We start from the raw sequence: 56,774 nt of genomic DNA, 5'->3' as shown, positions 1-56,774 counted from the left end.
CGTCTTCGCTGCACAGCATGGACTGCAGCCGGACGCGATTGCTGGCGGCGCAACAGCAGCGGCCGTCGGTGCCGCCGCCCTCGCTGCCGGCGGCCATACCCTGAGCCAGCGCCAGCCAGCACAGAGTCCTCTGGCTACACAGCTACAGGGCAGGCCGGGCTTTGCCCAGGGACCCAACCAGGTTCCAGGCGGGCCACGCGCGTCCAATGGCAATACTTTGATGCCGCCGCAAGACCCGCATGATCGCCATCCACCGCAGGCGCCGCAGATGCAGGCTGCCACGGCGGAGAAAGCCATGCAGCAACGCCCACAGGAGCCAACCCAGCGCCAGCAAGCAATGCAGCAGACTCCTGTGCAGGTGCAACAGCAGCACACCCAGGAGCAGGCCCAGCGTCAGCAGCCCATGCAGCAAGTCCGCGAGCAGCAGGAGCTCCAGCGACAAGCTCAGATGCAGCAGCAGCAACAGCAGCGTGCCCACCAGGAGAAGGCTCAACGCCAACAGCAAATGCAGCAAGCCCGCGATCAGCAAGAGCATCGGCAACAGGCACAGCTGCAGCAGATGCAACAGCAGCGCGCCCAGGAGCAGGCTCAGCGCCAGCAACAAATGCAGCAACAAGCCCTTGAACAGCAAGAGCGTCGGCAACAGGCACAGATGCAGCAGATGCAACAGCAGCACGCCCAGGAACAGGCTCAGCGCCAGCAACAAATGCAGCAGCAACAAGCCCGTGAACAACAGCAGCGCCAGCAGCAGGCCCAGATGCAGCAGATGCAACAGCAGCACGCCCAGGAACAGGCTCAGCGCCAGCAACAAATGCAGCAGCAACAAGTCCGTGAACAACAGCAGCGCCAGCAGCAGGCCCAGATGCAGCAGATGCAACAGCAGCACGCCCAGGAGCAAGCTCAGCGCCAGCAGCAAATGCAGCAGCAACAGGCTCGTGAACAACAGCAGCGCCAGCAGCAAGCCCAGATGCAGCAACAACGGGCACAGGAACAGGCCCAACGCCAGCAGCAGGCTCAGCAGCACCAGGCCGAGCAACAGGCTCGCATGCAAGCGGCGCGCTCAGAGGGCCGCTCGCGCGGGGATCGCGAGCACCGCTGAAACGCCACTCGCCTTCGTACCAAGCCGCCTGCCATGCAGGCGGCTTGTCAGCGCGCAACCTGCATGACGGTATAAACAAGCTCATAAAAGCTCATTCGTTTTGCTCCACTCATTGCCGCAGCCTTCATGTACAACCCCAGCCATTTCAAGATCGATGATCCGGCCTCCCTGCATGCCCTGATCCAGGCTCACCCGCTGGGTTGCCTGGTCACCCAGTCCGATGCGGGGCTGGATGCCAATCACCTGCCGTTCGAGTTGCTGCAGGACGAGGATGGCATGCTGCGACTGATCGCCCATGTGGCGCGCGCCAATCCTGTGTGGCAGCAGATCCGGGAGGACACCTCCGTGCTGGTGATCTTCCGTGCCGAGCAGGCCTATATCTCTCCCAACTGGTATCCCAGCAAGCACGAGACACACGAGCAGGTGCCGACCTGGAACTACCGTGTGGTCCACGCGCACGGCCGCATCAGCGTGCGCGACGATGAAAAGTTCGTGCGCGGCGTGGTGGGCCGGCTCACCCGCCGCCACGAGGCCAGCAACAATGCCGAGGCCCCATGGAAGATGAGCGACGCTCCGCCCGACTACCTGCAACGCATGCTCGGCGCCATCGTGGGCCTGGAAATTACCGTCGACCGCCTTGAAGCCAAGTTCAAGCTGAGCCAGAACAAGCAGCAGCGCGACCGGCTCGGTGCAGTGCAGGCTCTGGAGCAGCTGGGGCAGCTGGATCTGGCCCAGAGCATGCGCCAGCCCTGATCGCGCGGCCGGCCTTCAAGGCATAGCCAGCGTAAAGCTCACATGCCTGTATCGCCTTTAGCTCCGCTATCGATAGCAATACAGCACAATGCCTGCACAATCCGATAAGCACCATGCCGACCGAACAACTTACCAGCCCCTCTTTCCCTCCCGCACGCCGTCGCCTGCTGCAATGGATGGCGCAAACAGCGCTGTTTGCCGCAGCACCGGCCTGGGCGGCACGCAGCGCCAACTCGGACAGCGCGCTCTGGCCGCAGGACAGCAGGGTTCCCGGCGGCGTCGCACGCCTGTCGCTGGGCCCTGCCTCCGCACGTCCCCTGGTCACGGCAGCGGAGGCCGAGGTTCTGGTGGTGGGCGACATGATCGAATGGACCGCACTCGTGGGCATACCGCTTGCCACCACACCGGGTGAGCAAAGCATTGGCGTGAAGGCAGACGGCCGTCTGCGCACCATGAGCTATACGGTGCGCGACAAACAGTATGTGGAACAGCGCCTCAAGGTCTCGCCCAAGACGGTGGACCTGTCTGCCGAAGACAATGCCCGCTACGAACGCGAGGCCGCCCACCTGAAGACCGTGATGGCCACCTTCACCGAGCCGCTGCCTTCCGGCAGCCTGCGCATGCGCGTGCCGGTGCCGGGCCGTCGCTCCAGCAGCTTCGGCCTGCGCCGTGTCTTCAACGGCCAGTCGCGCAATCCGCACAGCGGCATGGACATTGCCGCCCCCACCGGAACGCCGGTGCGTGCACCGCTGCCCGGCAAGGTGATCGATGTGGGCGACTATTTCTTCAACGGCGGCACGGTCTGGCTGGACCATGGCGGCGGCCTGCTCACCATGTACTGCCACCTGAGCCAGGTGGACTGCAAGCCGGGCGACCAGTTGCAGACGGGCGATGCCTTTTGCAAGGTCGGAGCCACAGGCCGCGTGACCGGTCCCCACCTGCACTGGAGCGTGATGCTGAACCGCGCCATGGTGGACCCGGCGCTGTTCATCTGAACGGATCTCTCAGACTAAAAAGCGGCTCCGCGAGCCGCTTTTTAGTTCTTGCTACCAGATCAGAATCACAAGCTCCCGACCTACCAAGCGCTGCAGACCGGTTTGCTCGAAACTATGGCGCATCCTGATCCTGCTTCAGATAGTTCTCCACCAGTTCGAAAAAACTGTCGTAGAAGCTGCGTTTGGAAATGGTCTCGCTGCCCACCTTGACCAGCGAATCGTTGCTGGAAGAAAACGGCAGAGACAGCGAACCCAGAGCGCTCACGCCCACGCTGGCCGAGGTTGCGCTTTTCTTGAGCGAATAGCGATCCTGCAACGCTGTCGCAAAACCCAGACTGACCAGGCCGTCGCTGGTCTGCGGCACGCAGACCACACGGAAATTGATTTCCAGATTGGTCTCCGTATTGGGCTGGAAGTTCTTGCGCCCTTCTATCAGCTCCTGCGTCCTGGCCGTGGCGATATAACCCTGGCTCAACAAGGCGCGACGCGCGGCCTCGCAAGTCTGTGCCGGTGTCGCATCAAAGCCGCGGGAAAACGTGGAACTGGAGTCGAAAGTCTCCTGTACCGGCATATGCTGAGGTGCGGTTGCCGAGCATGCCCCCAGCAAGCCTGCCAATATGCCCACAGAACCCAGCCGCCCCCAATTCAGCCCAAACAAAGCAACACCACCTAAGCGCACAGAAACTCCTTGATGCCTGGGCCGTAGTTTCTTCATAGCCCGAACCTTTGAAGCGTAGCAGCTTGGCAAAGACTAATTTGACGAAGCGCTGTCTAGACGTACGGATTTTTTCGATCTTTACAGGGGCTTCACGCCCGAGCGGCACATCTGATTTCTCCGCCCGTCAGCGTGCAGCATTTGTTGACACTCTGAGGTTGTCGAAGCGCAAAACAACAGCAACGTTGGGTTAAGGTCAGATAAAACCCGCAGGGAACTGATATGGTCAACAGAGACTCTGTTTCTGCTGACACGGTTTGCCGTATTCCTCTATTCGACCTTAAGGAAACCCTATGAAATTTCGCTGGACCTGGTGCCTTCCCCTTGTTGCTTCCATGACGCTTGCCGCCTGCGGTACGACAGGCGGCGGCGGTGCAAGCAAGCCCGGCCCTACAGGCCCCGCAGGCGATGCCGCGTCGCTGACTGCCTACCACTGGAAATTGCAAGAGGCCTTCACGCCGGCGGGCAATGAGGACCAGAGCTGGTTCCTGGGCTCCAGCCAGGCACCTATCGAGCTGGACTTCGTGGACCAGCGCGTCGTCGTCAAGAATCTGTGCAACGTCATCTCGTCGGCTTACACCGTTGAAGGCCAGCGCATCAATCTGCAGCGCGGCATGAGCACCCTGCGTGCCTGCAATGACAACCAGCTGATGATGCTGGAGCAGAAGGTTGCGCGCATTCTGCCTACGGCCAAGCAGTGGAACGTGCAGCTCGGCAGCGCCACTACTGAACAGCCTCGCCTGACGCTGCAGTTCATTGATGGCACGCGCTGGCAGCTCAACGGCAAGCCCACCGCCCAGACCCAATACGGCAGCGCGCCCGAGCGCATATTTCTCGAGGTCGGTCCCGAGCGCAAGGCCTGCAGTGCAGGCGCAGGTCGCCATCAGTGTCTGCAGGTGCGCGAGATCCGCTACGGCGACAACGGCGTCAAGACCTACACCGGCCAGTGGGAGAACTTCTACAGCGAGATTGAAGGCTACAAGCACGAAGCCGGTGTGAGCAACGTGCTGCGCATCAACCGCTTCAAGCGCCAAAATGTTCCCGCCGATGCTTCAAGCTATGTCTATGTGCTGGACATGGTGGTGTCCTCGGCCATCGCCGACAAGCGCAAGTAAGCCACGTTCAGGCATTGAAAAAGCCGGCCCAGGTGCCGGCTTTTCTATTTTCATGCGTACATTCAACGCCGATGTTTCACGCACCACACTCCATCGATCGAATTCGGTGTCAGAGGACGATTTTCTTTTGGCAATAACTACTTAGGAAATGTTTTCTGAACGTAGCAGTTCGGAAAACAGGATTGCAGGTTATGCCCAGCGTCTGTGGAGCCGCCTGTGGACAAGCCTCGGAAAAACAGGGCGAGGCCGCACAGGCATTGACTTCGGGCACTGCGATCAAAAAATACGCAGGGATGGTTGGGCCTGCGATGTTTCACGGAGAAAAAAGCCGACACCTTTCGGATGTCGGCAAGAGAGGAAAGTCACTGACCTCACACACACACAAATCATTGAACTGGCTTCTGCCCCGGCTCCATGCCCGGACAAGAGCCGACAGATTCAACGCAGACGGAAACGGCCTTCCACAAACATGGAGGAACGATGGCCGCTTTCGCACTGGTTGTCAGCGTAGGACCAGAAAGCCTGCACCGTGCCCTTGGCCGAGTCTATGACCTGGCTGACCGTGAAGCCGGTTTTCTCGATCCAGTTCAAAAAATGCAGGTGGTCGCTCAGTTGCAGATAGCTGAGGTTCTCGCAGCCCTCGGAAATATGCCCTTGCGAGTCCACCACGCGCCAGCGCATCTGACCGCTGGCGGTGTAGCGGACTTGGGCCTGGCTGTCCGGGAATTCAATGACTGCTTCGCGGCCCAGAAGAGTTCCTGCGTATTGCATCGAAAGCATGGACATGATGTGACTCCTTGAGAGAAAGCTTCGCTATTCATAACGCCAAACCATTTGTGTGAAGCTATGATGAATCGCCGCCGTTTCCTTGCGTGTGGGAAAGTGACTCATGCCTTCGTCGGTAAACATTTTTTGACAAACAAGGCTTCTCTCCTGCATGGCATGAAGGTCAATCCGCAGCCTGCTTGCCGGATATGAACCGCAGCAGAAGTGAATGCTCATAACGGCCACAGGCACTGCAGAGAACAAGGCGATCGCGCATACTCGGCCCTCTGACATTTCAGGTCGCCAAGGCAGGAAGTCGGCCCAGGCCCACTCCCGCCTCCCCAGCCGCACTCACGGATCTCACCTTGTCCACCCCCGTCACCTCTACAGCGCCTCAGGCCCCCTCCATCCCGCCATTGCGCGATCCCGCTTTTGTCAATTTCGTGCTGGCACGCATGCTTGCCATGTTTGCCCAGCAGATGCAGGCCGTGGTGGTGGCCTGGCAGGTATACGACATCACGCGCGAGCCTCTGTCTCTGGCCTATGTCGGGCTGGCGCAGTTCCTGCCCATGGCGGGTCTGCTGATTCCCGCTGGCGATCTCAGCGACCGCATGAGCCGCAAGCGCCTGCTTGGCATCAGCTGGCTGGTAGCCGCGGTCTGCTCGGGCCTGCTCTGGCTGCTGGCCGAGAGCGGTGCTCACAATGTGCACTGGATTTATGCAGTGCTGGTGCTGTTTGGCTGCAGTCGCGCCTTCAGCGGTCCGGCGCTGCAAAGCCTGTTGCCGCAGATCGTTGCCCGCGAGCAACTGGCCCAGGCACTGGCCACCAACAGCATGCTGATGCGTATCTCGGCGATTGCCGCTCCCGTGCTGGGCGGCCTGCTGTACGCGCTCGGCGGCGGCGTGCTGACCTATGCAGTCTGCGGCGTCGCTCTGCTTCTGGGCGCAGGCCTGCTGAGCCAGGTCCCCGTGCACTTTGCCAGCCCCAGGATCGTCACTGACGTTCAAACCACCATGTGGCAACGCTTTGCCGAAGGCCTGCATTTCATGCGCACCCGCCCCATCATCCTTGGCACCATCTCGCTCGATCTGTTTGCTGTGCTGCTGGGCGGCGTTGTGGCCCTGCTGCCCGTCTATGCGCACGAGGTGCTTCAGGTAGGTCCGCAAGGCCTGGGCCTGCTGCGCTCCTCCATGGCCGCAGGCGAGGTCTGCATGGGCCTGTGGCTGGCATCGCGCCCCATCAACCGCCGCGTGGGCAAGGTGATGTTTGCCGCCGTAGCAGTGTTCGGACTGGCCAATCTGGTGTTTGCGCTCTCGCACTGGTTTGTACTGTCCATGCTGGCACTGGCCGTGGCCGGTGCGGCCGATATGGTCAGCGTCTATATTCGCGGCGCATTGGTGCAGTTTTCCACGCCCGACCATATGCGCGGCCGCGTGAATGCGGTGAACATGCTGTTCATCGGCTCCTCCAACGAGCTGGGCGAGTTCCGCGCAGGCAGCAGCGCGTCCTGGTTTGGCGCAGTTCCCGCCGCCATTCTGGGCAGCCTGTGCACGCTGGGCGTGGTGGGTGGCTGGATGACACTGTTCAAGCCGCTGCGCGATGTGGACAGGCTCGAAGATGCGGCGCGCGTAAGCGGCCTCGAGCCCCAGCAAGCACTTGAAAATCAATAGCTGCCAACCATCGGGCAATTGGCGCTGCAACCCGTTTCGACACAAAAAAAGCCTCGCAGACCCTGCGAGGCTTTTTGCTGATCGCGGCGGCTGATTTACAGCAGCTCGGCACGCAGTTGTGCGGCGCTCTTGGGCGACAGCAGGCCAGGGGCCACGTCAAATACGGTCTTGCAGCCATGTTGGCCAGCCTGGGCCAGGCGATGCACGGCGCGGGCATAGGCCACAAGCACACTGGAGGTGAACTCGGGGTTGCTGTCCAGTTGCAGGCGGTATTCGATGACCTGCTTGTTTTCGGCACTGGTGTTGCCGCTGCGGATCACAAAGCCGCCATGGGGCATGGAAGAGTGATCGCGAGCCAGCTCTTCGGCACTGATGAAGTGGACCGTGGTGTCGTACTGGTCGAAGTAGTGAGGCATTTCCACAATGGTCTTGCGCACGGCTTCGGCGTCGGCGCCATCCTTGAGCACCACATGGCATTCACGCTGGTGCTTCTCGCGGGTGGACAGCTCGGGGCGCACGCCGGAACGCACCTTGTTGACGGCCTCTTCCACAGGAATGGTGTACTGCACGCCGCCGGCCACACCTTCCACGCGGCGGATGGCGTCGGAATGGCCCTGGCTCAGGCCCTTGCCCCAGAAGGTGTAGGTAGCGCCGTCAGGCAGCAGGGCTTCACCCAGCACGCGGTTGATGGAGAACATGCCGGGGTCCCAGCCGGCCGAGATCAGGGCCGTGCACTGCCCCCCCTGAGCGGCCTTGTCCACATTGGCAAAGTGTTCGGGGATGCGGGCATGGGTGTCAAAGCTGTCGACCAGATTGAAATGGGCCGCCAGCTCGGGCGCCTGCCTGGGCAAATCGTCCTTGGAGCCGCCGCAGAGAATCAGCACATCGACCTGACCTTTGTGCGACAGCAAAACATCCATGGAATGCACAGGCGTACCTGCATTCAGGGGCTGGAGCTGGGAAGGGTCGCGACGGGTGTAAATCCCCTTGAGCTGCATATCGGGGTTCTTGGCGACAGCAGCTTCCACGCCGCGGCCCAGATTGCCGTAACCGACGATAGCAACGCGGATAGGGGATGGGGTCGATGCCATGACGAGCTATTCCTTCAAACAAAACAAAACTTCCATTATTGCCCTGTGATGCACCAACTTGGGGCTGGAACTGCTGCAATCTCAGTCCGATGTGTGTGAACGCCCACGCCATGAATGCCGCAAGCCATCGCCGATCAGCAGGCCCACGGCGGCGAAGATCAGCGCATAGCTCAGTTGCTGCTGCGGCTCCATGCTCTCGCCCAGCAGCCAGGCCACAACGACCAGCAGGGCCGGCTCCACGTAGGACAGCAGACCGAACAGACCCAGCGGCAGCCAGCGACTGGCAATCATGTACAGCGCCAGCGCCACGGCGCTGACGATGCCCAGCAAGGGCAGCAGGCCCCATAACGTCGGATGACCCGCGACCAGCGGCCAACTGTCGGGCGTGCGCAGCGTGAAGGCAATGGCCACCGGAACCAGCAGCGCCATGTCTATCCAGTGACCGGCCAGGGTATCGGTCTGCAGCCAGCGGCGCAGCGAGAAATACACCGTGTAGCCCAGCGCCACCACCCAGGTCTCCCAGGACATGCCGCCGGCCTGCCAGAACTCATGTGCCACGCCCGCAGCCGCCAGGAGCGCAGCCAGGCTCTGGCCCAGCGTCAGACGCTCGGCAAACAGCACACGCCCGGCCACGACCATCACCAGCGGCAGCAGAAAATAGCCCAGCGACACTGGCAACGCACGCCCGTTCATGGGTGCCCACATGAAAATCCATAGCTGCACGCCCAGCAGCGCCGAGCTCAGCACCAGCAGCATTCCAAACCGGGGCTGGGCCAGAGCTCTCGCCAGCAAGTCGCGTACCGCCGCCACCTCCTTGAGAGCGAACAGCAGGGCAGTGGTAAAGGGCAACGTCACCAGCACGCGCCAGCCAAAGATCTGCTCGCCATCGAGCGGGGCAAGAAAAGGCGAGAGGTAATACAGCGAGGCGAACAGCACGGACGCCAGGACCGAAACCACCACCCCCTTGAACATCACAGACACAAGATCAAGCCTCCAAATGGCGGCCAGCATTGATCCGTCAAGCGCTGGCAGCTACTTCAAAAAAATGAGCCGATGTCGAGCGGCCCGCACCGATTCTCGGCCACGAAGCGGCCTGTCGGCAGGCAGACCCTGGTCAGCAAAGCTTTGCACTGTGCGCTAGAGTGCGGCTCGCCCTCTTCTGTCTGCCTTCCACATGCCCGATACCGCCCTGCCCGACGGCTCTGCCAATCCGCCTTTGCACATACTCTGGCAGGACGAGCATATGGTCGTGGTCTACAAACCCGCCGGCTGGCTGGTGCATCGCACGGGCCTGGATGCTCACGAGACCCGCTTTGTCATGCAGACGCTGCGCGACCAACTGGGCCACCATGTCTGGCCCGTGCACCGGCTGGACAAGGGAACTTGCGGCGTGCTGCTCATGGCACTGCACAAGCAAGCGGCCCAGGCTCTGGCTGCCAGCTTTGCAGCCCATGAAACCCGCAAGGAATATCGGGCCCTGGTGCGCGGCTGGCTGCCCGAAACGTTGGAAGTCGATCATCCCCTCAAGCCCGACGATGCACCCGAGGATGCACCGGTGCAGGACGCGCACACGCACTTGCGCTGTCTGGCGCGCCTGTCCTGGCCCGAAAGCTATGACGGCCGACATCCCGAAACCCGCATCAGCCTGGTCGAAGCCCTGCCGACCACGGGCCGCAGACACCAGATACGCCGCCATCTCAAGCATGTGGCCCACCCCATCATCGGCGACGCCACCCATGGCAAGGGGCCGCTGAATCGCTGGTGGGCCGAACGCCTGGGTCAACAGCGGCTATGGCTGCATGCCAGGGCACTGGAGATTGCCCACCCCGTGAGCGGGCAGCTCATGCGCTTCGAGGCCGACTGGTCCAGCCTGACTCAGCTGCAGGAAGCGAGGGACTGGCAAAAGCTGCTGGCGCTGCCGGGCTGGCAATCCATAGCATAAGAAACAGCTGTCAGCGCTTGTATTTCAAGCGTTGGCAGCTATGATTTTCTGCAACTACGCAGACTTGGGCGTTGCGCGAATCCACTTGCCCTCTTCATCGAACTGCAGGCCCGGTGCAGCCGCAAACTCGTATTGTGCTTCGGGTTCGGCCTTGAGCTCACCCTGCAGCAACTCCACCAGACGCTCGTTGCCCATCTTGAAGCCACAGGCCTGGGCATGGCCGCCGCCGCCAAAGCTTTCCGCCAGAGGAATGCAGTTGAACTCCGAGCGCGAGCGCAGGCCCACCTTGGTGCCCTTGTGATTGGCATGCCACATCAGGGCAAAGCTGCCGCTCTGGCGCGCCAGCAAATCGCCCACCTGGCTGTGGAACATGCCCGGGCAGTTGACCATAAGGCCCTGCCTGCCGTTGAAGACCAGCACCTGGGCGCCGTCGGCAATATCGGCACAAAGCTTCTGGAATTTCTCGTCCATGGCGCCGCCACGGGCCATGTAGACGGTTTCCTGCTCGGGCGTGAAGGCCGCAATCTCGGCCCAGCGCTCAAAGCTGCGCACGGGCTCCATGTCCAGAGCCGCGAGAAACGCCGCACTTTCGGGGAATTCCCATTTCCAGATATCGCGGTCCTCGATGTAGCGAATCAGACCAGGCACTGGCTTGTCGGCCTGGAAAAACTCCCAGGCCAGACGCGCGCCGGACTTGCTCATATCGAAATGCACCACGCCGCATTGGCATTGGTAGCCGCTGAGTTTCTCGGCCGCACTCTTGTGATGATCCAGCACCACGAGCTTGGCCACGCGCGACTCGATCTCGGCCATCAACGTGGGCTCGAAGGCAAAGTCCAGCACATAGACGGCGCGACCGGCCAGATCGCCCAGGTCGTCGGCCGTCTGAATCTCGCCGTGATCCAGACCGCGAAACTCGGCCTGGCCTTCATAGAACAGCCAGGCCGCCAGCGCCGCGCCAAAGCCGTCGGGGCAGCGACGGCCATGGTAGAGGATGAGGGGCTTGGGATCGTTGCGATCGGGGCGTACCAGCAACTGCTGGAACAGGGAAATTTTGGCGTTCTGTGCGGTCATAACCGGGCATTTTCGCCGTTTGCGCCGGAACGAGGCGACGCACGGACATTGCGGGTTCACGGCTGACTGCTTCGTCGGGTGCTTCGCCCTGCCAGACACGACCGGCAGGGCTCATCCGGCTACCCACAAGAGGCTTCACGCCTGGTAAGTCACCGCTTGCTTTTTCCTCGGTTAGCACAAGCGCTGAAATCCCTGATTTCGGTATCTACCTAAGCCCCCACTCTTCGCATACGCCTATGATGGGGGTCTTGCTATTGAAATGCTGCGGTCACCGGCAGGCCCGCAACGCTTGCCTGCCACGACAGTTACAGCGCTGGGTGCTCCGCGGCCCCTGTATGCGATCTACACCCGATATCACTCCTCACCTCGGTACGCTGCTCAGTTTTCGCCGCGACCTGCACGCCAATCCTGAGCTCAAATACGAAGAGCACCGCACCGGCGACAAGGTCGCCGCATACCTCACGGCCCTGGGCCTGACCGTGCATCGTGGCCTGGGCCAGACTGGCATCGTCGCCAGCATCTACGGCAAGGGCCGCAGCAAGGACAACCCCGGCCGCAGCATCGGCATCCGCGCCGACATGGATGCCCTGCCCGTCACGGAAATCAACACCTTCGGGCACATCAGCCAGAACAAGGGCCGCATGCATGCCTGCGGCCACGACGGCCACACCACCATGCTGCTGGGCGCTGCCACCACCCTGGCTCAGCAACCCGACTTTGACGGCACGGTGCACCTGATCTTCCAGCCAGCCGAAGAAGGAGGCGCTGGCGCCAAGGCCATGATGGATGACGGCCTGTTCGAGAAATTCCCCTGCGAAGCCGTGTTTGCGCTGCACAACTGGCCATCGCTGCCGGCCGGCCAGATGGCCGTGCGCGTTGGCCCCATCATGGCCTCCACCCTGCGCTTTCAGATCAGGGTCCACGGCAAGGGTGGCCATGCGGCCATGCCCCACACCACGCTGGACCCGATTCCCGTGGCCTGCGCCATCGTCAGCCAGTTGCAGACCCTGGTCTCGCGCAGCACCGATCCGCTGGACTCGGCCGTGCTCACCGTCGGCAAGATCACCAGCGGCACCGTGGAGAACATCATTCCCGATGACGCCATCATCGCCGGCACCGTGCGCACCCTGAAGAAGGAAACGCGCGAGATGTTTGTCGAAGGCCTCAAACGCATCAGCAGCCACGTGGCAGCCGCCCATCTGTGCACGGCCGAGTTCACGCTGCGCCCCGGCGCCTACCCCAACACCACCAACCACGCCCGCGAAGCCAAGTTCATGGCCGCCGTGATGCGTGAAGTGGTCGGTGACGACAACGCCTTTGACGATGTGCTGCCCGCCATGACCTCCGAAGACTTCGGCTTCATGCTGGAGGCCGTCCCCGGCGCCTATGGCTGGATTGGCAATGCCAAGGGCGACCAGCCCGGCGTGAGCCTGCACAATCCGGCCTACGACTTCAACGATGACAACATCGGTCGCGGCTCCAGATTCTGGGATCTGCTGGCACGTCGCTATTTTGAGCAGCCGGCCGCCTGACGACAGCCAAGAACTACGCTATTCATAGCTGATAGCCCTCAACCAGCAATGGTTGTGGGCTTTTTTATATCTTGGCAGCGGCATCGGGCTCGCCCAACACCTCGACCAGCCAACGCTGCTGCGGCATGGGCATGCCGAGCAGCATGCCCTGAAGCACGATGTCCGGGTTCCACTGCGTCAACTGCAGCGCCTGCTCGGACAGTTCCACACCTTCGGCCACCACGCGCAGTTGCAAGCGGCGCGCCACCAGCAACATCGCCTCCACCAGAGCTGCATCTTTTTCGGAGCGATGGCTGCCGCTGACAAAGCTTCTGTCGATCTTGAGCTCCTGAATCGGCAGGTGCTGCAGGCTGTACATACTGGAATAGCCGGTCCCGAAGTCATCGAGAGAAATCTCTATGCCCAGGCCACGCAGTGCCAGCATGCGCCGACGTGCCTGATCCAGATCCCGCAGCAAGGTGCCTTCGGTGATCTCCAGTGTCAGCTGGCGCGCATTGGCACCGGTTTCCCTCAAGACCTTGTCCAGCGTCGCCATGAAGTCGTCATGCGCAAATTGCTGAGCGCTGACGTTGACCGACAGACGCAGTCCACGCTCTGCCATGACCGGCCTGGCCAGCAGCATGCAAGCCTGACGCAGCACCCAGTCGCCCAGACGCACGATGAGCTCGGACTCTTCGGCCACCGGAATGAACTCTCCCGGGCTTACCAGCCCCCATTCGGGATGCTGCCAGCGTACCAGCGCCTCGGCACCCACGCAGCGACCGCGCGCATCGGTCTGGCTCTGCAGATACAGACGCAACTCCCCGTCGGAGATGCCGTGGTACAAATCCCGGGCAATGCGCACGCGCCGATATACATCCTGGGCCATGCGCGGCTCGAACAGCACCACGCTGCCCGGACCGCCCAGCTTGGCCTCATGCAAGGCCACGCTGGCAAAGCGCAGCACGTCATGGCTGTTGCCGCCTTTGATGGCCGGCTCCAGCACGGCACCGCCAATGCAGCAGCTGACAAACTCGGTTTCCACCCAGCTGTTGAGAGAAAACGGCTTTTGCAAGGCCTTCTTCAAGGTCTGCGCATACAGCAGCAGTTGCTCCTCCACACCTTCGGCCTGCTTGTGCAGGCCATCAAAAACAATAGCAAACTCCGCAGCCGCAACACGCGCAATCCAGGCATCGTCAGGCAGAACCTCGACCAGCCTGGCCCCCATGGCCTGCACCAGCTCGTCGCTGTGCTGCATGCCATGCACATCGTTGAAGACGGAAAAGCGATCTACATCCAGCAGCAGCAAGCCATGGCTGGCATCCTGCCGAACCAGGGCCAGCTCGCGCAGATGCAAGGTCAGCGAATGGCGGTTGGGCAGCCCTGTGAGCGAGTCCAGGTAGACCAGGTCGTGGATACGGCGCTCGGCCAGAACGCGCTCGGAGAGATCGCGCTTGAGCTCCACATAATTGACGACCTCTCCCTGAGGCGTGCGAATCGGCGTCACCAGCACCGACTCCCGCAAGGCCTCACCCTTGCTCGTGCGATTGGTCATCTCGCCACGCCATAGCGTGCCCTTGGCCAGTTGCTTGAGCGCGCGCTGGCGGTGACTGCGGTCCATGCCCATGGTGGATACCAGCTCGGTAGACTGGCCGATCACCTGCTCGCGCGCATAGCCCGAGCGCAGCAGAAAGGCCTCGTTGACATAGATGACCTTCAGCTCGGGATCGGTGATGACGATACTCTCGGGGTTCTGCTCGACCGCCCGATAGAACTTGCGCAGCTCGTTCTGGCTGGCCTCCAGTGCGGCCAGCATCTCCTGGCTTTTCTGCACGCGCCGCCCCAGGCTGGCTCTTGCCTGCAAGCAAATGATGAGCACCAGCATCATCATGCCCAGCAAATGAACCATCGCCAGCAGATGCTCGGCTGCCGATAGAGCTGCAAATGGCGTGCCGATATGTGGCGCCAGCCACCATAGAGCGGCAACGACGATGGAGGACAGCCCCAGCATCGTCAGGGCGGCACGCGTGCCCTGCACCCAGAGCGCAACAGCCAGCCAGGCAGGAAATGCCATCACGGCCGGCCCATAAAGCCCTCCCATGTGCCAAACCCAGAGCAAGCTCAACAGCCAGTTGCCCCAGACAAAGCAGGACACGGCCCAGACCCACTGCCTGGCCTTGGCCAGGCCCATGCACAACAGCGACAGCAGCATGACGCCGCCGGACAGCGCCAGATCCATGTCGTCCATCGCCGGCATCAGCAACCAGACCAGACTCATTGCAGCGCCCAGGACCCACATCCAGAGACAGCCCAGCCACACCATGCGGCGCATGGGCAACCGGTATCTGGCCTCAACGAAGTGACGCTGCATGCAAGCCCTTTGGCATTCAGACTGAATGATGAATGCTAGGGGCAGTTGCCAATTAGTTCAATCGTCCGGCGAGCCAGGTCTTGAAAGCCCAGACGCGCGGCCTGCCCGGCTTGAGTGCATGCAAGCCCTGGCCGCATCGGGCTTGTCGCCTGCAGCCTAACGCTGCTGCTGCCGCCGCGCGCTTCGGCGTGCCTTGGTCTGCGCATCTTTCCTGGCCTGGCGCTCCGCATCTTTTTGCTGGCCCTCGGCAAGCCAGACCTCGAATTCGGCCGGAGTCTCCAGCGTGATGCGGCCAATGCTCACATCACGGAAGTCGGTCAGCACCAGCTCGGCCGCCTTTTGCAGGTTCACGCGGCCGCCGCTCATCACGGCGCCACGCTTTTTGCCGATCATTGTCAGCAACTCGTCGTCGTGCAACGCCGCAATTTCATCGGCCGAAATGCCTAGCTTGTAGCGCGCCTCCAGCATGGAGGCATAGTGCTTTTGCAGATACAAAAGCAGCTCCAGCGCCACCAGGTCTTCGTCGTAGGCATTGCGTCCCACGGCGCCGCTGGCCGCCAGGTTGTAGCCGCTTTTCTCCACGATGATGCGCGGCCACAGCATGCCGGGCGTGTCCCAGAGGTAGAAGTCGTCGGCCAGCACGATGCGCTGCTCCAGCTTGGTCACACCGGCCTCGTTACCGGTCTTGGCCTGGGTCTTGCCGCTCATGGAGTTGATCAGCGTGGACTTGCCCACATTGGGCACGCCGCAGATCAGCACGCGCATGGGCTTGGCCAGACCACCACGCGAGGGCGCCAGCAGCTTGCACTGCTCGATCAGACGCTTGGTGGGAGCAGGTTCCGAGGCGTCCAGCGCAATGGCGCGCGTCTCGCTCTGGGCGTTGTACCAGTCCATCCAGGCCCTGGTCTGGACCGGATCGGCCATATCCTGCTTGTTGAGTATCTTCAGGCGCGGCTTGTGGCCTGTCATCTCCTGCAGCAAGGGGTTGGCGCTGGAGCCGGGCAAGCGCGCATCCAGAACCTCGATGACCACATCGATTTCCTTGACGCGCTCCGTGATGGCCTGACGCGTCAGATGCATGTGACCGGGAAACCATTGGATGGCCATAAGCGGAGATCTTTCTTTTTTGCAGGGTGCGAGCACGCAATGGGCGCAAACACCCTTTTATGTCAGTGAATTCAGGCGCGCAAGGATAATCTCCCTCTGCTTTTCTGACCTGCCAGCTCGCTTATGCCCTTGCCCTCCGCCCCCCAAAAGTCCAAAGCCCGCAACGAAATTCTGATCAAGGGCCTGACGATTGCACTGATCGGCATCATCATCTTGCTGGCCCCTGTGTTCAAGCCTGAAAGCGGTATTGCCCAGCTGTTTGCCCAGTCCCATATCGTGGGCTGGTTTGCTCTGGTGCTGGGTCTGGCCTTCATCGCCCAGTTTCTCTGGGTTCGCTTCAAGAAATGAGCGACACAGCCCTGCTGCAGCCGCTGACACAGGCGCGCAGCCAGATTGCGCTATGGCAGCAGCGCGCCGCAGCAGCGGCGGTGACGCTGCGCCAGCCGCCGCCCGAGCCCGCGAGTTGCTGCGGGCGCGGCTGCAACGGCTGCGTCTGGGAAGGTTATTACGGCGCGCTGACTTTCTGGCTGGAGGATGCGGCCCAAGCCATGACCGAGGCCTGACCGAGACCCGAAACCCGCTACTCGGGACTCAGGCCATTTCGGCTTCCAGCGCAGCCAGGCGAGGCACATGGACTTCTCTTCCCATGATATCCACCTCGATATCGGCGATCTCGTTATCCAGCGCTTGATAGTCGATACGGAAGCGCCCCGCCCCTGCCTCCAGCCTTTGCGCCTGATGGAATAGCTCGCGCGCTGCTGCACTGGATTCGGCCACCAGACCCGCGTTCTGGCTGGTCATATGGTCCAGTGCCTGCACCGCCTCGCTGATCTGGGCGATACCCTGGTTCTGGGCCTGGGCAGCCTCGGTGATCGAGGCGATCAGACCGCTGACCGTGCGCACATCGCGCACGATATGTTCCATGCGCTGGCCGGCCTGCAGCGCCAATGTCTGTCCCGACTTCATCTGTTTGGTGGAGTGCTCCATGAGCTGGCGGATCTGCTTGGCCGCTTCGGCACTGCGCTGGGCCAGCTCGCGTACCTCGGCCGCCACCACGGCAAAGCCACGGCCCTGAGTGCCTGCCCGCGCCGCTTCCACGGCGGCATTCAGCGCCAGGATATTGGTCTGGAAGGCAATGCCGTCAATCACCCCCACAATGGCAGCCACCTGCTGGCTGCTTTGCGCCATGTGCTCCATATTGCGAACCACCTCCTGCACCACGCTGCCTCCGCTGGCCGCCGCCTCGGCGGCGCTGCGCGCGCTCTGGTCGGCATGGCGCGCACTGTCGGCCGAATGGGTGACCAGGGTGACCATGTTTTCTATGCTGCTGACCGTGGCCTTGAGTTGCTCTGCAGCATGGGCCGTGCGATCGGAGAGATCGCTGTTGTCCTGCGCCATCTGGCTGGATGCGGCAGCCACTGCCTCCACACCACCCTGAACCTCGCCTACCAGGCCGCGCAACTGCCTAGTCATCAGCGCCAGCGACTGCATGAGCCGACCCAGCTCGTCGCCGCGCTCCGCCGCCGGCGGTGCATAGCTGAGATCGCCCGCCGCAATGGTCTGCGCCAGCTGCACCGCCTCGCTCAAGGGCGTGGTGATGGAGCGAATCGTCGTCAACGACAGCAACGCCCCCACCAGGCCCATGAACAGGCCCACACCCATGGCCATGCGCTTGGCGATGGCGGTTTGCTCGCGCCCATGCTGCTCGGCGTCCAGACGCTGCTGCTGCTGAGCCTCGATAAAGGCATCCTGCGCCTGAACATAGCGCCTGGAGGCGGGAATCAGTTGTTCGTCCACCAGCTTCTGCGCCTCCCAGGCCTTGCCCAGATCACGCGCCTGATAGGCCTGCTCGTAGATATCGAGCACTGCCTTGCGTTCCTGCTCCACCCTGGCCAGGCCGCTTCGATCGACTTCGCTCTGAGCATCGGCCTGCACCTGTTGCTGCAGACCACCGGCCTGTTGCATCAGCCCGCGAGCTTTCTGCGAGAGCTGAGCAATCAGATGCTCTTCCGAAGAGAGCACGCTGGCCAGCGCAGCCTCCACGCTCTGCAGCGTCAGCGCCTGCCAGCGCAGCGCAAGATTGATGCGCTTGTCCGTGGCCTGAACAGCGGCGCTGACCCGCTGCTCCACATTCTGCAGATAGCTGAACAGGCCGCCTGCCACCAGCACATTGCACAGCAACAGCCCCAGGAACAAGGCCCACATCTTGCGAGCCACCGAAAGGTTCTGGAATTTCTTCAACAACATGAGCACACCGCCGATCAAGCGCGGAGCGCAGTGCTCCGCTGATCGTTACGATATGAAACACAGATGACAGTGACGTGACAGCCGCAGCACCGAATGCAATAAAAAAGCGCCTGCAACCCAGAGATTGCAAGCGCTCCCAGCTATCAAATTCCAAGAATTACAGCAGGCTGGCTGGATCCATATAGCGCTGGCGCCACTCTTCGAACGTCATGGTGTCGGCAGCCTCGATGGCTTGCTGCGCGGTCACCGACTCCTGGCTCATCCGCTCGTAGCGCGCCTGCTGCTCGGCCGTCCAGGGCATGGCCAGCAAGGCATCGCGCGCCTTGGCGGACTGCGTGGTCATGAAGTCTATGAAACGATTGTCATAGGCGCTGGTGAGCTCCTTGAGCACATGGGCCGAGGGCGTGGACTGCGCGTCCTGCACGTGGGCCAGGGCCTGATCCAGCGCAGCGCTGTAGTCGCTTGTGCCATGAGCAGCATCCAGCGCCTGGGCATAGGGACGGCATTGCTCGAGCACTTCCTGTGCCCAGTCGGTCAGCAGCACCTGCTGGCCGTTGCGCACCAGCTTCAGGCCCGGCTCGCGGCCCTGTTCCGCAGCCAGATGCTGGTTGTGCTTGAGGTCGGCAATTTCCTGGGGCGTGTCGTCGGGGCTGTCGCTGTGCAGGCAGTGCAGCAGGAAGACGTCGATCATGCGCATGGTGGCCGGCGCAATGCCAACGGTTTCATAGGGATCGATATCCATGAGCCGCACTTCCACATATTCCACACCGCGCTCGCGCAGCGCGTGCAGCGGGCGCTCGCCGCTCTTGACGGTCCGCTTGGGGCGGATGGTGCCGTAGAACTCGTTCTCGATCTGCAGCAGGCCCGTGCCCAGCTGGTTGTAGTCGCCACCGGGGTTGCGCACGCCCAGTTGCTCGTAGGCCGGATAGGGACGGGTCAGCGCCTCGTGCAGCGAGTCCGCATAGCCGTCGAGTCCGTTGTAGCTGACATTGATGCTGGACTGCGCGTCGCTCTGATAGCCCAGGCGCCCCATGCGCAGCGATGTGGCATAGGGCAGGTACAGCGCATGCCTGCCGTCGCCCAGCGGCTGCAGGCGATGCTCGCGCCCCTCCACAAAGCAGGGACACAGCGCGGGAGAGGCGCCATACAGATACAGCAGTACAAAGGCGTTGCGGCGAAAGTTGCGGATCAGCGCAAAGTACTGGTCGCTGCTCACTCCGGGCAGCGACCAGTTGTAATGAATCCCCGAGATGGTCTGCATGCGGCGGCCATAGCGGTGGCCCAGACCCATGCGGTACACACTCTTGGAACGGCCCGAGTGCGAGCTGCCATAGCGGCCCAGCGGAATCGTCTCATCGGTGGGCAGGCGACAGGGCATGCTGGAATTCCACATCAGCTCGCCGCTTTCGCTGAGGTTGCGCAGCACGAACTGATGGACTTCGGTCAGCTCGTCCAGGCATTCCTCGACACCCAGGCGCGCGCCGGTGATGAGTTCCAGCTGGGACTCGCTGTAATCGGTGGTGATGTGCGGGTGCGTGAGAGCCGAGCCCAGTTCCGCCGGGTGCGGCGTCAGGGCCAGCGAGCCCGTGGCCAATGCCCGCAGTCCCTCTTTCTCGATGCCGCGACGAATGCCCAGCAGCCTTTCGGCGGTGGGCATGTTCACGGCGGCCTGCGATGTCTTCATTGTTCTTACCTTCTTAGTGAAGACGCTGACGACAAACTTCGTCTGCCCAATCGCGCCCAGACGGCGAATGATAGAGAAACAAGACGCAACGCGATGGCGGCTGGCCGCTTAACCACGTTTTTCGGCCTGTTGAGCCGCCAAGAGCCAGGGCCTCTGCCAGAAATTTGTCAGGTTAACAGCAACCCAAACATGAGCACATGCTCACTCCAAAACAGAAAAAGCCCTCGCGAGAGGGCTTTTTTCAGCTGTGCTAATCGCAATCGCCTGCCGCTCTTGCCGCTCTCGCAGGGCAGAAAATTCAGCGACCTTGGCCTTGATCAATGTCCATGCGCTTTCATGGCCTTGCCCACTTCCACCTGTCCCTGGACGGCGCCACTGGCCGGCACCTGCTGGCCTTCGCTGGCCGTGACTTCAGCCAGACGCGCGGCCAACTCTTCGGGAACGGTCTCACCCATGCCCAGATAAACGCCTTCGGTCATGGTGATATGAGCGGCCTCGAAACCGCCTGCGCCGGCGCAGACAATGGTGCGCGTGGGCGCGCTCTCGTGCGCCAGCACCAGCATGGCAGGCACCACGGCCTCCGGCTTCAAGGCTTCCAGCACCGGCTCGGGCAGCAGACCCGCCGTCATGCGTGTGGCCGCCGTGGGGGCCAGCGCGTTGACCCGGATATTGTGTTTGGCCCCTTCGATGGCCAGCGTCTGCATCAGGCCCACCTGGGCCAGCTTGGCCGCGCCATAGTTCGCCTGGCCGAAATTGCCGTAGAGGCCCGTGGACGAGGTCGTCATCACGATGCGGCCATAGTTCTGCTCCTGCATATAGGGCCAGACCGCCTTGCAGCAATTGGCCGCGCCCATCAGGTGCACGTCGACGACCAGGCGGAAGTCCGCCATATCCATCTTGGCAAAGCTCTTGTCGCGCAGAATGCCGGCGTTATTGACCAGAATGTCCACGCGCCCCCAGGCCGTGATGGCCTGCTTGACCATGGCCTGCACGGCGTCGAAGTCGGTCACGGAGGCCGCGTTGGCAATCGCCTCGCCGCCCGCCGCGCGGATTTCATCCACTACCTGCTGCGCCGCCGTGGCCGAACCGCCCGAGCCGTCCACCGCGCCGCCCAGATCGTTGACCACCACCTTGGCACCGCGCCTGGCCAGGGCCAGCGCATGCAGACGCCCCAGACCGCCGCCCGCTCCCGTCACGATGGCCACACGACCTTGAAAATCCATTGCCATGATGTGCTGCTCCTTGCTTGTGCATTGATGCAGCCACTTTAAGCGCCCATGCTGCAGCGCAGCGTAGCGTTTGCGACTGCCTGCGGGTAAGTCTGGAGAATGCTATCAATTCGGGAGCATTTACCGCAAAAAATCACTTGGTTTCAATATTAAAACTATTCAAATTTCAATATTTGTATTCGCTACAAGCTCTTCTTTCAATAGCAAAAATCAGTCATCCACAAGCGACGGGCTTTTCCCCAGTTTTTTCTCAACAAGCCTGTGGACAAGCCTGAATAGCTTTTGCAACAATGGCTCAAGCACTTGATTTATATGGAATTTTTCAAATTGCCTGTTTTTTGATCAGACCCTATCCGACAACCAGCCACTTATCCCGTCCTACGCTGGACATCCTTGTGAACAACTGCACTCGCCCCATGAATAAGTCAGGCAAGTCATTGATTTCAAAGGGTTCATTTTTCAGCGCTGAAAAAACAGGCAATCCGCACCGGGCCCACGGCCTTGGCAAACCGGCTAAAACAACGGGTTTTGCAAAGAATCACCACAGCGCCTCATGTCCAACGACTCTGCTTTTGCCCCTCCCTTCTTCATCGCCAAGTGCGAGCCCAGCGGCCAGCAGGTCGACGCCTGGGCCGACCAGTCCCTGCTGGACTCGCTGGAGAGCGGCGGCGTGAACTGGCCCAGCTCCTGCCGCAACGGCACCTGCCGCACCTGCATGGGGCAACTGGTGTCGGGCAGCGTGCACTACGACATCGAGTGGCCGGGTGTGACTACCGAAGAGCAGGCCGAAGGCTATGTGCTGCCCTGCTGTGCCTATCCCGACAGCGATGTGGTGCTCAAGGATCATGAGTATTTGTAAGCCCCCTGAGCAGCCTTGCCGCTTCCCCCCAAGGGGGACGGCATCATTGCAGGGGCGGGCCATGCGGCGGGGCGGCTCTTGCCGGATGCCGTGCATTGGAACTGCATCCGGTTCTTGCACTGCATCATGGTTTCAGGGTCGGCTTGCGCGCTCAAAGCCCGCTCTGCAATAGAATGAGCGCTTTCCGCAAGGCCTTGTCCTGCAGAAAGCGGCTCCGCCCAGGCGGCCTCCCGCCTCACACGTTCTTTGGAAGTCCTGCCTGCGCCCATGGCGGCGTCGGCAATGCCTCACTGGTGCGTGTCATGCGCCAGCCGCCGACTGCAGTGCATCGCATCCAGTTCACGTCCAAGAAGGCATTCCATGAACAGCTCCCTCCAACCTGTGCCCATCTCGCCCGTCGAAGAAATCGTGGCGGAAATGCGTGCCGGCCGCATGGTCGTTCTCGTTGACGAAGAAGACCGTGAGAACGAAGGCGATCTGGTTCTGGCATCCGACCATGTCACGGCGGAGGCCATCAACTTCATGGCCCGCTTCGGCCGTGGCCTGATCTGCCTGACGCTGACCCGCGAGCGCTGCGAATTCCTCAAGCTGCCGCCCATGGCCGCGCGCAACGGCACCGTGTACAGCACGGCCTTCACCATTTCCATCGAAGCCGCCGAAGGCGTGACCACCGGCATCTCGGCCGCCGACCGCGCGCGCACCATCCAGGTGGCCGTGAACAAGAACAGCCAGCCCAGCGATCTGGTGCAGCCCGGCCATGTCTTCCCGCTGCAGGCCGTGGACGGCGGCGTGCTCATGCGCGCCGGCCATACCGAGGCTGGTTGCGATCTGGCCGCGCTGGCAGGCTGCACGCCCTCGGCCGTGATCTGCGAGATCATGAAGGACGACGGCACCATGGCCCGCCTGCCCGATCTGCAGCTGTTCTGCGCCGAGCATGGCATCAAGATCGGCACGATTGCCGACCTCATCGAATACCGCAGCCGCAACGAATCCCTGCTGCAGAAAGTGGGCAGCCGCCCCATGCAGACGGCACATGGCGAATTCATCGCCCATGCCTTCCGCGACGTGCCCAGCGGCTCCGTGCATCTGGCACTGGTCAAGGGCGAATGGCAGCCCGACACCACCGTGCCCGTGCGCGTGCACGAGCCGCTATCGGTGCTCGATGCGCTCGAAACCGGCCGCAACCAGCATTCCTGGTGCCTGGACGAAAGCCTCAAGTACATCAACGGCAATGGCCAGGGCGTGGCCGTGCTGCTCAACTGCAGCGAGTCCGGCGAGCAGTTGCTGACCCAGTTCGAAGGCAAGGCCCGTTCGGCCCAGGCGCCGGAGCGTGGCCGCATGGATCTGCGCACCTATGGCGTGGGCGCGCAAATCCTGCGCGAGTTGGGCGTGAGCAAGATGCACCTCATGGGCCAGCCCCGCCGCATGCCCAGCATGGCGGGCTACGGCCTGGAAATCACGGGTTACATCCCCAAAGAATAAGAGACGGAACACCATATGCAAAACGCAGAAAAAGGCCAAGGCCAGAACCTCAACGGCGCCGAACTGAAGATCGGCATCGTGCAAGCACGCTTCAACGAAAGCATTACCAACACCCTGTTTGCCTCCTGCCGCGATGAGCTGCTGGCATTGGGTGTGAAGAGCGAGAACATCGACCATGTCACCGTCCCCGGCGCACTCGAAGTGCCCGTGGCGCTGCAGACACTGGCCGACACCGATCAGTACGACGCCCTGGTGGCGCTGGGCTGCATCATCCGTGGGGAGACATACCACTTCGAGCTGGTAGCCAACGAATCGGGCGCAGGCGTGACACGCCTGTCCCTGGACTACCGCCTGCCGATCGCCAACGCGATCATCACCACTGAAAACATGGAGCAAGCCATTGCCCGCCAGGTAGACAAGGGCCGCGACGCCGCCCAGGTCGCCGTGGAAATGGCCAATCTGCTCAACTCCTACGACGATCATGAGTGAAGAACAATCCAGCGAGTCCGGCTCGCGCCGCCCTCCCCAGAAGCGCACCGGCCTGACCAGCACCGGCGCACGCAAGGCGGGCTCCAAATCCAATCGCAGCCGCGCACGCGAGTTCGCACTGCAAGGCCTGTATCAGCACATCGTGGGCCGCAATGCGGTGCTCGACATCGACCGCTTCACGCGCGATCTGGCCGGCTTTCACAAGGCCGACGTGGTGCACTACGATGCACTGCTGCGCGGCTGCGTGGAAAACGAAGCTGCACTGGACGCACTGATCACGCCCAAGCTCGATCGCGGCCTGACCGAGATCTCGCCCATCGAACATGCCTGCATGTGGATTGGTGTGTACGAGTTCCAGAACTGCCCCGACGTGCCCTGGCGCGTGGTGCTCAACGAGTGCATCGAGCTGGCCAAGGAATTCGGCGGCACCGACGGTCACAAGTATGTCAACGCCGTGCTCAACGGACTGGCTCCCGAGCTGCGCGCCACCGAAGTGGCGCATGACCGCGCCAACAAGTCCGCCAGCTGAACCGCTTGAGCTGCAGCGCCGTGCCTGCGCGGCCCTGCTGGCGCCACATGCATAGTCAATGCAAATACTGCAACAGGGCCGCAGGTGCTATCGTGCACCGGCTGGCTGGTTGCAGTTTTTTTATGGGCGCAAGGCTGCTGCACCGGCTGCATCCTCCGGCACCAGACTGCACCCGAACGCTGATTGATTGAAAGAATAACGTCGTCCATGTCCGTCATCGAGCTTTCCCGCCGCGCCCAACGCATCGAGCCTTTCTACGTCATGGAAATGGCCAAGCACGCGCAGGAAGTGGCCCGCCAGTCCAGCGCCAGCGGCACGCCCATGATCTATCTGAACATCGGCGAGCCGGACTTCAGCGCCCCGCCTCTGGTGCAGCAAGCGGCAGAGAGCGCCATCCGCGACGGCCGCACGCAATATACCCAGGCACCGGGCCTGCCCGAGCTGCGCGAGCGCATCAGCGCCTGGTACGCCAGCCGCTTCGGCGTGGACGTGCCGGCGCGCCGCATCATCATCACGGCCGGCGCCTCGGCCGCGCTGCAGCTGGCCTGTCTGGCGCTGATCGACGAAGGTGACGAGGTGCTGATGCCCGACCCCAGCTACCCCTGCAACCGCCACTTTGTCTCGGCGGCCGAGGGCAAGCCGGTGCTGATCCCCTCCTCGGCGGCGGAGCGCTTCCAGCTCAGCGCCGCCAAGGTCGAAGCAGCCTGGGGCGAGCGCACGCGCGGCGTGATGCTGGCCTCGCCGTCCAACCCCACGGGCACTTCGATTGCTCCCGATGAGCTGCGCCGCATCCACGACGTCGTGCGCGCCAAAGGCGGGTTGACCATCGTCGACGAAATCTACCTGGGCCTGTCCTACGACGAAGCCTTTGGCCAATCGGCCCTGAAGCTGGGCGATGACATCATCTCCATCAACAGCTTCAGCAAATATTTCAATATGACGGGCTGGCGCCTGGGCTGGATGGTCGTGCCCGAGTCGCTGGTCGCGCCCATCGAGATGCTGGCCCAGCATCTGTTCATCTGTGCCTGCACCGTATCGCAGTATGCGGCCCTCGCCTGCTTCGAGCCCGAGAGCATTGCCGAATACGAACGCCGCCGCGCCGAGTTCAAGGCCCGCCGCGACTACTTCATCCCGGCTCTCGAATCGATAGGCCTGCCCGTGCCCGTCAAGCCCGACGGCGCTTTCTACGCCTGGGCCGACTGCCGCGCTGCCGCCGAAAAGCTCGGCGTGAAAGGCAGCTGGGACTTTGCCTATGCGCTAATGAACCAGGCTCACCTGGCCATCACCCCCGGCCGCGACTTCGGTCAGGCCGAGACGGCGAACTATGTGCGCTTTTCCACCGCCAACTCCATGGAGCAGCTGCAGGAAGCCATTGCTCGCATGAAAAAGCTCTTCTGCTGAATCCGTGATGATGCAGAGCCAACCAGCGCCTTTGCCTGACGGGGCCGATGCCATGCAAGCCGCCGCAGCCGGGGTGTTCACATTCCCGATGCGCGTTTACTGGGAAGACACCGATGCCGGCGGCGCCGTGTTCTATGCCAACTACCTCAAGTTCTTCGAGCGTGCCCGCACCGAGTGGTTGCGCTCGCTGGGCATCGCCCAGCAAAAGTTGCGGGAACAAACCGGCGGCATCTTTGTCGTAACGTCTGCGCAGCTTGAATATCTGCACCCGGCGCGACTCGATGACCAACTCTTTGTTACCGCTAGCTTGAAAAGTGCCGGCCGCGCTTCGCTCACAATCGAGCAGCAGGCGCTGCTGGTCCATTCCGACAGTCACGCCCAAGAGCCCACGCCGCTGTGCACGGGCTCCATCCGAATTGGGTGGGTGGATGGCAAGACCATGCGCCCCGCGAGAATTCCGAACCATATCCTGGAGCAACTTTCATGAACTCCCAAGACATGTCCATCCTCAGCCTCATCATGCAGGCCAGCTGGGTGGTACAACTGGTCATGCTGATCCTGGTGATCGCATCCATAGCGAGCTGGGCCACCATTTTTCGCAAGGCCCAGACCTTGAAGCGAGTGCGCTCGCTCAACGACAACTTCGAGCAGGACTTCTGGTCGGGCACCAGCCTCAACGACCTCTATGCCTCTGCCGCGCAGAACGCCAAGACCGGCGGCCCCATGGAGCGCATCTTTGCCAGCGGCATGCGTGAGTACCAGAAGCTGCGCGAGCGCCGCATCGGCGATGTCGCCACGCTGATGGACGGCACGCGCCGTGCCATGCGCGCAAGCTTTCAGCGCGAACTCGACGAGATCGAATCCGGCCTGTCCTTCCTGGGCACCGTGGCCTCGGTCTCGCCCTATGTCGGCCTGTTCGGCACCGTGTGGGGCGTGATGCACGCCTTCACCGGCTTTGCCAATATGGAGCAGATCACGCTGGCCACCGTGGCCCCCGGCATTGCCGAGGCCCTGGTCGCCACCGCCATGGGTCTGTTTGCAGCCATCCCCGCCGTGACGGCCTACAACCGCTACGCCCACCACATCGACCGTATCGCCAGCCAGGAAGAGACCTTCATCGAGGAGTTCTCCAATATCCTGCAGCGCAATGTCGGTGCCACCGCCAGCGGCTCCGCCTCCGGCCATTGAGATGAAACGGTTCCCGAGTCGCTTCAGGCCTCTGGCCTTGACAGGACACAAGGCCCGCGGGCCTTTGCACTGCGCCTCTGGATTGAGCCTCGCGCAAGCAGGACGGCTGCGCGCCAAGCAGCCTATTTGTAAGGAGTGTGATCCATGCCAGCCATGAGTTCACGCGGTCGCAATCGCCGCACCGTCAACGAAATCAATATGGTGCCCTTCATCGACGTGATGCTGGTGCTGCTCATCATCTTCATGGTGACGGCCCCCATGCTCACGCCGGGCTCCATCAACGTACCCAGCGCGGGCAAGTCCTCGCGCCCGCCGACCAAGAACATTGCCTATGTGCTGCTCGACAAGGACGGCAGCATCCAGTTCAAGAACGGCAGCAACACCCAGACCATCAAGCTCGACGACCTCAAGGGTCTGGCCCAGTCCTGGCAGCAAGGCCAGGGCGAGGACAGCGCCATCCAGATCATCGCCGACAAGGGTCTGCCTTTTGACGACGTCATGAAGGCGCACACCACGCTGTCCAAGGCCGGCGTCAAGCGCATTGCCTTCGGCGTCGTTTCCTCTTCCAGCAATTGATCCCCTACAGGAAGCTCTGCCGCCGGCCGCGACTTTGATGCCTTGAAGCCGCAGCCCGCGCAGACCACCAATTCACCATGCCTAACCAGCAAGATCGCGATCAGTTTGCCCCGCCCCGCCCCAAAGGCCGGGCGCGCTCATGGTCGCTCGCCCTGGCCGCGCACGGGTTGCTGATCGCGGCCCTGCTGTGGACGGTGCGCCCCCCCAAAGAAGCCGACGAGGCCATGGTCGAAGCCGAGGTCTGGAGCAGTTCCGCCCCGGCTTCCGCAGCCGCCGTGACACCGCCGCCTCCCGCTCCGGAGCCCACGCCGGAGCCGGCTCCGGCTCCCGAGCCGCCACCACCTCCGCCGGAGCCCGTGGTGGCACCGCTGCCTCCTCCTGCGCCTGCCCCCAAGGCTCAGGCCCATGACGACGATCATGAGGCCGAGATTGCCCTGGCCAAAAAGAAAAAGCAGGAGCAGCTGAAGAAGGAAAAGGCCGAGCAGGAAGCCCGCGAACAGCGCGAAAAAGAGCGCAAGGAAAAAGCCGAAAAGGACAAGGCCGAGAAGGAAAAGGCCGAAAAGGCGCAGCTGGAAAAACAAAAGGCCGAGAAGGCTGAAAAGGCGGAGAAGGAACGCAAGGAAAAGCTCGAGCACGAGAAAAAGGAAAAGGCCGAAAAGGTGGCCAAGGACAAGGCCGAGAAGGAAAAAGCGGAAAAGGCTGAGAAAGAGAAAGCCGAGAAAGCCGAGAAAGCCGCCAAGGACAAGGCTGCCAGGGAAAAAGCCGAGAAGGACAAGGCCGACAAGGAAAAAGCCGCCAAGGAAGCCAAGGAGAAGGCGGCCAGGGACGCCAGGGATGCCAAGGCAGCCGATGACCGTCGCAAGGCCGAGCTGGCACGCCTGCAAGGACTGGCCGGCGGCTCCGGCGGCAGCGATCAGGCCGGCAGCGGCGGCAGCCGCACGGGCGGCTCGGGCAGCAGTGCCAGCGGCGGTCCCTCGGCGGGTTATGCGGCCAAGGTGGCAGCGCGCGTCAAGCCCAACATCGTCTACCCCGATGCGGTCAGCGGCAATCCGCGTGCCGAGGTCCGCGTGCGCACGGCGCCGGACGGCACCATCACCAGTGCCACGATCTCCAAGTCCAGCGGCAACGCGGCCTGGGATGAGGCCGTGGTGCGCGCCCTGCACAAGACCGACAAGCTGCCGCGCGATATCGACGGCAAGGTGCCCTCGGATCTGGTCATAGGCTTCAGACCCCAGGACTGACGCGGGACTGCTCCCCGCGCTTTCCCCCAAGCCCCGCAGGCACGGCCTGCGGGGCTTTTCTCTATCTGTGGCCAATCCACAACGCACCGAGCTGCATGGCTTGCGCCGCCGCCCGCCGATCCATAGCATGCCTTTCTTTGCCGCACTCCATGCAGGATTGCGCGCTTCACCCACTCACGCAAAGGAGAGAGCCATGTCCCAGACGACAAATCCCTTTGCAGTCGTGCACGCCTAAAGCCTTCTAGCGCTTCCCGCCACGCTGCAGACCTCGCCCGGCCCATCAACGGTATGGAGTCAGGCCTTGCGCTGCGCGTGAATTCCCGGATGCCTGCCGGCCGAGCATGTCGCGACTGCCCCATCGCTGATTTCATGCATTCGACCAAGGGCCATTCATGGGCAATTCTTTTTCGGACACCTACGTCAAGGTGTTCGCCAACAGCAGCGTCTGGATCGAGGACGCTGCCATCCAGCAACTTCACACCACCGCCGCCAATCTGGACGGCATCCGCGCCGCCGTCGGCCTGCCCGACCTGCACCCAGGCCGGGGCTATCCCGTGGGCGCGGCATTCTTCTCGACAGGACGCTTCTACCCGGCCCTGGTCGGCGGCGACATAGGCTGCGGCATGTCCCTGTACGCGACCGACCTGGCCGTGCACAGGACTTCAGGCGCCAGGCTCGAAAAAGCCGTGGGAAATATCGACGGCCCTCTGCCTCAGGAGCTGCTGGAGACGGTGGACATGGAGCAGCTGCAGCAGATCGCGCAGACCAGCGGTGTCGCCGATCCGGCCTATCTGCTGCAGAGTCTGGGCACCATAGGCGGCGGCAACCACTTTGCCGAACTGCAGCAGGTCGAGACCCTCTACGAGGAAGGCGCGCTCGACAAGAAGCGCGTGCACCTCATGGTGCACAGCGGCTCGCGCGGCCTTGGCGGAGCCATACTGCGCGAGCATGTGCAGCGCTTCAGCCACGACGGCCTGGCCGCCGGCACCGACGCCGCAAGGCAATACCTGCTGCAGCACGATGCCGCAATCGACTATGCGCGGCTCAACCGCAGCAGCATCGCCCAGCGCCTGCTGCGCGCGATCCGCAGCCAGGGCGAGGCCGTGCTCGACATCACACACAACCATGTGCTTGCCCACCACTGGCAGGGCCAGGATGGCTTTCTGCATCGCAAGGGCGCCACACCGGCAGACCGGGGCCTGGTCGTCATTCCAGGCTCGCGCGGCGACTACAGCTATCTGGTGCGGCCCGTCGCCGGCCGGCACGAGGCCCTGGATTCGCTGGCCCACGGCGCCGGCCGCAAATGGGCTCGCACGGACTGCATGGGCCGGCTGCGGCCCCGCTTCACGCTGGACGAGCTGCTGCGCACGCGCTTCGGCAGCGCCGTGGTCTGCGCCGACCGCGAGCTGGTCTACGAGGAGGCCCCCCAGGCCTACAAGGATGTGGATTCCGTGGTCGCCAGTCTGCAACAAGCCGGCCTGGTAGAGCTGGTTGCACGCCTCAAGCCCTTGCTGACCTACAAGAAGGGAGCCCTGCAATGCTGCTGATGCAACTGAGCTCGGCCCATGGTCCCGCAGAGTGCGAATACGCGCTGCAGCTGACCCTGCGCAAGCTGCTGCAGGCCTGCGCCGCCGAGGATCTCGCGGTCGAGGTGCTGGAGGAGTTCCGCACCCCGGCCGGCTACAGGTCGGTGCTGCTGCGCTGCGAGCGCGAGACACCTGCCCTGCGCTAATGGCTGGGCACCATCCAGTGGATCTTCGCCAGCCCCTTCCGGCCCCGGCATCCGCGCAAGAACTGGTTCGTCGCCGTGCAGCGCTGCGAGCCCCCGCGCCAGCTGGCCATGGACGGCGAGATCCAGTTCCAGTCCTGCAAGGCTTCGGGCAAGGGCGGCCAGCATGTCAACACCACGGACTCGGCCGTCCACGCCCTGCATGTGCCCAGCGGGATTGCCGTCAAGGTCATGAGCGAACGCAGCCAGCATGCCAACAAGCGGCTGGCGCGCGAGCTGCTGGCCATCAAGCTGGCGCAGCACAATGCGCGCAGCGAGGGGCAGGCGCAGCGCCTGCGCAGCCAGCAGCACTGGGAAGTGGAGCGCGGCCAGGCCGTCAAGGTCTTCCGCCTTTAACCGCCCCGAGACGACATTGCCGCCCTCCTCCCGAACGCAGGGGCGGGGGCAATGTCGCCGCAGCCCCGGCCACTCAGAAGCACAGGTAGACACCCAGGGTCAGCAGACTGAGCATCAGCAGCTTCCGGAAAAGCTCGGGCGAGAGTTTCTCGCGCAGCAACTCGCCCCAGTGCATGCCGGCCAGTGCTGGAATCAGCATCAGGGCCGAAGCCAGCAGCCCCAGTCCCATCTCCTGCGCCTGCGCACCCAGGCCCTGACCCTGCCAGAGCAAACCGGCGCCCAGGGCCAGCGTGGAGGTGGTAAAGCACAGGCCCATGGCCTGCATGAGCGCGGGACGGGCCAGGCCCAGCGACTGCAAAAAGGCCACGGCTGGCACGACAAAGACACCGGTAACCGCCGTGATGGCGCCCGTCAACAGGCCGCATGCCGCGCCCAGCCAGGCCTGGTGCGGCGCCGGCGTCTGCCAGCGCAGGCCCGACAGCCCCCACAGGGCGTACATCACCAGCGCCAGGCCCAGAGCCGGCCTGGCTGCTGACAGGCTGCCGACTCCGCCCCAGAGGGCCACGCCGCCCAGCGTGCCCAGCACGATGCCCAGCTGCATCCAGCCCAGTCTCTGCAGCAGGGGACGCAAACCCGCCACGGGCCGCATCTGCACCAGATTCGTCACCAGCGACGGCAAAAGCAGCAAGGCCGCTGCCTGCGCAGGCGGCATGAACACCGCCAGCAAGGCCATGGAAACCGTGGGCAGACCCAGACCCACCACGCCTTTGACACAACCCGCTAGGCCAAACACGGCAATGGTTGCCGCAGCCATCCAGCCTTCGTTCCACATCATCAATCCTTCGTATTACCCGAACCATCAAACATAGGCAAGAATCATTTTTCTCTTGCATAGCACCGATAATCTGTCTACGAAGAACGCTTGACCAGCAGGATTATTCAAATCCAGACTTCGTATAAACCTTAGGCTTGAACTCCATGCGCTTTGACCTGACCGACCTCCAGCTGTTTGTGCACATCCTCGACAGCGGCACGCTGACGGCGGCGGCACAGTGCAGCCATCTCACGCTGGCCTCGGCCAGCGAGCGCGTGCGCGGCATGGAACAGCTTCTGGGCACGGCGCTGCTCATTCGCCAGGCACGCGGCGTGCAGCCCACGGCTGCTGGTCACACCCTGGGCCAGCATGCACGCCAGGTGCTCAGCCAGATGCAGCTGCTGCGTGGGGCCATGGGTGAATTCGGCGCCGGCCTGGCCGGGCAGATACGTTTGCGCGGCAATACCTCGGCCGTGCGCGAGCATCTGCCGCTGGCCGTCAGCGGCTTTCTGCGCCAGCACCCGCAGATTGCGCTGGAGCTGCAGGAATGCCCGAGCAGCGAAGTGCTGGCCGGACTGCGCCAGGGCCTGTGCGATATCGGCGTGGCCGCCTGGGATGCCGAAGACGCGGCGGCGCTGGCTGGCCTGCACTGCCAACCCTGGAGACAGGACCCGCTGGCCGCCGCCTTGCCGCTGGGCCATGCGCTGGCCGGACGCTCGCAACTGAAACTGGCCGAGCTGCTGCACGAGAGCTGGGTCGGCCTGCCACGCGAATCCGCCCTGCAGCAGCTGCTGCAGAAACAGGCCTTGCAGATCAATGACCGGCTGCTGCGCATCCAGGTCCAGCTGCAGCATTTCGAAGGTCTGTGCCAGCTCGTGGGCCAGGGCGTGGGCATTGCCGTGCTGCCGCTAGCTGCCGTGCAGCGTCACGGCGCCGCCACCGGCGTGGCGGCCGTGCCGCTGTCCGACGCCTGGGCGCAGCGCCAGCTGCTGCTGTGCACGCCGGCTGGGTCGGCATCGCTGTCATTGCCTGCGCGGCAACTGCACGCGCAGCTGCTACAGACCGCGTAGCCTTAGCAAGCCACGGTGAAAAGCGCTATGCGGGACAATAGCGCCATCATGACCCTCAAAGCCCCCGAACTGCTGCTGCCTGCCGGCTCGCTCGACAAGATGCGCGCCGCCTACGACTTTGGTGCCGACGCCGTCTACGCCGGCCAGCCGCGCTACAGCTTGCGCGCGCGCAACAACGAATTCCGCCTGGAGCAGATCGGCCAGGGCATTGCCGAGGCGCATGCACGCGGCAAGAAGTTCTTCCTGACCAGCAATCTGATTGCACACAACGACAAGGTCCGCACCTATCTGCGCGACATCGAACCCATCATCGCCATGAGGCCCGACGCCATGATCATGGCCGACCCCGGGCTCATCATGATGGTCAAGGAAAAGTGGCCCGAGCAGGAAATCCACCTGTCCGTGCAGGCCAACACCACCAACCACGCCACCGTGAAGTTCTGGCAGAAGATGGGCGTCTCGCGCATCATCCTGTCGCGCGAGCTGAGCCTGGACGAGATCGAGAAGATCCGCCAGGAATGCCCCGACATGGAGCTGGAAGTGTTTGTGCACGGCGCGCTGTGCATTGCCTACTCGGGCCGCTGCCTGCTGTCGGGCTACTTCAACCGCCGCGACCCCAACCAGGGCACCTGCACCAACGCCTGCCGCTGGGACTACAAGACGCATGACGCGGCCGTGGACCCCAACACCGGCGAGGCGCTGGGCCAGACCATGGAAAACGGCTTCAACTTCGAAGAAGCCAAGAACGATCTGGACAACCAGTTCACCAGCACCTGCGGCGACCAGCAACGCCACCCCAAGGCCGATGCCATCTATCTGCTCGAGGAAAAAGGCCGCCCCGGCGAGATGATGCCCATCGTGGAAGATGAGCATGGCACCTACATCATGAACTCCAAGGACCTGCGCGCCGTGGAGCATGTGGAGCGCCTGACCAAGATCGGCGTGGACTCGCTCAAGATCGAAGGCCGCACCAAGAGCCTGTACTACGTGGCCCGCACGGCCCAGACCTACCGCCGCGCCATCGACGACGCCGTGGCCGGCCGTCCGTTCAACCCGCATCTGATCACCGAACTCGAAGGTCTGGCCAACCGCGGCTATACCGGCGGCCTGCTGGAGCGCCGCCCTGCCAACGACTACCAGAACTACGAAACCGGCCACAGCGTGCTGCAGCGCAGCCACTTCGTGGGCGCGGTGCGCGGCTATGCCGACGGCATGGCCGAGATTGAAACCATGAACCGTTTCGCCGTGGGCGACACCATCGAAGTGATTCATCCCCAGGGCAACCGCCAAGTCAAGCTGGAGAAGATGTTCAACCTCGAAGGCCAGCCCGTGGAAGTCGCACAAGGCAACCCCGTGCGCGTGCGCATTCCGCTGGAAGGCCCTGTGGAAGGTGCGCTGATTTCGCGTCTGCTGTAAGCTCGACCGGCTTTGCTTTTCCAACGCCCCATACGCTGGGGCGTTGCTCTTTTCTCTATAGCTGCTTTCGCTCGTCCTCTCTTGGATTCAAATTGAATTCATGTTGAGAACCAACGACAACAAGCGCAAGCAGCTCCTCAATTTGAAGAACACACATGGAACTGAAGATTGACGAAGGCCTGAAGGCCTATATCGACCCTCTGACCCCGGACGAGCACGAATCGCTGGAGCGCAGCATCCTTTCCGAAGGCTGCCGCGACTCCCTGGTGGTCTGGGGCGATCTGCTCATCGACGGCCACAACCGCTACGGCATCTGCCGCAAGCACGGCCTGCCCTTCAACACCGTGCAGGCCACGCAGTTCAAGAACATGGACGACGTGCATCTGTGGATGATCGACCAGCATCTGGGCCGCCGCTCGGTCTCGGACTTCCAGCGCGGCGTGCTGGCGCTGCGCAAGCGCGAGATCATTGCCGAGCGACGCGCTGCGGCAGCCGCTGCCGTGAACGCAGCCAAGGCCGCCCAGCCGGCCAGCGAGGAAGCCCCCTGGGAAGGCGAGACCGACCCCGTGGTGGCCCAGGCTCTGGCCAGCGTGGCCAAGGTGCCCGACGAAGCGCTGGACACACGTGAAGCCCTGGCACGCGCCGCCCGACTGTCGGCCGGTCAGGTCAAGATGATCGAGACCATCCAGGAAAAGGCTGCGCCCGAAGTCGTGGCTGCGGTCAAGGCCGGCGAACTCTCGCTCAATGCCGCAGCCGTGGTCGCCACCCTGCCCGAGGAAGAGCAGCAAGCCGTGGCCGCCGAAGGTGCCGACGCCCTCAAGCAGGCCGCCAAGCGCGTGCGCGATGCCAAGAAAAAGCCCAAGGCCGCCAAGCCCGAAGCCGAAGAATCGGCAGAAGCCGTGCCAGCCGCCAGCCCCAAAGAGCTGCAGGCCCGCGTCACCGAGCTGGAAGCCGAGAACGAGCGCCTGCGCCTGCAGGTCAAGACCTTGCAGGACCTGCTGGCCGAACAGGGTTAAGCCGCTCTCTTGCCCGGCTCCCGCACGCAGCCTCCCCGAACGGCCAGATTGCCGAACAGGGAGGCTGTTTTTTTTTGTGTCTCAACATAACCACATACAGCCAAATGACAGCAATTCTCATTAATATCTGCGCCTGCCAATAAACGCCACATAGTCCCCTCCGGCCCCGACTGAAGACAAGAGATGCCGCCAGCGCAAGGCTGGGGCAGCGCGCTGTTCATGCCAGCCAGGTGCTGTGTGCACTCCCCTACAACACCCATGGCTAACCTCCATCTTTCCGACTCCCCCGCTTTTCGCCTGAGCAGCGCCGCCGCTGCCGTTGCCGCAGCCCTTGGCGTGCTCGCCAGCCCCGTTCATGCACAGACGGCCAGCACCGCCACTGCCGAAGCCGCCCTGGACTCGGTCACCGTCACCGGCAACTGGCTGGATGGCGATATGTCCAGCGCCGAGAAGGTGCTGGAGCATCCAGGCGCCCGCACCATCGTCGAGCGCGAGCGCATCCAGGAAAGCGGTGCCGCCACCTTGCGCGAAGCGCTGCGCCTGGTGCCCGGTGTGCAGGTTCAGGACAGCAACGGCACGGGCGGCAGCGATATCTCTCTGAACCTGAGCGTGCGCGGTCTGACCGCACGCCTGTCGCCACGCTCCTATGTGCTGCAGGACGGCGTGCCCGTCTCCTACGCTCCCTACGGTCAGCCCCAGCTGTCGCTGGCGCCCGTGGCGCTGGGCAATCTGGACTCCATCGACGTGGTGCGCGGCGCAGGCTCGGTGCGCTACGGCCCGCAGAACGTGGGCGGCATCATCAACTTCACGACGCGCGCCATTCCCAAGACTTTTGCGGCCGAAGCCTCCATCGGCACCGAGATCTACAGCCACGGCGGCAACGTGAAGACCACGCCCAGCTTCTTTGTGGGCGGCACCAACGAGTCGGGCCTGGGCCTGGCCGTGCTGTATTCGGGCACGCACGGCAAGGGCTGGCGCAGCAGCAACGACAAGACCGACATCGACGATCTGCTGGTCAAGGGCAGCTACAAGCTCAGCAACAACAGCAACATTTCCGCTTCGCTGCACCACTTCGAGGGCAAGGGCCAGATGCCCGGCGGTCTGACCACGGCCCAGTACGCCGCCGCCCCATTCCAGAGCACGCGCAACTATGACCAGTTCACGGGCCGCCGCACCGACGGCTCGCTCAAGTACAGCTACAAGGACGGTCGCAACAACTTCGAAGTGCTCAGCTACTACGTGGACTCCTTCCGCGGCAGCTATATCGAACGCGACGCCACCGGCGCCAATGCCGGCAAGCGCAGCCTCACGGCCGCACCGCGCGACTACAGCTACTACGGCGTGGAGCCGCGCTACTCGCGCATTTTCGAGACCGGCTCCGTGGTGCAGGAAGTCAGCGTTGGCTATCGCTACCTGAAGGAAAAGAGCTCAGAAACGGCGCTGGCCACTTCCGGCTTCTATGTGCCCGGCCAGGTCGATGCCATGGCCCTGCCGCTGAACACCACCCAGACCAGCCAGGGCGGCACCACGGCCAATGCCTTCTATATCGACAACCGCATCGATGTGGGCAACTGGACCATCACGCCCGGCGTGCGCTACGAGCGCATCCGCTCCTTCAACAATGTGGTGGACTACAAGGGCGCGACCGCAGCGGCCATCTACCCGACGGCTGCCGCCAACGAATGGCTGCCCACGCTGTCGGTGCTCTACCGCGTCGACAGCCACTGGGCGGTGTTCGCCAATGCCGGCAAGTCCTTCGGGCCCCAGCAGTACGCACAGCTGGCCCAGTCGTCCAACAACCAGCTCTATCCCGAATCGGCCAAGACCTATGAGCTGGGCACGCACTACAAGAGCGACACCTGGAATGGCGAGCTGACACTGTTCAACATCGACTTCAACAAGGAGCTGTTCCTGGACCGCCCGGGCGACGGCACCGGCAACGGCATCTGGACCGATCTGGGTGCCACGCGCCACCGTGGTCTGGAATCGGCGCTGCGCTATGACTTCGGCAAGAACTATCCGGCACTCAAGGGCCTGTCGCTGGGCATGAGCTATACCTTCACCCAGGCCACCAGCCAGGCCGGTCCCTTCGCAGGCCGCGACCTGCCGCTTTATTCGCGCCACACGGCCGGCCTGTCGGCACGTTATGCGATGGAGCGCTGGACCTTCAATGCCGATCTGAACGCCCAGTCCAAGCAACGCTCGCCCGGCACGCCCGGCACCAGCGCCAAGCCCAATCCCTACATCACGCAGGAAGACGCCAATGGCAATCTGGGCGATATCCCGGGCTTTGCCATCCTGGGCCTGCGCACCAGCTACCAGGCCGGCAAGGAGCTGAACAATCTGCGCCTGACCGTGGGCATGAAGAACGTGTTTGACCGCCGCTACTTCACCCGTTCCACCGACAACAACGGCGGTGGCAAATACGTGGGCATGCCACGCACCCTGTACGTTCAGGCCACCCTGCCGTTCTAAGCGGCGGCCCCGCGAGTCCGTCTCAGGACCGGTCACGCGGGACATCACACCATCACGCGCAATGACTTCGCTACGTTCTCTGTGGCTGCGGCTGCATCGCTGGTTTGCCCTGGGCCTGGGCTGGATTCTGATTCTGGCCGGGCTCACCGGCACCCTGCTCATCATCGGCCAGCCACTGGACCGCATGGCGCACCCCGAGCTGTTCCAGGCCCGCACGACGCATGCGCAGCAGGCCGCAGCACTGACGCCGATACTGACAAGAGCCCATGAGGAGTTCGGCAGCAAAGCCACTCTGCGCTTCCGGCTGCCTCAGGAGACGCAGGACAGCCTGTGGCTGCGCGTTCAGGCTGCGGACTGGCGCGGCACCATTTACCTGGACCCTGTCACCGGAGCGGAGCAGGGCCGCCGCGGCGAGACCGAGGGCTTTGTCAACACGCTGTTCAAGCTGCACAGCACCTTGCTGCTCGACGCCAATGGCAAGGCCATACTGGCCTGGACCACCCTGGCCTATGTGCTTCTGCTGCTGACGGGCGTCATTCTCTGGTGGCCCAAGCGCTGGCCGGGCAACTGGCGCATAGAACTCAACAAAAGCCTGGTGCGCGCCCTGTTCGACATGCACCGCATCGGCGGCGTGATCATGGGCCTGCTGATCGCGGTGTCAGTCGTCACCGGTGCCTATATGGCATGGCGACCGCTGGGCGACTGGCTCAATGTGCTCAGCAGCAGCACGGCAGTCAAGCCACCCAAGCTGCCCGCACTGGTTGTGCAAGGCGCCGCCCAAGCGCTGCCAGCCGATGTGGATGCCATGCTGGCCTCGGCCCGCGCGGCCATGCCCGATGCCCAGGCCAGCTTCGTGCAGCTGCCGCCCAATGCCAAGCAGGCCGTACGCATCCGCTTTCGCGCCCCGGGCGAGCCGCACCCCAACGGCATCAGCTCGGTATGGCTGGACCCGCGCAACGGTGCCGTGCTGGACGTCAGGCGCTGGAATGAACTCGACCCCGGCGCTGCGGCGGTGGCCGTGGCCTATCCGCTGCACACGGGCGAACTGGGTGGCGTGCTGATGGAAATCCTGGCCGGCCTCAACGGCCTGGTGCTGGGCGGCTTGGGCATCAGCGGAATCTGGCTCTGGTGGCACCGCCGCAAGGCCAGAAAGCTTGCCGCCCTGAGAAAGCCCTGAGAGCGCGGGCCGGCGCCCTGCAGCCCGCGCCCGGTCCTTGCCCCATGTTCCAGGCTCGAAGCCCCTGTTAAGGGCCGGGTCTGCTTGCATCACAGCCTCTGCTGCCTCAGCATCTGGACTTCCACCGATGAGCAGACAAGGAGCTGAAGATGGCTATGAATCCCGTTGGCTGGTTCGAGATCTACGTGCAGGACATGTCGCGCGCCAGGAGCTTCTACGAAGCCGTGCTGGGCTGTCAGCTGCAAGCGCTGGCCATGCCGGAAGGCGGCGAGCACCCCGATATGGAGATGTGGGCCTTCCCAGGGCAGCCGGATAACGCTGGTGCCACCGGAGCGCTGGTCCGCATGCCGGAATGCCCCTCTGGCGGCGGCGGCACGCTGGTCTATTTCGTCTGTGAAGACTGCGCCGAGCAGGCCGCCCGCGTTGCACGCAACGGCGGCAGCCTGCACCGCGACAAAGTCTCCATAGGCCCCTATGGATTTATTGCCCTGGCCATCGATACCGAAGGCAATATGTTTGGCCTGCACTCGATGAAATAGGGCTCGCGCCAGCCCACGAAAAAGGCCTGCCTCCGAGGAGGACAGGCCTTTTTTACGTGGCAAGCGGGCGCCATCAGGCCAGCAACTGCCTCAGCACATAGGGCAGGATGCCGCCATGGCGGTAGTAGTCCACCTCGATGGGGGTATCGATGCGCAGCTTCACGGTCACGGTTTTCTTGCTGCCATCGGGCCTGGTGATCACCAGCTGGGCATCGCTTTGCGGCGCCAGGTCGGCAGCCGGGATCACATCGATGAACTCCTCGCCCGTCAGACCCAAGGTTTGCCAGCTGTCATTGCCCTTGAACTGCAGCGGCAACACGCCCATGCCCACCAGATTGGAGCGGTGAATGCGCTCGAAGCTGCGCGCCACCACGGCCTTGATGCCCAGCAGTTGCGTGCCCTTGGCCGCCCAGTCGCGGCTGGAACCCGTGCCGTATTCCTCGCCGGCCAGTACCACCGTGGCACGGCCCGCGGCCTGGTATTTCATGGCCGCGTCGTAAATGGCCATCTTCTCGGCCCGGCCATGGTCGTCGCGGAACAGGGTGACACCGCCCTCCTCGCGCGAGCCGTCGCCTGCGGCGGGGATCATCAGATTCTTGATACGCACATTGGCAAAAGTGCCGCGCATCATCACCTCGTGGTTGCCCCGGCGCGAGCCATAGCTGTTGAAGTCGGCCTTGTGCACGCCATGCTCGAGCAACCACTTGCCTGCCGGCGAAGACTCCTTGATGGAGCCTGCGGGCGAGATATGGTCGGTGGTGATGGAATCACCGAACAAGGCCATGATGCGAGCACCGTGCACCGCGCTGGAGTTAGAGCCTTTCTGACCTGCAGCGCTGCCCCCGTCTTCGGGTGGTGCTTTCAAATCCAGAGCAAAGTCGGCAAAGAACGGCGGCTCGGCGATATAGGTGCTCTCGGGCCAGGTATAGGTGGCGCCCGTCACACCCCGAATCTTTTCCCAGAGCTTGCCCGGCTCGCTGGCCACCTGCTCGTAATTGCTGCGAAAGGCCTTGCCATTCATGGCGAACTTGAGCAGATCCTGAATCTCCTCGCTGCTGGGCCAGATGTCGCCCAGATACACATCCTTGCCGCCCTTGCCCTTGCCCACGGGCTCGGTCATCAGGTCTTTGCGCACCGTGCCGGCAATCGCATAAGCCACCACCAGCGGAGGGCTGGCCAGGAAGTTGGCCTTGATATTGGGGTGAATGCGGGCCTCGAAATTGCGGTTGCCCGAGAGCACGGCCGAGCAGACCAGATTGTTCTGCGTGATGACGGCATTGATCTCGGGGGTGAGATCACCGGCATTGCCGATGCAGGTGGTGCAGCCGTAGCCTGCCAGCGCAAAGCCCAGTTTTTCCAGGTAGGGCAGCAAGCCCGCCTCGGTCAGATAGCGGGTGACCAGGCGAGAGCCCGGGGCCAGCGAGGTCTTGATATGCGGCTTGACCTTGAGGCCTGCCTGCACCGCCTTCTTGGCCAGCAGGCCCGCCGCCAGCATGACGCTGGGGTTGGAGGTATTGGTGCAGCTGGTGATGGCTGCAATCAGCACATCGCCGCTGCCGATATCGAAGCTCTTTTCCGGCGCTGCAACCGCATGACTGGCATCAACAGCAATCGCACTGGCCTCGACCTTGCCGGTCTCGGGCGTGTTGCTCACCATCTCGGCCTTGTTGCGCTCCGCACCGGCCGACAGGGGTTTGCTCTCGGGCTGCAAGGCCTCGGGACCATCGGGGCTCACCACGTGGCGACGCACCAGCTGATCGGCTGGGAAATTGAAGCCATTCTGGGCCACGGGAGCGCTGAACAGCTCGTCGAACTGCCCTGCCACATGGCCGATCTCGATGCGGTCCTGCGGGCGCTTGGGCCCGGCCAGGCTCGGGGCCACCTTGCCCAGATCCAGCTTGACCACATGCGAGTAGTCGATTTCGCCGGCCTTGGGCACGCCAAACAGCTGCTGGGCCTTGAAGTAGGCTTCGAAGGCCTGAATCTCGCTCTTGGTACGTCCCGTTCCCTTGAAGTACTCGATGGTCTTTTCATCGATTGGGAAGAAACCCATGGTCGCCCCATACTCAGGAGCCATATTGCCGATGGTGGCGCGATCCGGCAGCGACAGGCTGCGCGTTCCTTCGCCAAAGAACTCGACGAACTTCCCGACCACTTTTTCCTTGCGCAGCAGCTCCGTGACGGTGAGCACCAGATCGGTGGCCGTCACGCCTTCGCGCAACTGGCCGGTCAGCTCGAAGCCCACCACATCGGGCGTGAGGAAGTACACGGGCTGGCCCAGCATGGCCGCCTCGGCCTCGATGCCGCCCACACCCCAGGCCACCACGCCTATGCCGTTGATCATGGTGGTATGGCTGTCGGTGCCGACCAGGGTGTCGGGGTAGTACACCGCATCACCCTTGCCGCTCCTGGCCTTGTGCACGCCGCGCGCCAGGTATTCCAGATTGACCTGGTGCACGATGCCGAAGCCCGGCGGCACGACACCGAAGGTGTCGAAGGCCTGCATGCCCCATTTCATGAACTGGTAGCGCTCCTGGTTGCGCTGGAACTCCAGCTTCATGTTCAGGTCCAGCGCCTTCTTGGTACCGAAGTAGTCCACCATGATGGAGTGGTCCACCACCAGGTCCACGGGCACCAGCGGCTCGATGGACTTGGGCTTCTTGCCCAACTTGGCAGCGGTGCTGCGCATGGCGGCCAGGTCGGCCAGCAAGGGCACGCCGGTGAAGTCCTGCAGCACCACGCGCGCGACGACAAACGGAATCTCGTCGACCCGCTCGGCCTTGGGTTGCCAGCGCGCCAGCTGCGCCACATGCTCCTCGGTGATCTTGTTGCCGTCACAGTTGCGCAGCACCGATTCGAGCACGATACGAATCGAGACCGGCAGGCGCTTGATCTCCGGGAACTGCTTGGCCAGGGCCGGCAAGGAATAGAACTTGCCCTTCTTGCCCTCGGCCAGTTCAAAGGACTTCAGGGTTTTGGCAAAAGCATGCGACATCGTGAGACTCTCCATGGACAGAACACAGGGAAAACGCTTTTGCATTCCATTGTGCACACAATGCCCATGAAAAGGGTGGGACAGGGCGCCGGCAACGCAAACCGGCTCAGATGGGCGCAAGAAAAGAAAGCACGCGCGGGGCGGGCTGGAGTCGCGCCGAAGCAATCTCAGGCGCCGGCGTCCGGCAGAAACTCCTCTCCTTCGCTCAAGGGCGCAAAGCGGTAGCTGGCCGGCGTGCGGCTGAGCTTGACCGGAGCGCCCAGCCCCTGGTATTGGCCCATCGTCACCACCATCTCGCGGTGCACGGTATGCGGATGCTCAAGCGCCTGAGCTACATCGAGCACCGGCGCGGCAGGCACGCCGATGGCCATCAGCTCGTCGGCAAGCTTCACGCCATCGAGCGGCGCAAACGCCTGCTCCAGCAAGGGCTTGAGCTCGGCACGATGGACGGAACGCTGGCCTGCGCTGGCAAAGCGCTCGTCCTGCGCCAGTCCCTCCTGCCCGACATGCTGGCACAGCAACCGGAACTGCCTGTCGTTGCCTACGGCCAGAAAGATGGGGGCACCGCCTGTGCTGAGAACGTCATAGGGATAGATATTGGGATGTGCATTGCCCGAACGCTGCGGCAGCTTGCGCCCCATGAACCAGTTGGCCGCATGGGGGTGGAGCAGCGACAGCCCGGAGTCGTAGAGCGAAGCATCCACCAGTTGCCCCTGTCCGCTGCGCCCCCGCTCGTGCAGGGCCAGCAGCACGCCTATGGTGGCATTCAGCCCCGTCACCATGTCCACCACCGGCAGTCCCACGCGCAGCGGGTCGCCGTCGGCTTCGCCATTGATGCTCATGATGCCGGCCATGGCCTGGATGGCGGCGTCGTAGCCGGGCAGGCTTCCCAAAGGGCCGTCGGCGCCGAAGCCCGTGACGCGGCACCAGATCAGATGCGGCAGCTCTTTGCGCATCTGCTCATAGCCTATGCCCCATTTCTCCATGGTGCCGACCTTGAAGTTCTCCACCACCACATCGGCCTCGGCCATCAAGGCGCGCACGCGCTGCTGGCCTTCGGGCGCGGACAGGTCGAGAAACTGGAGGCGCTTGTTGCGGTTCAAGCCGAAGTAGTAGGAGGCCACTCCGTCGCGAAACGGAGGCCCCCAGGTGCGGGTGTCATCGCCCTGCGGCGGCTCCACCTTGAGCACATCGGCGCCATGGTCGCCCAGTATCTGGCCGCAGAACGGCCCGCCGAGAATGCGTGACAGATCAAGCACCTTGACGCCCTGCAGGGCTCCGGCGCCAATCGTGGCTGGATTGTGCATGTTTCACTTTCCGACAGAATGCGGGCCCATGGCCTGCGTGTTGATCAAAGATTGCTCGTGGGCTTGCACCGCCAGTCGCGGCAACCCATGTCTCAGGCCAGAGGCTTTCGGCCCACGCTGCGCACCAACGCGCCCAGGCGCTGATGGATGGCATGGAAGCTCTGGTCCGCCTCTAGCTGCGAGGCAACAGGCTGGCGCAGGTGCTTGCCCTCCAGTTCCAGCTTGGCGCGGATTTCCGGATTCACCAGCGCCTGCCCTATGGCACTGCGCAGCGCGGCCACTCGGTCGGCGGGTGTGCCCTTTTTCACGAAGTAGCCAGCGCTGACCGTGTATTCGAAGTCGGGGCTGAGGCGGCTTTGCGATATCAGCGGCACATGGGTCAGCTCCTTGGGCAAGATCTTGGAAAAGCTGGTCAGAATCTTCAGTCGCCCCTGCTTGGCCATGCCTTCGAAACTTGCCTGATAAGGCAGGATGGCGAAGTCCACCTGCCCTCCTGCCAGGTCCTGCAGGGCCGGCGCGCCGCCCTTGTAGGGCACATGCAAAAACGGCAGCCTCAGTCTGGCTGCGAGAGCATCGCCCATGAGGTTGTACATGGAGTCCACTCCCACCGTGCCATAGGTCAGCGGGCCGTTCTTGCTGGCACGTGCATATTCGATGAACTCGTCATAGCTGTTGACCGGCAGCCTGCTCTTGACCATGAGCACTATGGGCGACTCCGTCGTGGGAGCGGCCAGCGTGAAGTCCCCCGGCTTGTAGCGCGCTGCCGTATTGAGCATGGGCGCCAGGAAGATCTCGTTGGCCGAACCATGGAAGAACATATAGCCGTCTGCAGGCGCGTTGAGCACCTTGGCTGCGGCAATCAGGCCCGTTCCGCCGCCCAGGTTCTCCACCACCACCTGCTGCCTGATGCTGCGGCCTATGGATTCGGCAAAGATGCGCGCCGCCACATCGCTGGCCCCGCCTGCGGGAAAAGGCACCATAAGGACCAGAGGCTTGGCCGGAAAGCTTTCTGCAGCCCGGACCCAGCTCGAACCTGCCGCCAGGGCAGCCGTCTGCCATAGCGTGTGCCGCATAAAGCCGCGGCGGTTCCATGTGTTCATCTCTTCTCTCCCGTTCAAGGTGCGACCGCTCAGGCCAGATAGCTTTGCACCAAGTGCGTCCAGAAGGCCGCACCTATGGGCAGGGCCTTGTCGTTGAAGTCGTACAGTGGGTTGTGCACCATGCAGCCTCCGTCCTCGCCCACGCCATTGCCCAGCCGGATATAGGCGCCGGGGCGCTTTTGCAGCATGTAGGCAAAGTCTTCGCTGCCCATGGTCGGCGTGCGCTCGCCCACCTTGTCCTCGCCCAGCAGGCGTATGGCCACCTGCCGCGCGTATTCGGTCTGGGCTGCGCAATTCACGAGCACCGGGTACTTGTGCACGTAGTCGATGTCGCAGCTGAGCTGATAGCTCTCGGCCTGGGCCTGCACAAAGGCCTTGATGCGCGTCTCCACCCAACTGCGCACGTCCGGGTGCAGGGCGCGCACGCCGATCTTGAGCACGGCGCTTTCAGGCACGATGTTGAAGACCTCGCCGGCCTGGATGGAGCCCACCGTGATCACGGCCGCCTGCTGGGCATCGATCTCGCGCGTGATGATGGATTGCAGACCCAGCACGATGCTGGCCGCGCACTGCATGCTGTCTATGCCGTGATGCGGCATGGCGCCATGGGCGCTGCGCCCGCGCAGCGTAACGGTCACGCGGTCGAACGAGGCCATGGCCGGTCCCTGGCTGATGGCCATCTGGCCCACGGGCAGGCCCGGTGCGTTGTGAAGCGCATAGATCTCGTCGCAGGGAAACAGCTCGAACAGGCCCTCGTCCACCATGCGCATGGCGCCGCCTTCGTTCTCCTCGGCCGGCTGGAAGATCAGGTTCAGCCTACCGTTGAAATCAAGCTTCTCGGCAACGTACTTTGCCGCGCACAGCAGGATGGCTGTATGTCCGTCATGACCGCAGGCGTGCATTTTCCCGGGCAGGCGGCTGGCGTAGTCCAGGCCTGTTCTTTCATGGATAGGCAAGGCATCCATGTCCGCGCGTATGCCCAGCGACTTGCTTCCCGAGCCCTTTTTGAGCACGCCGACCACACCGGTGACACCCAGGCCGCGGTGCACGGCATAGCCCCAGCGAGCCAGGGATTCGGCCACCATATCGCTGGTACGCGTCTCTTCGAAGGCAAGTTCGGGATGCGCATGAATGCTGCGGCGGATCTCCACGAACTCGGCAGCAACGGACTGCAGTTGGGCGAGCAGAAGGGAAGTTGAAGAAGTCATGGCTATGGATAGTTGAAATACCCGGGCTCATGTCTTGCGTGGGCTCTCGGGCAATGGCAGGCAGTGCGCAACAGTGTCCTCCTCACGGCCGAGGCGAGGAGTTTCGAAAAGTTCTAACACGTCCACCCTTCGATGGCATGCCTGCCGACAGCGCCATCAGTCAAGCTTCACGCCGGCCTTTTGCACCACCTCGCTCCATTTGTCGAGCTCGCTCTTCACGAAGCCGGCCAGATAGGCGGGCTGGGTATCCGCGCCGCGCTCCAGGCCCTGGGCCGCAAAGGCTTTCTTCACATTCTCGGAATCCAGCGCCTTGGCATAGGCCTGATTGAGCAACTCCACCCGCTCCACCGGCATGCTCTTGGGGCCGACCACGCCGAAGAACACGCTCACGTCGTAGCCGGCCAGACCCTGCTCGGCGATCGTGGGGATCTGGGGCATGGCGCTGGAGCGTTTGGCCGTGGCCACGCCAAGGGCCTTGACCTTGCCGGCCTTGATATAGGGCATGGCCGTGAGGATGTCGGTGAAACTCATGTCCACCTGACCGGCCAGCAGGTCGTTAAGCGCCGGCCCGGTGCCCCTGTAGGGCACATGCTGCAGCTGGGTGCCGGCCAGGCCGTTGAACAGCACACCCGCCAGATGGGATGAAGCGCCATTGCCCGAAGACGCGAAATTGAGCTTGCCGGGCTTGCTCTTGTCCAGCGCGATCAGCTCCTTGACGTTGCTGACGCCCAAATCCGGCCGAACCACCAGCACATTGGGCAGATAGCCAACGTAGATGATGGGCGTGAAGCTGGTGCGCGGGTCGTAGCTGATGGACTTGTACAGCGGTTTGTTGATGGCCAGCGGACCCGAAGTCCCGAACATCAGCGTATAGCCGTCAGGCTTGGCACGTGCCACGAAGTCCGCTCCGATATTGCCGCCGGCGCCGGCCTTGTTCTCCACGATCACGCTCTGGCCCAGCTCCTTGGTCAGCTCGGCAGCCAGAATGCGTGCCATGGCGTCGGTTGGGCCGCCAGGCGGAAACGGCACGAGGAACGTGATGGGGCGTGTCGGGTATTTTTCCTGGGCAAGTGCGGGCAGTGCTGCCGACAGGGCGGCGGATGCCATCAGGCCCAGCGCTGCGCGTCTGGCTTTATGCATGTCTGTCTCCTTGGAAGGGTGTTGCCGATGAACCGGGAAAATCACTGCGGGGTGCCGCTGGCAACGGCCTTGAAGCGCTCCATGCGCGTCTTCTCGCGTGCGTAGGCGCTCCTCGCGTACTGCTCGAACTCTTGCGGACTGCGGTAGTTCAGCGGCTGATTGAGTTGTTCGAGGATCTTGCGCCCCTGCGCCGACTCCAGCCCCGCCTTGAAGGCGTCATGAATGATGCGCAGCCGCGCCGGTGCCAGGCCGGCAGGGGCGGCAATGCCATAGGGCGACTCGATCACCGCGTCCACGCCCAGCTCCCTCAAAGTGGGCACCTGAGGGAACTGCGGAACACGGCTGGACGTGAACATCGCCAGGTAGCGCAATCGGCCCGACTGGATATGCTGGGAGGCTACGCCGGAGAGCACGCCCGCATCGATGTGGCCGCCCAGCAGGTCGCTGGCCTGCTCCGAGTCTCCCTTGTAGGGCACGCGATTGAGCTGCAGGCCCGTGGACTGCACCAGCTCACTGAGTACGATGCTGGGCGTTTGCACCGGACCGGCCGCACCGACGGAGATCTGGCCGGGACGCCTGCTCGCATCTTCGGCAAACTCCTTCCAGCTCTTCCACGGTGCTTCCCGACGCACAGCCAGCCCGAAGGTGTAGTCGGTCATGCCGATCACGTAGCTCAACTTCAGGGGGTCGAAGCTCACCCGGTTCAGATACGGTTCGCGATAGACACTGGCAGGCAGCACCGCCAGGGTGTAGCCATCCGGCTGAGCCCGCGCCAGCTCCACCGCACCAAACGTGCCGTTGGCGCCTGGCTTGTTCTCTATGACCACCAGTTGCCCCAACAGCTGCGAGGCTTGCTGTGCCACCACCCGCAAATGCGCGTCCGTCGGTCCGCCGGCACCATAGGGAACCACCAGGCGAATCGGCCGAGCCGGATAGGATTCGCTCTGAGCCTGCGCGGCAGAATGGGCTGCCGCCAACAGGACTGCACCCGAGGCTGCGGCCAGCAGCCGTCGGCGCTCTCTTGCGTGATTGCGCATACTTGTCTCCTTGCAGAAATAATCCGAGAGCCGATAACACCTTTTTCACGAAGCGTTTCAGCCGTTTCTTCTACTTATTTCAAGGCCGCCGGCAATCACTCCAGCCACTGCGCCGGCACGGCAGCCGCATCGTCCAGCGGATCGCGCGGCAGCACACGGTGCAGCAGCACCAGTTGCGACAGGCGCAGGCGCTCGGCCGAGCCGGTCTGTGCGGCTTCCCAAGCCATGGCGATGGCCGTGGTGCAGTTGTAGAGAGCTGTGGCGGCCTGGCGGGCCAGCACTTCGCCACCGTCCTGAGCGGCCCTGTCGGCCAGGATGCTGGCGCGGGCCAATGCATCTTCCAGCGCCTGGCGGTAACCGGGCACCAGGCGGGCATGATCGAGCAAGCCATGCAGATACTGCTGCAGCACAGGCAACGAGCCTTCGCGCTTGATGGCGCGGATCACGTCCAGCGCCACGATATTGCTTGTACCTTCCCAGATGGAGCCCAGGTGGGCATCGCGCACCAGGCGCGGATCGCTCCACTCCTCGATATAGCCGCAGCCGCCGCGCACTTCCATCGCATCGCCGGTGACCTTGCGTGCATCGCGGCAGGCGCGGAACTTGATCAGCGGCGTCAGAATGCGCAGCAGCGCATAGGCATCCGGCTGGCCCGCATCGGAGCGCATCAGCGTCTGCGCGGTCTGGAACACCATGGTGCGCGCCTGCTCGGCGGGCACGCGCAGCTTGTCCAGCTGGCGCTGCATCAGCGGCATCTGCTCCAGGCGCTTGCCAAAGGCAATGCGTTCATGGGCGATGAATTCGGCCTCGGCCACAGCGCGGCGCATCATGCCGGCGGAGCGCACACCGTTGGACAAACGCGAGTTGTTGACCATGTCGGCCATCTGCACAAAGCCTCGGCCCTGCTCGCCCACGAGATAGGCCACGGCGCCGTCCATGCGGATCTCGCCGCTGGCCATGGACTTGGTGCCCAGCTTGTCCTTGAGGCGGATGATGCGGTAGCGATTGGTGCTGCCATCGTCCAGGGAACGCGGCAGCAGAAACAGCGAGATGCCCTTCATGCCCGGCGCCCCGCCCTCCACACGAGCCAGCACCATGGCGAACTCGGCATCGGGGTTGGAACAGAACCACTTGTCGCCGGTGAGAAGCCAGGAGCCGTCGGCCTGAGGGGCGGCCATAGTCAGCGTGCCCGCGATGTCCGAGCCTGCGGCCTGCTCGGTCATGAACATCGCGCCCTGAGCCTGGTTCTCCCAATCCAGTGAGAGCAGCTGAGGCAAATACTTGTCCACCAGCTCGGGGGTACCGTACTTCTTGAGCGTGCGCGTCAGCGAATCGGTCATGGACAACGGGCAGCACAGACCGAACTCGGACTGCACGAACAGAAAGGTCAGTGCGTACTTGACGATGGGCGGCATCTTGCCGCTCCAGCCCAGCATGTCTTCCCGGTGAGAAATGGCTTGCAGGCCGAACTCTCCGTAAGCGATGCGCTCAAGCTCTTCATAGGCTGGATGCTTGATGATGCGCTGGCTGTCCTGGCCGGCGCGGCTGCGGTGCTCGAGCGTGGGCGGATTCCTGTCGGCCATGCCGGCCAGCTCGTCGATGCGCCCACCGGCCAACTCGCCCATGCGCTGCAGATAGGGCTGCAGATGGGCCAGCAGATCGGCTGGCAGATAAAGCGCCAGCAGCGACTGCAACTCAGGATCGGTGGCATAGAAATTGGCACCGTGGCGGTCAGGCACGGGATGGGCTGCAGCGCGGACAGCCTGGGCCACGGCATGCACCTGGCTCTTATCGTTGGCGGACATGAACGTCTCCTGCTGAATTCGAATATCCCTGAGGAGCTGAGCCCCCTCTCATCGGAAAGAGGACGACAACCTCGCGACAGGGCTTACCTTGCTTGCCGTCTCTGGGTTCGGCCATGACGAATTCAGGCGATATGTACCGCACACAGAGCCGGCAATGGAGGCAAGGACTGCCACGAATTTCAGCACCCTCATATATTCACGTCAAATATTATTAAAATCTTTATCAATACTTTTTAAATATCAATAAATCATGGAACTGAGGTTGCTGCACTACTTCGTCACCCTCGCCGAAGAACTTCATTTCAGCCGTGCGGCGCAGCGGCTGTCGATCTCCCAGCCCCCGCTGTCCGTTGCCATCAAGCAGCTGGAGCAGGAACTGCAGGCCCAGTTGTTCGAGCGCAGCAGCAAGGGCGTACGGTTGACTGCGGCCGGTGAACATTTGCTGGACAAGGCACGCCAGCTATTGGCTCTGAGTCAGCAGGCCGCACAGGAAACGCGCGACGTGGCCCAGGGCACGCGCGGCCATCTGCGCCTGGGCTTCGTGGGGTCGAGCCTGTACCGCGGTTTGCCACAGGCGCTGGAGCAGTTCCAGCACGACCACCCCCTGGTGCGCGTGGACATGCTTGAGGCCAACAGCGCAGAGCAAATCCTGGACCTGCAGCAAATGCGGCTGGACATGGCCCTGGTCCACTCCATACAGCCGCCCGAAGGAATTGCCAGCCGGCTGCTGATGGAAGAGCCTTTCGTGGTCTGCCTGCCCGACCGCCACCCGCTGCAGGCCAGCGCCGCCATCGATCTGGCCGAACTCAAAAACGACCGTCTGATCCTGTTCTCCAGCCTGGTCTCGCCTACCTATCACCAGCGCATCTACGAGATGTGCCTGGCCCATGGCTTCGCACCCGAAGTACGCCACGAGGTACGGCACTGGCTGTCGGTGATCTCGCTGGTTTCGCTGGGTCAGGGCGTGGCACTGGTACCCCAGGCGCTGACACGCGTGGGCATGCCGCGCCTGGTGTTCCGCCCGCTCAAAGGCTCGCACCCATCATCAGAGATGCTCGCCATGTGGCGGCGTACACCGGCCAATCCGCTGGTGCAGGCATTGCTGGCCTGCCTGCAGCAGGCCGTGACGGAACTATGAGGCCAAGTCAGGACTGATCATCGCTGACCGGCAGGCCTGCCCGGATCTGTTTCAACGCTTCACCGCCGAATTCTTCGAGATAGCATTGACTGCTCACAAGGAACGCTTATTTGCATGGAAATAAGGGGCCAGGACAATTTACACAACTCCGGGCAATTCATCCTGCCACTTGGCTAGTGAATGGGAAGCCGGTCACGCGCTTGGCTCGGGGGGGAGCGTAGGTACGGACCTTGGAAGTGCTCAGGCCCAGGCGCACGAGCGACTCGGCAATGGTCACGGCCGCGGCTACTCCATCGACCACTGGTACACCGGTCAGTTCACGAATCCTGGCATCCAGTTCAGCCATGCCTCCACAGCCGAGGCAAATGACTTCAGCATGGTCTTCGCTGACGGCAAGGCTGGCTTGACGAACAATCGCTTCAACCGCGCGCTCGGGTTGAGTTTCCAACTCCAGCACAGCCATGCCGCTGGCGCGAACCGATGCACAGCGCTCGTCCAGGCCGGCAAGCTTGAGCCGATCCTCGATCAATGGCACAGCCCGATCCAGCGTCGTGACCACCGAGTATTTGTGGCCCAGGAACATGGCCGCGGTGGCCGCTGCCTCGGTGATGTCCACCACGGGAACGTCCAGCAACTCCTGCAGGCCCTCGCGGCCATGTTCACCGTAGCCGGCTTGAATGACTGCATCAAAGGGTTGTCCATAGCTCATCACGGCATCCATCACACCTACCGCGGCAAGATAGCTCTCAAAATTCCCCTCGACCGATTCGGCACCAAAGCGCGGGGTCAGCGCGACTATCTCTGTTCCAGGCGCAGCAACCTTCCGAGCTTGCATGCCAATGGCATGGGTCATCGACTCGGTGGTGTTCACGTTCACGATCAAAATGCGCATGATTTTCAACTTTCCTTCTCAGTGTTTGGCGGAGGCTACGGAAATGGCTTCGCCATCCTGGTCTTCGTAGGTGAGACCTTTCGGTGCAACCATCCAATAGAACAAGGCACCCAGTCCGGCTGCGATGAACCAGGAGAACTGGGACAGCGATTGCAGCGTCGGCAGGAATGCAAAGAGCAGCGAGATCAGGGATGAAGGAATCAGGGCCTGAATTGCCTTGGGGTTGATGCCATTGCGGTAGTGATAAGGGCCTGCAGGGTCGTGTGTATAGAGAGCCGGAACGTTCACGCGCTGTTTGCGGATCAGCCAGTAGTCAGCCATCACGATGCCGAACAGCGGTCCCAGAAATGAACCCAGCCCTCCCAGGAAGTAGACGATGACCAGCGGAGAGTTGTAGAGATTCCAGGGCAGGATCACGAAACCGAGAACCGCACTGACAAGCGCTGCCCGGCGGAAGTTCAGATGCCGGGGCATGAGGTTTGCCAACGCCAGGGCAGGAGCCACGAAATTGGCCATCAGGTTCACGGCGATGGTCAGGATCAGCAGCGAAAGACTGGCCAACATCAACAGCGGCTTGTTGGGAATGTTCTGGACGATGTCGGTCGGGCTTTGAATCAGCGTGCCGTCGATGGCAAGCTGGCCGCCTGTCAGGATGACCACGATCAAGCCGAAGATCAGCATATTGATCGGGATGCCCCAGAAATTGCCTTTCACCACGGCGCTGCTTGAGGTGGCTGCGCGTGTGAAATCACAGAAGTTCAGCACGAAGGTGCCGTAGATCGCCACCCATAGCGAAGCCGCGCCCAGGATCTGCAGCCACATGGCTCCGCCGCTGCTTGCAAATGGGGCAGACCAATGCAGAGTCCATTTGGCGCTGTAGAAGATCCATCCTGCCAGGGCAATGAAAGTCAACAGAATTACAGGTCCGGCAAAGGCCTCGTACTTTCGGATGCTCTCCATGCCCCAGCAGGCAATGAGAACCTGCACAACCCACAGGATGGAAAAGCTGATCCAGCCCAGCAATGGCAGGCCCAGCACGACTTGCTCTTTCAGCGACTGCAAGCCGGGAAACAGCGTGATCAGCATCACGTCGAGGACCATGGATGCCAGGTAGGTTTGAATGCCGAACCACGCAATGGCGACTCCGCCGCGGATCAATGCTGGAATCTGCGCACCGCGTGTACCAAAGCTGATGCGGCTCATCACCGGAAAGGGAATCCCTGTACGGGTCCCCATAAAGCCCGAGAGGGACAGCAGCACGAACAGAAATGCAGCCCCCAGCAGAAGCGCCATCAGAATCTGGTGTCCTCCCAGCCCAAGCGTGAAAAGACCGATGGCAAACGCGTAGTTGCCGAGGCTGTGTACATCGTTGGCCCAAAGAGTGAACAGGCTGTAGCTCCCCCAGGTACGCCCCTCTTTCGAGGTAGGTGCCAGATCGTGGTTGTACAGCGCCGGAGAAACTCCGGCCGGCAAGCCTTTATCTCGCTTTGGGCTGGTGGTGTTGGCCCCCGAGGTTAGTGACTCACCATGGGTGTCCAGTACTAGGTTGTTCATATGCCGCCTTCCATCAGGGTGCTCCATGGAGCCCCTTTGCCATGACCTCATTTCGGCTGAGCGGGTCATGCTTGTCTACCGTTATTAGCGGCTACGGGCGACGCAGGCCTGCAGCCATGTTTTCGCTGCTGAAGAGCTGTGATGCTTATGAAGCGAATCGAATCTGCCTCATGTCCACAGCTTCAGCAAGCTTGTCCAGAAATGCTTTGAACACATCGCTGACATGCATGCAATGTATACAAGACATGAATTCAAGATGCTAGTAGGAACCCTGGTTCTATCGGCCAGAGACATTGATTCGATGGAGTCCTCAGATGGGAGGACGAACGGTCAGTAGCAGGCGCAGCAAGCCCTGGCGTGCATTTCTGCACTGGGCGAGGTGCTGAAACCTACACTTTGATCATGGCTGTTTTGCGTAGACGCCTATCTATGCACCTCTCCACGATCCGCGCTGAGCAAAGCCAGGTTGCTGTGCGTATCAAGAGGCCATAGAAAATACTCTCGAAGTCACACACCGGAATGAGTACCAGTAGTCACTGCTCAGTTGTTGCAAAGCCGGCATTCAGCCCGCGTCCATCGCAGCAATATCGCCCGCCAGTGAGCAATCGGCGCTGATGCACCCATGGCTTTGAGATCCGTTGCGATGCCGGGCAGGACAGTGAGCGCTGCATTCACCAAGAACGGCAGCAGTCGAGGTAGATGGATAGTCCATTCGGCGGGCAATGCGGAGACCAGCGCTTTGTTGCGATCGGTGGCGTTGGCAATTCTTGCTGGAAGAGCATTCCACGATGCGATGGCTATCCATGTGGTTTCATGGCCCTGATTGAAACCGTTCCGGCGTCTATCCGCAACGCGAGCCATTCCAGGTCTTGGTCGAGGAACTGGCATAGCGCCGGTGCCATGATCACCATGGGCCGAGGCGGCTCCTTGATGAATGCTGCCGGGCACGATCAGCGAATGCGTAAGTCATCACCGGCACAGATGGCGAGCTCAATCGCTCCCTGGTAGGGACAAGCACTTCAAGCCTCAATATTGGCTCGCCGCAAAGTGTTGGGAGCTCGAGATCGGCAAAGCGGCCGAGCGGCTCAACCAGGCCGGATCCCGCCAAGGACTCCCATCGACTTTGAAACGCCTATTTGGCTGAAGACGAATCTTCAGGAGCCAGAATGGAGCGGAGTCGGTTGCGTGCTCCGCGACGACCGATCAGGCTTTCATCAAGGCGCGATGCCAATGCATCGATGTGAGCAATCATTAATTGTTCAGCCCGCAGATTGTCTCCAGCCGCCAGCGCCTCAACAATGGCGGCGTGATCGTCATTGAAGACTCTGGCCTCGGTCTTCGATTGGTATAGATCTGAAATCAGAGTTGTTCGTGCCGAGAGATCGACCATCATAGAAGTCAGGAACCGATTGCCCAGACACTCTGCCAGGCAAATATGAAAGTCGGCCAGCAGCCAGCTGCGGGCTTCTGCGTCCCCACAGGCAATGGCTTTGCGCTCTTCGGCGATGTGCTTGCGCAGGCGTTTCAGTGTTGCCTGCAAGGGTTGACCAGCATCACGCAGCATGCCCGGCTCAACGACGCGCCTCGCTGCATAGGTTTCCTGAGCCTCCTCAAACGAAGGCTCTGCAACATACCAGCCAACCCTGGAGCGGACCTCCACAAATCCCCGGGTCTGAAGGTGCATCAAGGCCTCGCGGACCAGGGTGCGGCTGACCTGAAACAAGTCCGCAATGTCTTGTTCACCCAGTTTCTCTCCCGGACGAAGCTTGGCTGTCAGGATCGACTCTATGAGACGCTCGGCGATCTTGGTTTTGGTGATGACTGGAGTACTCATTAAATTGATTTTATGCGACCGAGCTGTTACGAAGTTGAGGATAGGAAGCGTCAATAAATTCGACCATGCCCGCAATGGCAGGTGATAAATCTTGCGCTCCAGAGAGCATGTTGCGGAGCTGGCTGAAGGAGGAGCGTAAGTTAAATATGCCTGGCGGGCTATTCGTCTTTCTTCTCCTGCGATTGCCTCAAGAAACGTCCGATATACCTTAAGGGAGAACACCTAGCTTTTCCTCAATCAATCTTGTATACAAGTGTTGAGTTCAAGATTTATGATGAAGCAATGGAAACCTCACTCACCTGGTCCATTGCAGAAAGTCTGACCAAAGCAATTGTTGAACATCGACTGATGCCCGGCACCAAGTTGTCGGAACAGAAGCTGGCCAATCATTTTGGTGTTTCCCGCACTCTCGTTCGCCAGGCTTTGTTTCAGGCATCACAGAACCGGCTGATCACGCTCGAGCCCACGCGCGGTGCCTTTGTGGCCACGCCCTCGGTTGAAGAAGCGCGCCAGGTCTTTGCCGTGCGTCGCATGCTCGAAGCCGAAATGGTGCGCAATTTCGCCGCGCAGCAGACACCCTCCCGCTTGTTGGAGCTCAAAGCGCATGTGGCTGCCGAAAGGAAGGCCATGGAAGCCAATGACGTGGGCCAGTGCACCGAGCTGCTGGGCGACTTCCATGTGCGCATGGCCGAGCTCATGGGCAACGAGGTGCTGGCTCAACTGCTGGGCGAGCTGATTTCCCGCTGCGCATTGATCACTCTGATGTACCAGTCTGCATCGGCGGCCGAGCATTCGCACGAAGAACATGCCGACATCGTGACCGCACTGGCTGCGGGCGATGCCGAATATGCGGTGCAGCTGATGCAGTTGCACCTCGATCACATGGAAGAAGGTCTGTCCTTTAACCGTACTTTGCCAACGCACGATTTGTCGATGGCACTTTCATCCGTATCCCTATGACTTACGATTCCACCGCCTCCTACCCACGCGACCTGATTG

Annotated in this window: 49 protein-coding genes and 1 pseudogene (1 of these 50 running past the window's edge); 28 read left to right on the top strand and 22 right to left on the bottom strand. The window is 62.5% G+C overall.

The genetic code is table 11. The features are described 5' to 3' along the window. The 3 genes from ACWGXF_RS07225 to ACWGXF_RS07215 form a co-directional block, all read left to right on the top strand. Positions 1–1,099 carry the 3' portion of a DUF3300 domain-containing protein gene (locus ACWGXF_RS07225; RefSeq protein WP_256630966.1) on the top strand. 1,133 nt of this gene lie to the left of the window's left edge, so the window shows 1,099 of its 2,232 coding nt (coding positions 1,134–2,232); its start codon lies beyond the left edge, outside the window; it ends in the stop codon at positions 1,097–1,099. A 126-nt stretch (positions 1,100–1,225) separates the two neighbouring features. Beyond that, positions 1,226–1,852, top strand: a complete 627-nt coding sequence (locus ACWGXF_RS07220) for an FMN-binding negative transcriptional regulator (RefSeq protein ID WP_256630967.1) — start codon at positions 1,226–1,228, stop codon at positions 1,850–1,852. 113 nt (positions 1,853–1,965) lie between these two features. Then, entirely contained in the window at positions 1,966–2,847 is an 882-nt protein-coding gene (locus tag ACWGXF_RS07215; RefSeq protein ID WP_256630968.1) for a M23 family metallopeptidase, read from the top strand. 112 nt (positions 2,848–2,959) lie between these two features. Here ACWGXF_RS07215 and ACWGXF_RS07210 read toward each other — a convergent pair whose 3' ends face one another. After that, complete coding sequence (locus tag ACWGXF_RS07210; RefSeq protein ID WP_003063876.1) at positions 2,960–3,418, bottom strand: DUF2242 domain-containing protein; 459 nt, start codon at positions 3,416–3,418, stop codon at positions 2,960–2,962. A 437-nt stretch (positions 3,419–3,855) separates the two neighbouring features. On the opposite strand from ACWGXF_RS07210, the gene ACWGXF_RS07205 reads away from it, so the two are divergent. Beyond that, complete coding sequence (locus tag ACWGXF_RS07205) at positions 3,856–4,677, top strand: META and DUF4377 domain-containing protein (protein ID WP_087863418.1); 822 nt, start codon at positions 3,856–3,858, stop codon at positions 4,675–4,677. A 438-nt stretch (positions 4,678–5,115) separates the two neighbouring features. Here the strand turns inward: ACWGXF_RS07205 and ACWGXF_RS07200 are convergent, their stop codons facing one another. Beyond that, entirely contained in the window at positions 5,116–5,463 is a 348-nt protein-coding gene (locus tag ACWGXF_RS07200) for a MoaF-related domain-containing protein (protein WP_003053278.1), read from the bottom strand. A gap of 344 nt (positions 5,464–5,807) precedes the next feature. Here ACWGXF_RS07200 and ACWGXF_RS07195 point away from each other — a divergent pair, with 344 nt between their 5' ends. Then, positions 5,808–7,112 carry an MFS transporter gene (locus tag ACWGXF_RS07195; protein ID WP_087863419.1) on the top strand — a complete coding sequence of 435 codons (1,305 nt, stop codon included), beginning with the start codon at positions 5,808–5,810 and terminating at the stop codon, positions 7,110–7,112. 95 nt (positions 7,113–7,207) lie between these two features. Here ACWGXF_RS07195 and ACWGXF_RS07190 read toward each other — a convergent pair whose 3' ends face one another. Further along, positions 7,208–8,203: a diaminopimelate dehydrogenase gene (locus ACWGXF_RS07190; protein WP_046461987.1), complete on the bottom strand. Its 996-nt coding sequence runs from the start codon at positions 8,201–8,203 to the stop codon at positions 7,208–7,210. An 81-nt stretch (positions 8,204–8,284) separates the two neighbouring features. Further along, positions 8,285–9,175 (bottom strand): EamA family transporter RarD, encoded by an 891-nt coding sequence (rarD, locus tag ACWGXF_RS07185; RefSeq protein ID WP_256631266.1) that lies wholly within the window; start codon positions 9,173–9,175, stop codon positions 8,285–8,287. Positions 9,176–9,377: 202 nt separating this feature from the next. On the opposite strand from rarD, the gene ACWGXF_RS07180 reads away from it, so the two are divergent. Continuing rightward, complete coding sequence (locus tag ACWGXF_RS07180) at positions 9,378–10,145, top strand: pseudouridine synthase (protein WP_003063888.1); 768 nt, start codon at positions 9,378–9,380, stop codon at positions 10,143–10,145. 54 nt (positions 10,146–10,199) lie between these two features. Here ACWGXF_RS07180 and ACWGXF_RS07175 read toward each other — a convergent pair whose 3' ends face one another. Further along, on the bottom strand, positions 10,200–11,219 hold the full coding sequence (locus ACWGXF_RS07175; RefSeq protein WP_003063891.1) for a DHH family phosphoesterase: 1,020 nt from the start codon (positions 11,217–11,219) through the stop codon (positions 10,200–10,202). Between the two features lie 335 nt (positions 11,220–11,554). Here ACWGXF_RS07175 and ACWGXF_RS07170 point away from each other — a divergent pair, with 335 nt between their 5' ends. Beyond that, entirely contained in the window at positions 11,555–12,751 is a 1,197-nt protein-coding gene (locus ACWGXF_RS07170) for a M20 aminoacylase family protein (RefSeq protein ID WP_003063893.1), read from the top strand. 64 nt (positions 12,752–12,815) lie between these two features. Here ACWGXF_RS07170 and ACWGXF_RS07165 read toward each other — a convergent pair whose 3' ends face one another. Next, on the bottom strand, positions 12,816–15,101 hold the full coding sequence (locus tag ACWGXF_RS07165) for a putative bifunctional diguanylate cyclase/phosphodiesterase (protein WP_452101814.1): 2,286 nt from the start codon (positions 15,099–15,101) through the stop codon (positions 12,816–12,818). 156 nt (positions 15,102–15,257) lie between these two features. After that, the gene (gene ylqF, locus ACWGXF_RS07160) at positions 15,258–16,208 is read right to left on the bottom strand and encodes a ribosome biogenesis GTPase YlqF (RefSeq protein WP_039048772.1); all 951 of its coding nucleotides are present in this window, start codon (positions 16,206–16,208) and stop codon (positions 15,258–15,260) included. A 123-nt stretch (positions 16,209–16,331) separates the two neighbouring features. On the opposite strand from ylqF, the gene ACWGXF_RS07155 reads away from it, so the two are divergent. Both ACWGXF_RS07155 and ACWGXF_RS07150 read left to right on the top strand, forming a co-directional pair. Further along, complete coding sequence (locus tag ACWGXF_RS07155) at positions 16,332–16,556, top strand: hypothetical protein (protein WP_003063898.1); 225 nt, start codon at positions 16,332–16,334, stop codon at positions 16,554–16,556. Further along, the gene (locus tag ACWGXF_RS07150; RefSeq protein ID WP_039048771.1) at positions 16,553–16,771 is read left to right on the top strand and encodes an oxidoreductase-like domain-containing protein; all 219 of its coding nucleotides are present in this window, start codon (positions 16,553–16,555) and stop codon (positions 16,769–16,771) included. The genes ACWGXF_RS07155 and ACWGXF_RS07150 overlap by 4 nt, the downstream gene beginning before the upstream one ends. A gap of 28 nt (positions 16,772–16,799) precedes the next feature. Here the strand turns inward: ACWGXF_RS07150 and ACWGXF_RS07145 are convergent, their stop codons facing one another. The 3 genes from ACWGXF_RS07145 to ACWGXF_RS07135 form a co-directional block, all read right to left on the bottom strand. After that, positions 16,800–18,455 carry a methyl-accepting chemotaxis protein gene (locus ACWGXF_RS07145; protein WP_452101813.1) on the bottom strand — a complete coding sequence of 552 codons (1,656 nt, stop codon included), beginning with the start codon at positions 18,453–18,455 and terminating at the stop codon, positions 16,800–16,802. A gap of 157 nt (positions 18,456–18,612) precedes the next feature. Further along, positions 18,613–20,139, bottom strand: a complete 1,527-nt coding sequence (gene gshA / locus ACWGXF_RS07140; RefSeq protein ID WP_452101812.1) for a glutamate--cysteine ligase — start codon at positions 20,137–20,139, stop codon at positions 18,613–18,615. Positions 20,140–20,456: 317 nt separating this feature from the next. Then, positions 20,457–21,368 (bottom strand): SDR family NAD(P)-dependent oxidoreductase, encoded by a 912-nt coding sequence (locus ACWGXF_RS07135; RefSeq protein ID WP_003063906.1) that lies wholly within the window; start codon positions 21,366–21,368, stop codon positions 20,457–20,459. A gap of 553 nt (positions 21,369–21,921) precedes the next feature. Here ACWGXF_RS07135 and ACWGXF_RS07130 point away from each other — a divergent pair. The 11 genes and pseudogenes from ACWGXF_RS07130 (at position 21,922) to prfH (ending at position 31,258) form a co-directional block, all read left to right on the top strand. After that, complete coding sequence (locus ACWGXF_RS07130) at positions 21,922–22,227, top strand: 2Fe-2S iron-sulfur cluster-binding protein (RefSeq protein WP_012839207.1); 306 nt, start codon at positions 21,922–21,924, stop codon at positions 22,225–22,227. Positions 22,228–22,587: 360 nt separating this feature from the next. Then, positions 22,588–23,709 (top strand): bifunctional 3,4-dihydroxy-2-butanone-4-phosphate synthase/GTP cyclohydrolase II, encoded by a 1,122-nt coding sequence (gene ribBA / locus ACWGXF_RS07125; protein ID WP_039048770.1) that lies wholly within the window; start codon positions 22,588–22,590, stop codon positions 23,707–23,709. A gap of 15 nt (positions 23,710–23,724) precedes the next feature. Next, positions 23,725–24,198: a 6,7-dimethyl-8-ribityllumazine synthase gene (gene ribH / locus ACWGXF_RS07120; RefSeq protein ID WP_003063913.1), complete on the top strand. Its 474-nt coding sequence runs from the start codon at positions 23,725–23,727 to the stop codon at positions 24,196–24,198. Continuing rightward, positions 24,191–24,727: a transcription antitermination factor NusB gene (nusB, locus tag ACWGXF_RS07115; protein ID WP_003063915.1), complete on the top strand. Its 537-nt coding sequence runs from the start codon at positions 24,191–24,193 to the stop codon at positions 24,725–24,727. The genes ribH and nusB overlap by 8 nt, the downstream gene beginning before the upstream one ends. A gap of 207 nt (positions 24,728–24,934) precedes the next feature. Beyond that, on the top strand, positions 24,935–26,128 hold the full coding sequence (locus ACWGXF_RS07110) for a pyridoxal phosphate-dependent aminotransferase (protein WP_256630974.1): 1,194 nt from the start codon (positions 24,935–24,937) through the stop codon (positions 26,126–26,128). A gap of 52 nt (positions 26,129–26,180) precedes the next feature. Further along, on the top strand, positions 26,181–26,615 hold the full coding sequence (gene ybgC, locus ACWGXF_RS07105) for a tol-pal system-associated acyl-CoA thioesterase (protein ID WP_034359495.1): 435 nt from the start codon (positions 26,181–26,183) through the stop codon (positions 26,613–26,615). Then, positions 26,612–27,316, top strand: coding sequence for a protein TolQ (gene tolQ / locus ACWGXF_RS07100; protein WP_003063920.1), 705 nt, complete (start codon positions 26,612–26,614; stop codon positions 27,314–27,316). Before ybgC ends, tolQ begins: the two co-directional genes overlap by 4 nt. Before the next feature lie 144 nt (positions 27,317–27,460). Beyond that, a complete protein-coding gene (locus ACWGXF_RS07095; RefSeq protein WP_012839211.1) occupies positions 27,461–27,892 on the top strand; it encodes a biopolymer transporter ExbD in 432 nt (143 codons plus the stop codon). A gap of 77 nt (positions 27,893–27,969) precedes the next feature. Further along, on the top strand, positions 27,970–29,133 hold the full coding sequence (tolA, locus tag ACWGXF_RS07090; protein ID WP_256630975.1) for a cell envelope integrity protein TolA: 1,164 nt from the start codon (positions 27,970–27,972) through the stop codon (positions 29,131–29,133). A 392-nt stretch (positions 29,134–29,525) separates the two neighbouring features. Next, positions 29,526–30,680 carry an RNA ligase RtcB family protein gene (locus ACWGXF_RS07085; RefSeq protein WP_256630976.1) on the top strand — a complete coding sequence of 385 codons (1,155 nt, stop codon included), beginning with the start codon at positions 29,526–29,528 and terminating at the stop codon, positions 30,678–30,680. Beyond that, positions 30,671–31,258: pseudogene (prfH, locus tag ACWGXF_RS07080) on the top strand (peptide chain release factor H). The gene ACWGXF_RS07085 and the pseudogene prfH overlap by 10 nt, the downstream one beginning before the upstream one ends. Before the next feature lie 73 nt (positions 31,259–31,331). Here the strand turns inward: prfH and ACWGXF_RS07075 are convergent. Next, entirely contained in the window at positions 31,332–32,090 is a 759-nt protein-coding gene (locus ACWGXF_RS07075; RefSeq protein ID WP_256631267.1) for a sulfite exporter TauE/SafE family protein, read from the bottom strand. Between the two features lie 146 nt (positions 32,091–32,236). Between ACWGXF_RS07075 and ACWGXF_RS07070 the strand changes: the two genes are divergently transcribed. From ACWGXF_RS07070 to ACWGXF_RS07045, 6 genes are all read left to right on the top strand, one after another. Further along, positions 32,237–33,142 carry a LysR substrate-binding domain-containing protein gene (locus tag ACWGXF_RS07070; RefSeq protein ID WP_256630977.1) on the top strand — a complete coding sequence of 302 codons (906 nt, stop codon included), beginning with the start codon at positions 32,237–32,239 and terminating at the stop codon, positions 33,140–33,142. 27 nt (positions 33,143–33,169) lie between these two features. After that, on the top strand, positions 33,170–34,558 hold the full coding sequence (gene trhP / locus ACWGXF_RS07065; RefSeq protein WP_452101811.1) for a prephenate-dependent tRNA uridine(34) hydroxylase TrhP: 1,389 nt from the start codon (positions 33,170–33,172) through the stop codon (positions 34,556–34,558). A 155-nt stretch (positions 34,559–34,713) separates the two neighbouring features. Further along, on the top strand, positions 34,714–35,574 hold the full coding sequence (locus ACWGXF_RS07060; protein ID WP_452101810.1) for a plasmid replication/partition related protein: 861 nt from the start codon (positions 34,714–34,716) through the stop codon (positions 35,572–35,574). Between the two features lie 258 nt (positions 35,575–35,832). After that, complete coding sequence (locus ACWGXF_RS07055) at positions 35,833–38,049, top strand: TonB-dependent receptor family protein (protein ID WP_256630979.1); 2,217 nt, start codon at positions 35,833–35,835, stop codon at positions 38,047–38,049. A 61-nt stretch (positions 38,050–38,110) separates the two neighbouring features. Continuing rightward, the gene (locus ACWGXF_RS07050) at positions 38,111–39,226 is read left to right on the top strand and encodes a PepSY-associated TM helix domain-containing protein (protein ID WP_256630980.1); all 1,116 of its coding nucleotides are present in this window, start codon (positions 38,111–38,113) and stop codon (positions 39,224–39,226) included. A gap of 149 nt (positions 39,227–39,375) precedes the next feature. After that, a complete protein-coding gene (locus ACWGXF_RS07045; RefSeq protein WP_012839226.1) occupies positions 39,376–39,765 on the top strand; it encodes a VOC family protein in 390 nt (129 codons plus the stop codon). 73 nt (positions 39,766–39,838) lie between these two features. Here ACWGXF_RS07045 and ACWGXF_RS07040 read toward each other — a convergent pair whose 3' ends face one another. The 7 genes from ACWGXF_RS07040 to ACWGXF_RS07010 form a co-directional block, all read right to left on the bottom strand. Further along, the gene (locus ACWGXF_RS07040; protein ID WP_452101809.1) at positions 39,839–42,760 is read right to left on the bottom strand and encodes an aconitate hydratase; all 2,922 of its coding nucleotides are present in this window, start codon (positions 42,758–42,760) and stop codon (positions 39,839–39,841) included. Positions 42,761–42,927: 167 nt separating this feature from the next. After that, positions 42,928–44,067 carry a CaiB/BaiF CoA transferase family protein gene (locus ACWGXF_RS07035; RefSeq protein ID WP_256630982.1) on the bottom strand — a complete coding sequence of 380 codons (1,140 nt, stop codon included), beginning with the start codon at positions 44,065–44,067 and terminating at the stop codon, positions 42,928–42,930. Positions 44,068–44,159: 92 nt separating this feature from the next. Further along, positions 44,160–45,167, bottom strand: coding sequence for a tripartite tricarboxylate transporter substrate binding protein (locus tag ACWGXF_RS07030; protein WP_256630983.1), 1,008 nt, complete (start codon positions 45,165–45,167; stop codon positions 44,160–44,162). A gap of 29 nt (positions 45,168–45,196) precedes the next feature. Continuing rightward, complete coding sequence (locus ACWGXF_RS07025) at positions 45,197–46,375, bottom strand: M20 aminoacylase family protein (RefSeq protein WP_256630984.1); 1,179 nt, start codon at positions 46,373–46,375, stop codon at positions 45,197–45,199. A 156-nt stretch (positions 46,376–46,531) separates the two neighbouring features. Next, entirely contained in the window at positions 46,532–47,515 is a 984-nt protein-coding gene (locus ACWGXF_RS07020) for a Bug family tripartite tricarboxylate transporter substrate binding protein (RefSeq protein ID WP_012839232.1), read from the bottom strand. Positions 47,516–47,556: 41 nt separating this feature from the next. Next, on the bottom strand, positions 47,557–48,552 hold the full coding sequence (locus ACWGXF_RS07015) for a tripartite tricarboxylate transporter substrate binding protein (protein WP_256630985.1): 996 nt from the start codon (positions 48,550–48,552) through the stop codon (positions 47,557–47,559). 95 nt (positions 48,553–48,647) lie between these two features. Continuing rightward, positions 48,648–50,357, bottom strand: coding sequence for an acyl-CoA dehydrogenase family protein (locus tag ACWGXF_RS07010; RefSeq protein ID WP_452101808.1), 1,710 nt, complete (start codon positions 50,355–50,357; stop codon positions 48,648–48,650). Between the two features lie 250 nt (positions 50,358–50,607). Between ACWGXF_RS07010 and ACWGXF_RS07005 the strand changes: the two genes are divergently transcribed. Then, positions 50,608–51,495 (top strand): LysR family transcriptional regulator, encoded by an 888-nt coding sequence (locus tag ACWGXF_RS07005; RefSeq protein ID WP_039048756.1) that lies wholly within the window; start codon positions 50,608–50,610, stop codon positions 51,493–51,495. Positions 51,496–51,652: 157 nt separating this feature from the next. Here ACWGXF_RS07005 and ACWGXF_RS07000 read toward each other — a convergent pair whose 3' ends face one another. The 4 genes from ACWGXF_RS07000 to ACWGXF_RS06985 all read right to left on the bottom strand — a co-directional run bounded on the left by ACWGXF_RS07000 (position 51,653) and on the right by ACWGXF_RS06985 (position 55,775). Next, positions 51,653–52,387 carry an aspartate/glutamate racemase family protein gene (locus tag ACWGXF_RS07000; protein WP_003063973.1) on the bottom strand — a complete coding sequence of 245 codons (735 nt, stop codon included), beginning with the start codon at positions 52,385–52,387 and terminating at the stop codon, positions 51,653–51,655. A gap of 18 nt (positions 52,388–52,405) precedes the next feature. Beyond that, the gene (locus ACWGXF_RS06995; protein WP_034378444.1) at positions 52,406–53,941 is read right to left on the bottom strand and encodes an NCS1 family nucleobase:cation symporter-1; all 1,536 of its coding nucleotides are present in this window, start codon (positions 53,939–53,941) and stop codon (positions 52,406–52,408) included. Between the two features lie 540 nt (positions 53,942–54,481). Next, the gene (locus tag ACWGXF_RS06990) at positions 54,482–54,802 is read right to left on the bottom strand and encodes a hypothetical protein (RefSeq protein WP_452101807.1); all 321 of its coding nucleotides are present in this window, start codon (positions 54,800–54,802) and stop codon (positions 54,482–54,484) included. 271 nt (positions 54,803–55,073) lie between these two features. Further along, positions 55,074–55,775 (bottom strand): GntR family transcriptional regulator, encoded by a 702-nt coding sequence (locus ACWGXF_RS06985; protein WP_003063980.1) that lies wholly within the window; start codon positions 55,773–55,775, stop codon positions 55,074–55,076. 282 nt (positions 55,776–56,057) lie between these two features. Between ACWGXF_RS06985 and ACWGXF_RS06980 the strand changes: the two genes are divergently transcribed. Next, positions 56,058–56,735, top strand: a complete 678-nt coding sequence (locus ACWGXF_RS06980) for a GntR family transcriptional regulator (RefSeq protein ID WP_452101806.1) — start codon at positions 56,058–56,060, stop codon at positions 56,733–56,735. The last annotated feature ends 39 nt before the right edge of the window (positions 56,736–56,774 follow it).

This window comes from Comamonas sp. HJ-2 (genome assembly GCF_053615495.1).
This window is presented reverse-complemented; position numbering and strand designations above follow the sequence as displayed.

Excerpts from the sequence above, each read along its gene's own strand:
- ACWGXF_RS07220 (WP_256630967.1), top strand. The coding sequence starts at position 1,226 with ATGTACAACCCCAGCCATTTCAAGATCGATGATCCGGCCTCCCTGCAT.
- ACWGXF_RS07215 (WP_256630968.1), top strand. The coding sequence starts at position 1,966 with ATGCCGACCGAACAACTTACCAGCCCCTCTTTCCCTCCCGCACGCCGT.
- ACWGXF_RS07210 (WP_003063876.1), bottom strand. The coding sequence starts at position 3,418 with ATGCCGGTACAGGAGACTTTCGACTCCAGTTCCACGTTTTCCCGCGGC.
- ACWGXF_RS07205 (WP_087863418.1), top strand. The coding sequence starts at position 3,856 with ATGAAATTTCGCTGGACCTGGTGCCTTCCCCTTGTTGCTTCCATGACG.
- ACWGXF_RS07200 (WP_003053278.1), bottom strand. The coding sequence starts at position 5,463 with ATGTCCATGCTTTCGATGCAATACGCAGGAACTCTTCTGGGCCGCGAA.
- ACWGXF_RS07190 (WP_046461987.1), bottom strand. The coding sequence starts at position 8,203 with ATGGCATCGACCCCATCCCCTATCCGCGTTGCTATCGTCGGTTACGGC.
- rarD (WP_256631266.1), bottom strand. The coding sequence starts at position 9,175 with ATGTTCAAGGGGGTGGTGGTTTCGGTCCTGGCGTCCGTGCTGTTCGCC.
- ACWGXF_RS07180 (WP_003063888.1), top strand. The coding sequence starts at position 9,378 with ATGCCCGATACCGCCCTGCCCGACGGCTCTGCCAATCCGCCTTTGCAC.
- ACWGXF_RS07175 (WP_003063891.1), bottom strand. The coding sequence starts at position 11,219 with ATGACCGCACAGAACGCCAAAATTTCCCTGTTCCAGCAGTTGCTGGTA.
- ACWGXF_RS07170 (WP_003063893.1), top strand. The coding sequence starts at position 11,555 with ATGCGATCTACACCCGATATCACTCCTCACCTCGGTACGCTGCTCAGT.
- ACWGXF_RS07165 (WP_452101814.1), bottom strand. The coding sequence starts at position 15,101 with ATGCAGCGTCACTTCGTTGAGGCCAGATACCGGTTGCCCATGCGCCGC.
- ylqF (WP_039048772.1), bottom strand. The coding sequence starts at position 16,208 with ATGGCCATCCAATGGTTTCCCGGTCACATGCATCTGACGCGTCAGGCC.
- ACWGXF_RS07155 (WP_003063898.1), top strand. The coding sequence starts at position 16,332 with ATGCCCTTGCCCTCCGCCCCCCAAAAGTCCAAAGCCCGCAACGAAATT.
- ACWGXF_RS07150 (WP_039048771.1), top strand. The coding sequence starts at position 16,553 with ATGAGCGACACAGCCCTGCTGCAGCCGCTGACACAGGCGCGCAGCCAG.
- ACWGXF_RS07145 (WP_452101813.1), bottom strand. The coding sequence starts at position 18,455 with ATGTTGTTGAAGAAATTCCAGAACCTTTCGGTGGCTCGCAAGATGTGG.
- gshA (WP_452101812.1), bottom strand. The coding sequence starts at position 20,139 with ATGAAGACATCGCAGGCCGCCGTGAACATGCCCACCGCCGAAAGGCTG.
- ACWGXF_RS07135 (WP_003063906.1), bottom strand. The coding sequence starts at position 21,368 with ATGGCAATGGATTTTCAAGGTCGTGTGGCCATCGTGACGGGAGCGGGC.
- ACWGXF_RS07130 (WP_012839207.1), top strand. The coding sequence starts at position 21,922 with ATGTCCAACGACTCTGCTTTTGCCCCTCCCTTCTTCATCGCCAAGTGC.
- ribBA (WP_039048770.1), top strand. The coding sequence starts at position 22,588 with ATGAACAGCTCCCTCCAACCTGTGCCCATCTCGCCCGTCGAAGAAATC.
- ribH (WP_003063913.1), top strand. The coding sequence starts at position 23,725 with ATGCAAAACGCAGAAAAAGGCCAAGGCCAGAACCTCAACGGCGCCGAA.
- nusB (WP_003063915.1), top strand. The coding sequence starts at position 24,191 with ATGAGTGAAGAACAATCCAGCGAGTCCGGCTCGCGCCGCCCTCCCCAG.
- ACWGXF_RS07110 (WP_256630974.1), top strand. The coding sequence starts at position 24,935 with ATGTCCGTCATCGAGCTTTCCCGCCGCGCCCAACGCATCGAGCCTTTC.
- ybgC (WP_034359495.1), top strand. The coding sequence starts at position 26,181 with ATGCAAGCCGCCGCAGCCGGGGTGTTCACATTCCCGATGCGCGTTTAC.
- tolQ (WP_003063920.1), top strand. The coding sequence starts at position 26,612 with ATGAACTCCCAAGACATGTCCATCCTCAGCCTCATCATGCAGGCCAGC.
- ACWGXF_RS07095 (WP_012839211.1), top strand. The coding sequence starts at position 27,461 with ATGCCAGCCATGAGTTCACGCGGTCGCAATCGCCGCACCGTCAACGAA.
- tolA (WP_256630975.1), top strand. The coding sequence starts at position 27,970 with ATGCCTAACCAGCAAGATCGCGATCAGTTTGCCCCGCCCCGCCCCAAA.
- ACWGXF_RS07085 (WP_256630976.1), top strand. The coding sequence starts at position 29,526 with ATGGGCAATTCTTTTTCGGACACCTACGTCAAGGTGTTCGCCAACAGC.
- ACWGXF_RS07075 (WP_256631267.1), bottom strand. The coding sequence starts at position 32,090 with ATGTGGAACGAAGGCTGGATGGCTGCGGCAACCATTGCCGTGTTTGGC.
- ACWGXF_RS07070 (WP_256630977.1), top strand. The coding sequence starts at position 32,237 with ATGCGCTTTGACCTGACCGACCTCCAGCTGTTTGTGCACATCCTCGAC.
- trhP (WP_452101811.1), top strand. The coding sequence starts at position 33,170 with ATGCGGGACAATAGCGCCATCATGACCCTCAAAGCCCCCGAACTGCTG.
- ACWGXF_RS07060 (WP_452101810.1), top strand. The coding sequence starts at position 34,714 with ATGGAACTGAAGATTGACGAAGGCCTGAAGGCCTATATCGACCCTCTG.
- ACWGXF_RS07055 (WP_256630979.1), top strand. The coding sequence starts at position 35,833 with ATGGCTAACCTCCATCTTTCCGACTCCCCCGCTTTTCGCCTGAGCAGC.
- ACWGXF_RS07050 (WP_256630980.1), top strand. The coding sequence starts at position 38,111 with ATGACTTCGCTACGTTCTCTGTGGCTGCGGCTGCATCGCTGGTTTGCC.
- ACWGXF_RS07045 (WP_012839226.1), top strand. The coding sequence starts at position 39,376 with ATGGCTATGAATCCCGTTGGCTGGTTCGAGATCTACGTGCAGGACATG.
- ACWGXF_RS07040 (WP_452101809.1), bottom strand. The coding sequence starts at position 42,760 with ATGTCGCATGCTTTTGCCAAAACCCTGAAGTCCTTTGAACTGGCCGAG.
- ACWGXF_RS07035 (WP_256630982.1), bottom strand. The coding sequence starts at position 44,067 with ATGCACAATCCAGCCACGATTGGCGCCGGAGCCCTGCAGGGCGTCAAG.
- ACWGXF_RS07030 (WP_256630983.1), bottom strand. The coding sequence starts at position 45,167 with ATGAACACATGGAACCGCCGCGGCTTTATGCGGCACACGCTATGGCAG.
- ACWGXF_RS07025 (WP_256630984.1), bottom strand. The coding sequence starts at position 46,375 with ATGACTTCTTCAACTTCCCTTCTGCTCGCCCAACTGCAGTCCGTTGCT.
- ACWGXF_RS07020 (WP_012839232.1), bottom strand. The coding sequence starts at position 47,515 with ATGCATAAAGCCAGACGCGCAGCGCTGGGCCTGATGGCATCCGCCGCC.
- ACWGXF_RS07015 (WP_256630985.1), bottom strand. The coding sequence starts at position 48,552 with ATGCGCAATCACGCAAGAGAGCGCCGACGGCTGCTGGCCGCAGCCTCG.
- ACWGXF_RS07010 (WP_452101808.1), bottom strand. The coding sequence starts at position 50,357 with ATGTCCGCCAACGATAAGAGCCAGGTGCATGCCGTGGCCCAGGCTGTC.
- ACWGXF_RS07005 (WP_039048756.1), top strand. The coding sequence starts at position 50,608 with ATGGAACTGAGGTTGCTGCACTACTTCGTCACCCTCGCCGAAGAACTT.
- ACWGXF_RS07000 (WP_003063973.1), bottom strand. The coding sequence starts at position 52,387 with ATGCGCATTTTGATCGTGAACGTGAACACCACCGAGTCGATGACCCAT.
- ACWGXF_RS06995 (WP_034378444.1), bottom strand. The coding sequence starts at position 53,941 with ATGAACAACCTAGTACTGGACACCCATGGTGAGTCACTAACCTCGGGG.
- ACWGXF_RS06990 (WP_452101807.1), bottom strand. The coding sequence starts at position 54,802 with ATGGCTCGCGTTGCGGATAGACGCCGGAACGGTTTCAATCAGGGCCAT.
- ACWGXF_RS06985 (WP_003063980.1), bottom strand. The coding sequence starts at position 55,775 with ATGAGTACTCCAGTCATCACCAAAACCAAGATCGCCGAGCGTCTCATA.
- ACWGXF_RS06980 (WP_452101806.1), top strand. The coding sequence starts at position 56,058 with ATGGAAACCTCACTCACCTGGTCCATTGCAGAAAGTCTGACCAAAGCA.